Origin of the sequence: Paenibacillus sp. S150 (assembly GCF_019352175.1) — a bacterium.
Taxonomy (GTDB): domain Bacteria; phylum Bacillota; class Bacilli; order Paenibacillales; family Paenibacillaceae; genus Paenibacillus_AQ.
In genome coordinates this window covers 57,672-115,342 of record NZ_JACBYI010000002.1, presented here as the reverse complement: position 1 = coordinate 115,342, position 57,671 = coordinate 57,672, and the positions used below count along the sequence as shown (strand labels likewise).

Here is a 57,671-nt window from a genome sequence, read left to right as displayed (position 1 = left end):
CTCCAGTGCACAACGCACCGCAGGCAGAATTTCGGCATAGGCATTCCATTTGCGCAGGATTAAAGCGGTTTCTTCCTTTTCCTCCACGGTTACGCGGTCTGTCTTGTTCAGGATCAGCACAGATGCGCAGCGGATCTGCTCCTGCATCAGCCGGTATGTCGCCCCTTGCTGTGAACGGTACAGCTCATTCAAGTGAGCGGCATCCACAACGGTGATCAGACCCTTCAGCTCCACCTGCTGATACAGGGAGGTTTCAGTAACCGCATCGACGATCTCCAGCGGGTTCGCTGCTCCGGTAGCTTCAATGACAACCACATCCGGTGACTCTTTCTTAATCAGTGTAGCCAGCTCGGTGCTGAGATCGCCGCGGATGGAGCAGCAGATGCAGCCCCCGAGCATTTCCGCCATTGGCACCGACTGCTCAACCAGCAGCCCGTCCAGATTCACCTCTCCCAGCTCATTCATGACTACCGCAGGCTTGAGCCCTTGGGCTTTCCAGTGGTCCAAAAGACGCTGCAGCAATGTTGTTTTGCCGCTTCCGAGAAATCCCGACAAGATATAAACCGGCAAAGCCTGTTCCACGTTCCATCTCTCCCCACAAAATTCTGCTATGGTAGCGAGTGTACTACAAGTACCGTTGCGGTGCAAGGCATCGGCTCAGTCCGCCCTTTTGCTTGTCTTTGTCCCAGCCATCCCCTATCATGAGGAATATATATCCGATTATGAAGGAGCTAACCCGCATGTCATCCGTAGAGGAACACCGGCGCGAGGCGCCCCAAAGTGTAGCCTGTTATATCGTAACCGTCTCGGACACCCGTACACCGGAGACCGATACCGGAGGCGCGTTGATCAGAACCATGCTTGAAGAAGCAGGATTTGCGGTCACAGGCAGTACGATTGTAAAGGATGATTATGAAGATATCCGCGAGCTGGTCTATAAAAGCTCGGTTCATTCCGGCATCGAAGCCGTTCTGCTGACCGGCGGCACAGGAATCTCCCCCCGTGATACCACTTATGAGGCGGTGGCTTCACTCCTGGACAAAACGCTGCCTGGCTTCGGAGAGATCTTCCGGCTCCTCAGCTTCACTGAGGACATCGGCTCCGCCGCGATTCTCAGCCGGGCGATTGCCGGCACCATCGGCAGCACGGCGGTCTTCTCCATGCCCGGCTCTACTGGTGCGATTAAGCTCGCCATGGAGAGGCTGATCATTCCCGAGCTGAGGCATGTCATGAGGGAGATTTACAAGCGTTCCTAGACAGGGGGTAAGCCCGGCACAGCTCCGCGCCCATTTATCAGCCGGATGGACAAATGAACAAGCAGGCTGGTGTGCTGTGCGTATACTGGCATAAGTCCAACGGCGAAGGAGCTGAATGAAATGAGAAACTGTCCAAAATGCCCAACAGAAACGGTTACAGATCCCCCATCGGTCGTATATGAAGATTATTATCACCCGCAAATCGTGCAGGTGATTCATCCTGTTGAGATCGTCAGACGCCATCACTGTGTGCCAGTTCCCCAGCACATATACACCTACAGTATCAGAGATGAAATTTGCAATATATCCGGCATGCAGCGCAGCAAAAGAAGATAACCGCTTCCTGCCGGATACCTGCCAGACCTTGAAGAAAGAGAACCAGTGATGCAGGCTTGCTGCCGGCTGGTTCTCTTATCTTCTTTATACGGCCTGTAATCGTAGAGCCTCAAGCTTCCATTTTACCGGCGGGCTGTTGGTTCAGGCTGCATAAGGCTGCCAAATCAACCTACGAGCTTTCAGCGGTAAGTGTTCAATACCCGGTCATAGATATCCTCGATCAGCCGCAGCCCCCCGTTGTAACCGGCATAACCGCAGTTCAGAATCAGCCGGTAGGTGACCGGCACGCTCACCGGCAGCAGATCGGCGCTAAGCTCGGAGGCGAGATCACGCTCCCAGCCGCTGCCGAGGAGAAGCGCACGCTGCTTCGGTTTATTTTGCCGGATATCCTCCTGAATGGCTCCCCCGTCTTCCACAAACTCGACCTTGGCTGAGCGTCTGGAAGAGATATTGCGGAACTGCTCCACTATACTTGCACGGTATTCCTCCGGCGTGTTGTCGACGACATACTGCGTTTCAGCAGGCAGAATACCCAGCTCATTCAATAGATATTTGGCAAATCCGACTGCATAGGTTGCATCAAGCATCGTGTAGAACACACGCGGCAGCCCGTAACGGAATTCCAGCATGAAATCCGCTGTCCGTTCAATATGGGCATAAAACTTCCGTTCCTCAGCCTGAATAAAGGCTTCTGCCGCCGCCCTGTCCACGCTGCTGAAATCCGCCACCTCCCGCAGGAAACGCCCGGTTTCCATTCCTCCGACAGGCAGATAGGGAAATTGATAAAAGGGGGTCCCGTATTTGGTCCGCAGCAGCTCCGCGCTTTTCAGTCCGGGCCATGCCGATACTACGATGTTGAACTCCGCTCTGGGGACAGTCAGCCATTCCTCCACCCCGCCGGATTCCGGCCCGAACAGTACATTAGGCTTCAGGCCAATGCCCGCAAGGATTCGCTTCAGCTCCTGCAGATTGCCGATCCAGTAAGGGTCCTGATAGGGAACTGAAGCAAAAACATTGACCAATCCGGGAATGATTTCATTCTTATCCGCTGCATACTTATCTACATACTGGTTCACAATGGCTTGGATGACCAGATCATGGCTGACATAGTTGTTGCTTTTGAAGCCTCCGGTCTCCACATACACCACCGGCTTGCCCAAATCCTGAAACTCCCGGGTCACCTGGCCCACATCATCCCCCACAATGTCGGAGGTGCAGCCGGTAAGCACCACATACAGATCGGCATCAATCACTTTAAAAGCCCCGTTAATGACGCTCCGCAGCTTCCCTTCCCCGCCGAACACAATTTCCGCCTCACTGGAATTCGTGCAGGGAATGGTGCTTCCGCCCGCATATCCCTCTCCCTGGCCGAGAAAGCCGTGGATTTTCGTGCTGCAGCCGGGACCGGCATGGACTACCGGCACCGCACGCTGGATCGCAATCACCGATTGCTGCACACCCAGGGCGCAGGAGTAACGCGGCTGCTCAATATGCTTCGACATGAACGTTGCCTCCCAGGAAAGTATACGGGTTCTGCTCCATCCACCAATTGGTGTAAGGCATCGTGCTGTGTTTGGCGAGGTTCGTCACGAACTCCCGGTTATCCAGGGTTTCCAGAATCCGCTCGGCATAGTTCAGCAGCCCCTGATAGCCCCAGCTGAAATGTTCGTCTCCGATCAGCAGTGTCGGAATGCCCAGCTTGGCTCCCCAATGGGTCATGCCGCCATGGCGGGCAATCATCAGATCGGGGCGGACACGGTTCAGGATATTGGCCAGCTCATAGGCCTGCTTATTGCAGACATTGTAATTCAGAACATCGCCATAGGTTTTGACTGTATGATCCAGCATATCCGCTGCCGGATCGCCATTGTCATACACCGGATCATGATGAAAAATCGCCGCGCCCTGCACGTCGATCCCCAGCTCGCGCAGCAGCGCGATCAAGGCGTGGCCATGGGCTGATCCGGCGGTGATATAGCAGGTCGTCCCTGCCAGCTTGGCCCGGTACGCTTCAAGCTGAGGCAGCACGGCCGCTTTTTCCGCTGCAATGATCTCCTCGATCTCCTGCTCCCGGTCCAGCACCCGGCCAAGCTCGCGCATCCAGGCATCGGTGCCGGCGACACCATAGGCAATCGGTGCTTTGATCTCGGGAACGCCGTAGACCTGCTCCAGGGCAGCGCCCAGATAAGTGCCCAGTGTAGGGCAGATCTGGATCGTCGCCGCAGCCTCAGAGATCCGTTCAAGCTGGGCCACAGTCGAGAACGGCACAATATAATCCGCTTCATAGCCGAGCTTGTTCAGCAGGCCGGAGAAGACATCGCTGCCCCAGAAGTTGATGATATTGACCTTGTTGGTTTTCTTCTGCGGCGGCTTCACGATTTTGCGGACAATCGAATGATAGGCCGAATCGAAGCCGGTGGTCCAGATTTTGGATTTGAAGCCTTCGCAGAAGCAGGTCACCACCGGAATACCCAGCTCTTTGGTCATTTTGTTCGTGACACTCTCGACATCATCGCCGATAATGCCCGAAGCGCAGGAGGTCGTCACAAAAATAGCATTCGGCTTAACCCGCTCATATGCCAGCTTAATGGTGGCTTCCAGCTTCCGGGCTCCGCCGAATACCGTATCCATCTCTTCGATATTCGTATTGAAATAGCGGCCGATTACAGGCGGCAGGTCACGCTCCATCTGGCCCACACGGTAGACGAAATTGAAGCCGAAGAAATCCCCGGCACAGCCTACGGGCGCATGGTTGACCATGGCCGCATCCGTAATCATCGACAATTGGCAGAACGCATTGCCGGAGCTGCAGCCCATGCATTGGCTGAACGAGCGCGACCCGTCCTTCATGCCGCCGTTATTGGAGCAGCTTACCAGCCCTGCCGCTGTACCGGCAAATCCGGTAATCGACCCCAGGCGCAGCTCGCGGACCGGAACCTCGGGGGTGTTCAAGTTTACTTTGCTCATTCTCTTCTCCCTTTCCTGGCCCACTGGGCAAAATAATGATCGGTCGTCTTTATTGGCCGGAAGCCTTCTCCTTCTTGAGTACAGCTTCTTCATCTTCGATAATCCCGAATTCCATCAGCAGCTCTTCCAGCTCTTCCATGGAAATCGGAGTAGGGATGTTCAGCATTTTGTTGTTGAGGATTTTTTCAGCCAGGATTTCATATTCTTTGGCTTGTTGATGTGCAGGGTTGTACTGGGCAACTGTCATTCTGCGCAGCTCTGCATGCTGAACGACGTTATCGCGGGGTACAAAGTGGATCATCTGCGTGTTCAGACGGCGGGCAAGCTCCGTAATCAGCTCATCTTCACGGTCAGTGTTACGGCTGTTGCAGATCAGTCCGCCCAGTCTCACGCCGCCGCTTGTGGCATATTTCAGGATACCGCGTGCGATGTTGTTGGCCGCGTACATCGCCATCATTTCACCGGAGCAGACGATGTAAATCTCCTGCGCCTTGCCTTCGCGGATAGGCATTGCGAAACCGCCGCATACAACGTCGCCCAGTACGTCATAGGATACGAAGTCCAGATCCTGATAAGCGCCTTCCTGCTCCAGGAAGTTAATGGCTGTAATGATCCCGCGCCCTGCGCAGCCTACGCCCGGTTCAGGTCCGCCGCACTCTACATTGATGATGCCGCCGAAGCCGGTCTGCAGCACATCTTCGAGTTCAAGATCCTCTACGGAACCCAGTTCCGCCGCCAGCTGCAGTACGGAGTTCTGGGCTTTGGTGTTCAGAATCAGGCGTGTGGAGTCTGCCTTGGGGTCACAGCCCACGATCATAATTCTTTGTTTGAATTTGGTTGCAAGCTGGGCCAAGGTGTTCTGGGAAGTTGTGGATTTACCGATACCGCCTTTACCGTAGAAAGCGATTTGCCTCATGTTTCAACGTCCTCTCTTATGAAGCTGATATTTTCCAAATTAGAGCTGTTCTTCATGCTCTTGCACCGCGCAGCTCGCGGACCGAAACCGCGGGGGCTGTTCCAATTCACTTTGCCTACAGGTAATACTCCAGGCTCTTGCCGCTGCCGGCAAAGTGCAGGGTTTCCAGAATTCTCGAACGCAATTGAATAAACTCCGGGCTGTTCCGGTCCCTCGGATGCGCCATTTCCACCTCTGCAATCTCTTTGATCTGTCCCGGTCTTGAGGACATCACCACGATCCGGTCGCTGAGATAGACGGCCTCGTCAACATCATGGGTGACCAGAATCATGGTCGTGCCGCGCAGCTTCCACAGCCGGAGCAGTTCATCCTGCAGATTCATCCGGGTAAAAGCGTCCAGCGCCCCCAGCGGCTCATCCAGCATCAGCACCTTCGGCTCATTAATCAGCGCCCGGGCCAGTGAGGCACGCTGTGCCATGCCGCCGGACACCTGATGCGGATATGCATTGCCGAACCCCTGCAGTCCAACCATATCGAGATATTCCTCCGGCTTCTTGCGGTGCTGCCGGTAGATCTTCCGGGCCTTCAGCCCGGCAGCGATATTCTGGCGGATACTCATCCAGGGGAACAGGTTGGCCTGCTGGAACACATACCCCCGTTCATAATGCGTGCCGTGAATGCGCGCTCCGTCAAGGGTAATCTCGCCGGCCGCGCATTCGTCAAGACCGGCAATCAGGCGCATCAGCGTCGTTTTTCCGCAGCCGCTGGGGCCGATGAAGGAGACGAAGGAGCCCGCCGCGATATCAAGATCCACCTCCTTCAGCGCCACAAATTTCTGGCCGGATTCCTCTTCATAGACCCGGCTCACCCCCCGGATTTGCACCGCCCCCCGGACGCCCTCCGCCTGCGACGGCAATTCACTCATTTCACCAGCCCCTTTTGCCACTTCAATACCCGGTCCCTGACCCGGAAAATAATCGCCATCACGATTGAAAAGGTTACCGCCATAATAATGATCGAAGCATATACCTTGGCGTAATTGGACCAGCCCTTGGCCCAGTTGATATACCAGCCGAGTCCCGCTCTGGCTCCAATCATTTCGGAGACCACCAGGGTTGCAAAGGAAATCCCTGTAGCCGTATAAATTCCGCTGAAGATGGAGGGCATCGCTCCGGGAATCGCCACACGGAAAATCAGAAACCGTTCGTCAGCCCCCAGAGTCCGCGCCGCTTCGAAATACGTATTCTGCACATTGGCAATCCCCACGCTTGTCATGAATGCCACCGGAAAACAAACGGCAATCACGATCAGCAGCACTCCGGCATAAAAGCTGGAGGGTACCAGGATCATCGCAATCGGAATCAGCGCCGTCGCCGGGACCACACCCATTACTTTTAGCACCGGAAACATCCAGTAGCTCCATTTGCGGTACCAGCCGATCAATACACCCAGCACAATGCCGATGAAGCTGCCGATCAAAAAGCCGATAACCAGCAGCCGCAGGGAATACGCCGTACTGAGCAGCAGGGTATTGGCATCCTCCACCATCACCTGAATAATCTGCGCCAGCCCCGGCACGAACGGCAGGGGGAGCAGATTAAGCTTCGTCGTCAGTATGTCCCAGACCGTCAGCGTCAGGCCAAGCACCGAATAAAAAGGGGCGCCATAGAGCACCTTCTGCCATCTTTTGCTGCTCAGTCTGCCAATGGAAATACGGATCGCGAAACAGCCGATGAAGGCCAGCAGAACGATCCGGTAAGGCGCAAGCTCTACCTCCTGGCGGGTTGGAAGCACCAGACTCGCGGCCAGGGCGGCACCGAAAGACAAGATGGGAAGTCCGGCCCGCAGCCAGGCAGAAAAGCTTGCATTATTGCGGGTACGGCTGCGGCTGCCCAGCGCCAGATTCCGGTCTACAATACTCATTGCTGCGCCCCAAACACATCATAATAAGCCGATTTCAGAAACGCTTCGGGATCGGTATCCTTTTTGAGAAAGCCCGTTTTGCTGAACTGCTGTACAAAATAGCGGATATCCTCCTGGGCAGCATCGGTTGTGTAATTAAAATGGTAGCTCTCGATAAGATCGGTCACGAGCTTCACATCATCGGTAGCCACATACTTTTTCTCAATTTCCAGCCGGGCTGTTTCTTCAGGATGCTCGGCAATCCAGGCTGTGGCTTTCTGGTAAGCGCGGGCGATCGCGGCGACACGCTCCGGATCTTCCTTAATCTGTTTGCCGGAGGCGTACAGGAAGCAGCAGCTTTTTCCGGCAAAGTTATGATCGGTTGAAATATCGCTCAGCACGGTGTAACCGTCGTTGACCTCTGCCAGCTTGCCGAACGGGTCCCAGGCCGCATATACGTCGATCTCGCCCTTCTTAACCCCTTCCTGCAGCTGATCCAGCGGATATGCGAGCCACTGCACATCCTTCTGCGGGTCCAGTCCGGCATTGGTCACCACAACGCTTGAGACCGCCATCGGCACACCGCCGATTTCATCGACGCCAATTCTTTTGCCCTTCAGATTGGCAGCCGTTTTAATACTCGAGCCGGGCGGAACCACCAGCTTGATGCAGCCGTGATGCAGCCCGCCGATTACCTTAAGGTCAAGTCCCTGCTGGATCGATGTAAACCACACAAAGTCACCGTTGGTCACCGTGAATTCGCCGGTGGTCAGCCCGGTTTTCATCGCATCCATCGAGCCGCTGACCAGTTCCACATCCAGACCTTCTTCGGCAAAAAAGCCCTTCTCATACGCCACATAGCTCGGCGCTCCGCAGACGGCTCCGCTCAGTGCCTGAATTTTGAGCTTGCCGTATTTATAGCCGGCCGGAGCGGCATGGCTGCCGTTCGAGTCCGGGGCATTCCCGGCCGGAGCATTCGCGGCAACAGCCGATTCATTCGCCATCTGATTATGGTTGTTAGATGCATCCGGTTTCTCGGCAGAATTATTGGCACAGGCTGTAACGACCACAAGCGCTGCGGTGACCAGCAGAACCGCCGGCAGTTTTTTCTTGTTCTTCATTCAAGTCTTCCTTTCTCAATTGGGAAATAATCTCATACCAGAGTTTCTACAAAGGCCTTGGCGAAGGCCTGCTCCAAATCCTGAATCAGGTCTTCCGCGTCCTCCAGACCAATGGAGAGCCGGATAGTTTCCGGCGTTATCCCCGCTGCCGCCTGTTCTTCGGGGTTCAGCTCCCCGTGCGTGGTTTTGGGGGAATTGATAATCAGCGATCTGGCATCCCCCACATTGGCGTGGTAGCTGAACAGCTCCACCGCATTCAGGAAGGTTCTGCTCTGTTCCTCGCTGCCCTTGAAGCCGAAGGTAAAGATCGAGCCGGCTCCCTTCGGGAAATATTTGTCCGCCAGCGCCTTGTAGGGGCTTCCCTCGGCAGCGGGATGGCTCACCCAGCTCACTCTGTCGTGCTGCTGCAGGTAGTCCACAATACGCAGGGCATTGGCCACCTGCTTGGAAATCCGCTCCGACAGCGTCTCCGTACCCTGAAGCAGCAGAAAGGCATCAAAGGGGCCGAGCGAAGCACCGAAATACGCCAGGTAGCTCAGACGGACTCTTGCTGTAAAAGGGGCCTCCGGGAATACCTCAAGAATGCTCCGCTCCCGGCCGTTCTCTGCTTCCCGCAGCAGATATTGCGGTTCCTCAAAATGCGGAAATTTGCCATTAGCCCAATCGAATTTCCCGTTCTCCAGAATTACTCCGCCGAGGGTAGTCCCATGGCCGCCAATCGCCTTGGTGGCCGAATAAATTACGATATCCGCACCATTGGCAAAGGAATCGAACAGATAGGGAGTTCCAAATGTATTGTCAATCACCAGCGGAATGCCGTTGTCATGCGCAGCCTCTGCAATCGCCTCAATGTCGAGCACCGTGGAATTGGGATTGCTGATGCTCTCGATCAGAATAGCTTTTGTGTCCGGGCCTATCGACCGCCGGAAAGCTTCCGGATCATCGGAATTTTCAACAAAGTCCACATGGACACCGAACTTCGGATACAGATGCTGCAGCGCATCAAACGTTCCGCCATAGAGACGCGGGGTGGTCAGAATCCGGCCGCCGCCTTCCGCCAGGTTCAGCAGCGCATAAGTTACTGCCGCCATGCCGGAAGCTACAGCTACCGCTCCCGTGCCCTTGTCCAGTGCGGCAAGACGCTGTTCCAGTACCGCCACCGTCGGATTGCCGATCCGGGTGTACAAATAACCGGCCTCTTCCATTCCGAACAGCTTCTCGCCCCGCTCCACACTTCCCAAATCATAGGAAGCTGTCTGATAGATTGGCACAGCCACCGCATAGTTATGCTCCCGGGAGTCGTAACCGGCCCGCACCTTCAGCGTATCGAAGCCCAGCTTTTTGTCAGTCATATCCATCCTACTTTCGCTTATTATTTTGGAACTGCCCCGGGTGAAAAATAGGACAGCAGACGTCCATATTTCACCAGCGAGGATTCGATTTCATCCTTCGTCACAACCGCCATAATATCCGCCTTGCGCAGCACCTCCTGAGGAACCGTACCAATGCCTGCACAGAGCAGGATCTGGCAATCTCTCAGCAGCTCTATGGTTTCCTTCAGAATGCCTGCCCCCTCATCCTCCCCGGCGCATGCGGCGGTACCATTGCAATATGCCTGAATCTTGCGGACCCCCAGCAGCCGTGCTGCTTCTCCCTCTACCTCATAGACCAGAAATTCTTCGGCATGGCCAAAATGCAGATTGACCCTGCCTCCGCCTCTTGTCGCAACGGCAATTCTTACTCCGCCGCTGCCGGGAGCAGCATATTGCCGCCGGTCTCTGCGAAGCTGCAGCTTATTATCCAGTCTCTGCAGCTCATTTTCCCGCTCTTCCAGGGTGTATACCGGCAGGCCCGACAGAACATCGCCTCCGCGGTCTTCACCCAGAAGCCCTACAGCATCGGCGCGGCATTGGCGGCAGTGCCGCATAACCGGCATCACCCGCGCAGATTCTTCTTGAACCCTCAGCGTCAGCTCAGGGTCCGGCGCCTGCCGGCCGTCCCGTTCGAAGCGGCTGCCCGGTGAAATAATGAGCGGCATAATATTATGCGAGGACCCTCCTGCTTCCTTCACCACCCGGCTTACCTCCGCCAGATGTTCGTCGTTAATGCCGGGAATCAGCACGGAATTAACTTTAACCTTAATACCGAGCGCCGCAACTGCGCGGATTCCCTCCAGCTGGCGGGAGATCAGAATTTCTGCCCCGGCCTCTCCGCGGTACGCCTTGCCCCGGTAATATATAGAATGATAGATTTGCCCTCCGACCGCCGGATCTACGGCATTCATCGTAACCGTTACATGCTGTATGCCGTATTCCACAATCTCTTCCACATAATCCGGAAGCTTCAGGCCGTTGGTGCTGAGGCACAGCTGTAAATCCGGCATTTCCCGGGACAGCAGCCGGAAGGTCTCAAACGTCTGCACCGGATTCGCCAGCGGATCGCCCGGTCCGGCAATGCCGACCACCGTCAATTGCGGCAGAACCCTAAGTGTATCCTGCACTTTGGCGTAGGCCTCTTCGGGAGACAGCACACGGCTGACCACACCCGGCCGGCTCTCGCTGACACAGTCGTATTTGATGTTGCAGTAATTGCAGTTAATATTGCATTTCGGTGCAACCGCTACGTGCATTCTGGCGAACACCTCGTGCGCCAGCTCGTCATAGCAGGGATGCCGCTCAGGGTTCTGCAGCTTGGCTACTCCTTCCAGTGCCTGCATGCTACACACTCCCGGCAGCAGTCGGAACGGCCAGGCCAGACTCCAGTGCAACCAGCTGCTTGCCCCAGTCCGCCGCCCACTGCCGCAGCTCCTGGGTATCCAGCGGAGCCGGCACCTTGGATACGGTATGATCGGCTATTTTTTGAGCCAATCTGCGGTACACCTTCGCCTGCTCTGAATCCGGCGCTGCTTCAATCGTTGTCTTCCCCTGCAGTTCGCTCTGCGTTACCGTCACGGAACGCGGCACATATTCCACCACCTGCGTATCTGTACGCTTCACAAAATCATCCACAATGTCCCTGGCATAAGGCGCATTGATCGAATTGGCAATTACGCCGCCAAGCAGCGCGCCGCCTTCCTGAGAATATTTCTGTATGCCTTTAAATAAATTGTTCGCCGCATAGATAGCCATGAAATCCGCCGAGGTTACCGTGTAGACATGCTCCGCAATGCCTTCCCGCACCGGAACCGCAAATCCGCCGCAGACCACGTCGCCGAGCACATCATAAATGACAAAATCCAAATCCAGCTCCTCGAATACCTTTTGCTGCTTCAGCAGGGAAACCGAGGTAATGATGCCCCGGCCTGCGCAGCCAACCCCGGGTGCCGGTCCCCCCGCTTCCACGCAGTAAATGCCGTTGAAGCCTTCAAAGATCACATCCTGCGCTCTTACGGTATGATTGTCCCGCAGTGTATCAAGCACCGTCGGTATGTATTCTCCGCCACGCAGCGTATTGGTGGAATCGCTTTTCGGATCGCAGCCAAACTGCATGACCTTGTAGCCGGCGACCGACAAGGCAGCGCTGATATTCGAGGTTGTGGTCGATTTGCCGATGCCCCCTTTGCCGTAAATTGCGATTTGCTTAATTTTTTTGGTCATGGATGACACTCCTTTGCTGATATGAGTCATTACTTCAGAATGGATTCCCGGCCCGAACGCAGAAAAGAGGTCAGGCGCTCCAGCGCCTGTTCTATCGGGGATTGTACAGCCATGGCCTGTATTCCCCTGTCGTGCAAAACCGCTCTCGCCCCCGGACCGATCTGGCTGACGAGCACGAAGGCGCAATCGGCCAGCACTTCTGCTGCTGTCTGCAACTGATTGGCGTCATGGCCTCCTTGCCCCGCACTTCTCCGTTCAGTGCTCCGGTTCTCAATCTGGCTGTACGTTCCGTCCGTCTCAATCTCATAGATTAAAAAGCGGCTGCATCTGCCAAAATGCTCATTGATCACATAACCATCGGAGCTGCCAACAGCTACCTTCCAGCTCACCTGCATTCCCTCCTATTCTTTCGAAAATACACAAAGAGGCCAAACCGCTCACCTCTTCTGGTGCTTGGCTTGGCCTCCGGATTGTGGTCCAGTCGGCCCAATCTCGCAGATGCTCTATTCTCTTGGTGTGCTCACTCTGGTTGAAGCATCGGCAATCATGTGATGTTATTCACATTTTTAGCGAAAAGAAAAGGCCGGCTCAGTCCCCTTCCAGCGGAAACTGATACCGGCCTGCGGTTAACCGCTCGGCTAAATTAACAAATACCAATAGATTTACTTTGTATTAATATACCTAAGGAATCCGCAAAGATCAATCCCTTAAATAGTGAAGGTTTTGTGAGCATTTGCCGCAGTTCCGGATCTGGGGCGGACAGCTTTACTCCTTAAGCGGGTCTGTGTGGATATCTATATCGGGCGCCGTGTGCACCCAGCGAGAGAACGTTACTGCCAGTCCGGCACGGGTAGGAGCGCAGACAAACGGACCTGCCTTTTTCCCCTTCTCATACGGAAACCTGGCCACCCGGATCGTGCGCCATGGATGGGTCTCTGTTCTGGCCCTGATCACTACTGCATCATTCAGCCGCGAGGCCCGGAGCGTGACCACCTCGCCGGCCCACTCCGGTACAGGGGACAACGACCAGTCCGAATATCCGTCCGTCACCACCGCACCGATATGCGGCACACCATCGTTCAGCTCAATCCCGGCTTTGATCCAGACCGTGCTGTTGTACCACAGCATAATTCCCGCCTGGTCATACAGCTCTGTAAACCCCTGCAGGGAAAAGCTTACTTCTACCGCTTCACGGTCCTCCCAAGGAGCCAGCAGCGCATGCCCATTGTCGTGCTGAAAGCCGTACATCGTTTTCTGCCAATAGTCACTGCCTTCCGCTGCTTCCACAACGAATAGCCCGTCTTGAACCTTAGCGGAAGCCGGCTCATTGCTCCAGATTCCGCTCTGCCAATCCACTGTTTGCATCACATGGACACCTCTTCCTTCCGCTTGTTCATCACTGCGTTAATCTTCTCCGAGCTTATCAGCATTACAGCAATATATCCCACAAGCATGAACGGAAGAATCACAAAGGAGCTGCGGGCGGCAATCCAGCCCAGCAATGGAGGCAGAAATGCGCCCCCGGTATACGCCATCGCCATCTGATAGCCCATAATTCTCTGGGAATGCTCCTTGCCGAAGCGCGCGGGTGTCTCATGCAGCATACAAGGAAAAATGGGTGCTGAGCCCAGCCCGACCAGAATAAAGCCAATCAGTGAATACACAGCCGGGAGCGGCAATACCAGCAGCAGCGCGCCAAGCAGCGAGACCAGAATGCCGGTACGGATCAGCTGGCGGTTATTGAAACGGAAGGTAACAAAACCCGTGACCAGCCTTCCTGCGGTAATCCCCCCGTAATAGAGAGACACCCAGCCCGCAGCGGTCGCCGCCGACAGCTCCTTAACATTAACGAGGAAGCTGCTGCCCCAGAGTCCAAGTGTGGCTTCAATCCCGCAGTAAAAGAGAAAAGTTATCATCGCCAGCTTCACGCCCTTGATCCGCAGCACTCCAGCTCCCGGAACCTGCGGCGATATAACTTCCTGCCGGACTTCTGTTGCTGCTGCCCTCCCGCCTGCTGCTTCCGCCCGCTTCCAGAGCGGCAGGGCAACGAACAGCAGCACAACCAAGGCAAACTGAATCAGGCTGACCGCCAAATATCCTTGACGCCAGGAATCGCCGGCGGCAATATAACGCGACATAATAATCGGTCCAAGCATCGCCCCAACACCCCAGAAGCAGTGCAGCCAGCTCATGTGATGGGCTTTGTAATGGGTGGCAACATAATTGTTCAGCCCGGTATCAATGGAGCCTGCACCTAGCCCGAGCGGCAGGCAAAGTACTGCCAGCCAAAAAATCGAAGGCGAATAAGCAAAGCCGAGCAATGCAAGTGCCGTCACAGCCACGCTGATAAAAGTAACCTTGCCCGTGCCCAGCTTGTGCAGCACCGCACCGCTTGCCAGGCTGGAGACGATGGTCCCTGCGACAACGATCATGGAGAGCAGTCCCGCCGCATCCACCGGAGCCCCATAATCCGGGCGCATCATCGGCCAGGCTGCTCCCAGCATCGAATCCGGCAAGCCGAGGCTGATAAAAGCCAAATAAATTATAATCAAAAAAATTGTAGCCATCGATGTCTGCCACCTATCCGTCAGATTTAGTCAATTGCAGTCCCGTCTCCAATGTTGCGAGCGTAGAAACGATCATGCCGTTCAAGTAATCTGCGGCAAAGCTCCTGCTAAGCAAGATGTCCGGAACCATATCCGGCAGCAGCAGCTCCGCACATTGTTCTGAAATGCCGCTCAGATATTCCTCCTGCAGAAAACTTCCGTACAGCACCACTGCATCGGGGTTCAGCACACTGCTGACCGCTGCCGTCAGCCTGGCAACAGCCTCAGTCAGCCTCGCCGGAGAAGACTGCCACTCACTGCTCCGCCAGGAGATGCCCAGCGGAATGTTGGCCACTTCACCGGCAAAGCCGCTTCTCCCTTTATGGAGCTTGCCGTTAATAATAATTCCCGCCCCGGGCGGAAAGCGGTCGGGAAAGTATAAATACACGGCTGAAGCCTCCCGTCCCGCCTCTGCTCTGCTGCAATGGCCGATTGCTGCAGCATTCACATCGTTTTCGATAATGATCCGCTTCATGTAGCGCTGCCTGAAATGCTCCGTCACAGCAACCCCGCGCAAGGCATCATAGTCTGATACCACCAGCCTGCCATCCGCTTCTGCACCGGGCAGTCCGAACCCGATAGCCTCTATAGCGGGAAACTGCTTCAGCGCTTCATCAATGATGTGTTCGAAGCAGGCCAAATCAACCTTCGGCACAGGCGTACTGGCTTCATGCAGACAGCGTCCGGAGAGTGTAACCACCGTATTGAGAATGCTGATTCCCCCCTGCTCTTCAAAAGGGAACATAATCAGCGCCAGCGCATGCTCATCATTGTATATATACTGCTGGGCCGGTCTCCCTCCGCTGGAGGCAATTTGCCCCGCCTCCAGCACCTCGTTCTGCCGGACAAGCATTTCAAGCACTGAACCGGCTGTAACGATGCTGAGTCCCGTATCCTCGGCAATTTGCCGTTTGGTGGCTTGTTTCCGCTCCCTCAGAACACGCCGCACCAGGTTGATATTTACCTCTTTAATGACCAGGGCATTGCCCACAATGTTATTCATTTCCGCTCACCCCACTTATTATAATACTTTATAAAAGTATTTTAATAAATATTTTTTTCTGCCCAAGTGGAAAAAGTGAACCACATTCTCCCCGCAACCCCTTTTCGCAAGCAAACTCTTCCGTCCATTTAAGTGGCCAAATTTCACTTCAATTACTCCACTTCCCTGCCCTCGTGATCTCGGTTAACCCCCCCTGCTTTCGCACTTCCTCCTGCAAAACATTTAACGTAACCCGGGGAGGTACTTCTACTCTTTTACACAAACTTCTTGACGCTGCCCATTTAACCCCGCAGGTGCAGCGAGACTACCACGCATTTTAACTTATCCCCCAATTTATACACACCTTATCCATAGCAAAAGAAATTCATAATTTCTTAAAATAACAATAAGTGCAAAGAGCTGCGCCGTCCTTGACCGGGCAGCGCAGCTCTTTGCAATTCAGGTGTAAGGCTGGCTGCTGAAGCCAGGCGGGAAGCCAAGTGGATAAGGTCACTTCATATTCCCCCAGCCGCTTTTTCGCAAGGGTTAGTGGGAAAAGAATCACTAATCGATCCGTTTCTCTCCCTTACAGAGGAATACGCCTGCATTAAAATGAACTTGAAACATTCATAAAAAGGGCAGCCATTTTAGTGGTAAAAAGGATAACTAAAGTAGCGCATTCGGATTCCGGATCATCCCTAGTGGGAAAAAGTACAACTAATCCGGCTGAAATCAGCCGTATGGGGGGAACGGGCCTCCTTGAAGTGTACAAAATCCCACTAAAGCCCGTTAGATCCAAAATTCCAGCCTATTAGTGTTACTTTTTACACTTCGCTTCAGTCCCCTATGAATCTCTTCCTTGCGTTCCATCAGCTTTTTATAAATTCTTATCTTTCAAAAAAGCCCGGCAGATAATCTGCCAGGCCCGTGTCTTATATAGGAATGAGTACAGATGCTATAGATCTTACAAATCCGGATGCTCGTGTTTGGCTTTGAGACGGTTCCAGCGGCGCTGCACTTCGTCCTCGAAGGCATGCAGGGCAGGCTCGTTCTCCGGCTTCAGCAGATGCTTGGTTTTGCCCATTGTCTTCAGCCATGCGGAGACCTCAACACGTTTGTCCTTGTCTTCCGGATTGTACGTAATTGTCGTCGTGCCCTGCTCTACTTCATAGAGCGGGAAGAAGCAGGATTCTACCGCCAGCGACACAATGTTCGTGCCTTCCTTGTCTTCTGTCATCCAGTTGAGCGGGCAGGCAATCAGAATCTTGCCGTAGACCAGGCCTTCGTTCTGTGCGTACCACTGGGCTTTGGCGGCCTTCTTGAGCATATCCTGCGGATAAGCCTCGCAGCCGGTAAATACGTAAGGAATATTGGTAGCCGCCATAATCTGCGCGGTATCCTTATGCTGGGTTACTTTACCCTGCTGTGTCTTGCCGATGCTGGAGGTTGAGGTACGGTGTCCCAGCGGCGTGGAATACGATTGCTGTGCGCCTGTATTCATGTACCCTTCGTTGTCGTACTCGACAATAATCATTTTGTGTCCGCGCAGGGCTGCTCCGATAGCCGGCCCCATACCGATGTCCATACCCCCGTCACCAGTAACCATAACAAAGGTAAAGTCTTCCTGCAGGCCAAGTCCATCCAGCTCTCCGCGGCGTTTGCGTTCCCAGAACATTTCCACGACACCGGACAGCGTAGCTGCACCGTTCTGGAACAGGTTGTGGATGAACGTCGATTTATGGGCGGAATAAGGATAGCCGGTAGTTGTAACCATCGCACAGCCTGTATGGTACAGCGCTACAATGTCCCCTTCAATTCCTTTGAAGAACAGCTCCAGTCCGGAGAAAATACCGCAGCCCGGACATGCGCCGTGTCCCGGAGACATGCGTCTTGGCTTCTTCATCAGGCTGCGGATCGGCGGAACCTTCACACTGAGCCTGCCGGTCTCTTCATCCTGCTTGACGGTAATGAGACCCGTCTTCAACGATTCGAAATTCATCGGCTTCAACAGGCGCTTAGGAGCTTTCTCCGGAGTGCCCGGATTGTGGCCGTAGTAATCAAACGGAATTTCCACACGGTCAGCAACAACAGCATCCATTGCCAGCTGGAAGAAATGATGTCCGTCTTCGGCATAGAAATCCTTGCCGCCCAGGCCATAGATGCGGCTGATGACCTTAGTGGTGGTGTTGCCGTAAGTGAACAATGCTGCTTTGATTTCGTTGACCATGTTGCCGCCGTGTCCGCCGACAGAATCCGCGCGGTCACCCACCGTAATAGCCTTCACATTCTTGAGCGCTTCAGCAATTTGCTTCTGCGGGAACGGACGGATCATGTTCGGGGAGATGGCTCCGGCTTTGATCCCTTGCAGACGAAGCTGGTCGACCACATCCTTGATGATTTCCGAAGCGGAATTCATCAGGAATACGGCAACATCGGCGTCATCCATCCGGTACTGCTCAATCATCGGATAGTGGCGTCCGGTCAGCTCGGAGAATTCCTGGGCGATTTCTTCAAATACTTCAGCGGCATTGTACATGGCCACAGACTGCTGGTAGCGGTTATTGATATAATCCGGTTCGTTCATGTACGGGCCTACGGTAACCGGGTTATTGCGGTCCAGCGTGTCTGTGAAGCCGACTGGCGGCTGCTCGCCTACGAACTTATGAACATCCTCGCGGTGGGCAAAAGCCTGCACACGGCGCTTCTGGTGGGACGTGAAATAACCGTCAGATGCCACCATAACCGGAAGGCGGACCTTGGCATGCTCAGCCAGCTTCAGGGCCATCAGGTTCATGTCATAGACGGACTGCGGATCACGGCACATCAGAATCGGCCAGCCTGTATTCAGGGCAAAATATAAGTCGGAATGGTCGCCATGGATATTCAGCGGACCGGAGATCGAACGGCAGATCAGATTCATAACCATGGGCATGCGCGTACCTGCTTGTACAGGCAATTGCTCCAGCATATACATATAGCCCTGGGCGCTGGTTGCGTTGAACACGCGGCCGCCCGCAGTGGATGCTCCGTAGCAGATCCCGGCGGAGCTGTGCTCGCCGTCGGAAGGAACAAGCATGATATCATGCTGTCCGCTGGCTTTCATGGTATCCAGAAACTGGGCAACCTCAGTGGAAGGCGAGATTGGGAAATAACCCATTACATGATAGTTGATCTGATGAGCGGCGTAAGCCGCCATTTCATTACCGGATTCATATAGAAACTTCTGCTCCACTTTGGCGGAGCCTATTTCTTTTTCATAATCGATTGCCATTATTCATTCCACCCTTCTTCCCGTATTAGGCCAGTGTAACCAGATCAAATTGGTGGTGCGCCGAATGGCTGTCTGCATAGCCTTCCTTCTCACGCTGGCTTGACAGTGCCGAAGTCGGGCACGCGCCTACACATTTCAGGCAGCCCTTGCAATATTGATAGTCGATGCCCTGCAGGAACATTTGCGAACGGCCCTTGCGGTCAATCCGCTCCTCCCATACAAAGCACTGATCCGGACAGACGGTATCGCACTGCGCGCAGTTGATGCATGACTCGTTCTCATAGACCGGGATCATCCCGGAACGCGAAATGCTCAGGTTCTTCAGGAAGGTGCCGCCGGGATCGATAATTGTGCCGCCGATCGGCTGTGTGTCGTAACCCAGCACACCCATATCGGAGCGGACATATTCAGGCATGCTGTCCCCTGGGGCCAGCTCAAACTGCATAAACTTCACTTCATTATAGCCGCGGTCAAATGTCGTAATGGCCGACTGTACTGCCTGCGGATATTTCTTGCCCAGGGATTTCTCAATAACACCCTTCATGGTTTCGGTATCAAGGAATGGACAGAGCCGGAACAGCGCGCCCAGCATCGCCATGTTTACACGGTTCTTCTCTTTCAGTGCAATGCTTGTAGCATCGATCACGGCAATGGTTCCGGCCTTCATCTTCAACAGCTCTTTCAGTTCCTCCGGCGTCTTGGCTGAATTCACCAGTACCGTACTGTGCTCAAGAATACCGCTGGTGACGTTGACCGTCTTGGCCAGCGCTTCATGGAACACACCCACTACATGCGGGCGTTCTACCGGCGACGTATCGCGGATATGAGTGTTCAGATCGCAGAAGCGGATATGCGCCTTAACGGCAGACCCCTTCTTCTCCGAGCCGTAAGACGAGAAACTTACACCGTTCAGACCCGCACCGACTACTCCCGCTTCCGCGAGCATCTTGCCTGCCAGGTTCGCGCCCAAGCCTCCAATGGACTCCAGACGAATCTCGAAAAATCCGAGATCGTTAACGATTGGTAATTGTACCACCGACATAACCCCTTTCTAAGTGTCAAGTAGAATAACATCCCATATGACTTTTTCAAAAATTGTAACTTGATTTTGCCTGTCGCGAAGTGACAAATCTTGCATTTTCCATCGTACTGGAATCACAATTCTTTATGGATTTCAATCGATTTCTTTATACACGACAGTGTGGCGTTACTTCAATAGAAGGTAATCTGCCATAAAAACATTACTTTGTGAATATTGTGTGAAGTCTGGCTGATCAAGACTGGAGCACTGATGCTTGTAGCCTTAATTTAGCAATTAATTAAAAATTAAGATGTTAAATTTGTCACAGAAATCATGATAAATATCACATTCCCTGGACGCAGTCTTTTTTTGCTGTAATTGAAATGCCGGATTCAAAAAATTCCCATGCAAAAGCCCATCCTCTGCGGATGGGCCTTTATCAATTATATTATGCAGCCAGTCCTATGAAATCGGCCGGTCGCCGGGCATTACAATCATGGAAAACAGCTTGACGCTGTCTTGACAGTCTTCCGCCGCTTGAGGGCCTTGGCTTGGAGTTCATTGTGAAAATCACTCAATCACTCAATCATTCAGATCGGGCAGCATATGCTCGGCAATCAGCTGCTGCTTGCGGTTCCATAGCCGCTCGCTGAGATTCACACGATACACTTCCGGGTTCAGCTTGCGAAGATATTCCGGCCAGAACAAGTCAAGCTGTGCCTGATGATAGCTGCGGATTTCATCCAAGCCCGGCAGCGTGTATACCTGAACCCCGTTCACGAAGACGGGCTCCAGCATGGGCATAGCCTCGTACTCCTCCACATATTTCTGCAGGTAAGGATGCAGCGGATTAAACAGCTTCAGGCGGGCACCGCTCCGGGGCGCATCCTCGTCCGGGAAGCTGATATAATCAGCCAGCGCCTTGCCCTTGGGTCCGATAATCCGGAAGACATCCTTCTTGCCCGGGGTGGATACCTTCTCGGGATTGGATGAAATCTTGATCGTCGGCACCATTTCACCGGTGGGCGATTCAATCTCGACTAGCTTGTATACACCGCCCAGGGAAGGCTGATCCGAGGCTGTAATGAGCTGTGTGCCCACTCCCCACGTATCGATTGCCGCCCCCTGGGATTTCAGGTTCATAATCGTGTTCTCGTCCAGATCATTGGAGGCTACAATCTTCACATATTGAAGTCCTGCGTCATCCAGCATTTTGCGCGCCTGAATGGACAAATAGGCCAGGTCGCCGCTGTCCAGCCGGATCGCATTCATCCGTTTGCCCGCCGCTTCCAGCTTCTTCGCGGTATTGATTGCATGAGGCACACCGCTGCGCAGCGTATCGAAGGTATCCACCAGCAGCGTAACGCCGTCAGGCATCACCTTGGCATAGGCATCGAAGGCCTCCTGCTCGCTGGCAAAGCTCTGCACCCAGGAATGGGCGTGTGTGCCCTTCGTGGGAATGCCGAATAATTTGCCGGCCAGCATATTCGAGGTCGCATGGAAGCCGCCGACATAAGCCGCGCGTGCGCCCCAAACGGCCGCATCCGCTTCCTGCGCACGCCGGGTGCCGAATTCCAGCAAGGTATCCTTCGGAGCCACCTGCTTGATCCGTGAAGCCTTGGTAGCAATTAGAGTCTGGTAGTTCATAAAGTTCAGGATGGCCGTCTCAACGAGCTGCGCCTCCATGATCGTGCCCTCGACACGGATCAGAGGTTCCTCCGGGAAGACCAGCGCACCTTCTTTCATGGAGTGCAAGCTGCCCTGAAAATGGAATTCCAGCAGCTCCGCCAGAAACGCAGGCGCATAATTCTCCTCCTGCTCCGACAGATAGCGGATGTCCTCCTCCGTAAAACGCAGCTCGGCGATATACTGGGTGATACGCTCCAGCCCGGCGAACACGGCAAAGCCGTTGCCGAACGGAAGCTGGCGGAAATAGGCTTCGAACACCGCCCGTCGTTTATGGCTTCCGTTCATCCAATGGGCGTACATCATATTGATTTGATATTTATCTGTATGTAGAGCAAGTTCGTCCCTCAAATCCTCATCTCCTAGCTTTTCGCTGGTTATTGGAGTGTAATAGCGGTTATTCTGCTGTAACTACGGCCGCTCCAAGGCTGCCGCGGAAATGTCCCAGCGCCCAGAGATGCCCGTCCGGATTGAAGCTGGCTACGGCATCCTCGTGAACGACAATGCTGAAGCCCATGTTATAGGCATCCACTGCCGTATGCAGGACACAAATATCCGTGCAGACTCCGATCAGGTGCACCTCGGTAATGCCGCGTTCGCGGAGCTTCAGCGCAAGATCCGTGCCGCTGAAGGCGCTGTAGCGGGTTTTGTCCATCCAGTAGATTGAAGCCTGATTCTGCTCGTATACGTCCTTAAGGCTACCATAAAGCCCGCGCCCTTCGGTACCCCGCAGATTATGCGGCGGGAACAGCTTGCTCTCCGGATGATAGGGATCATTGTCCTCGTGCAGATCCACCGCCATCACGACATAATCGCCATTGTCTGCAAATGCCTGGGTCAGTTCACTGATTCGGGGTGCGATATCAATGCCGGGCTGCCCCACAGGCAGACTGCCGTCCACAAAATCATTGGTAAAATCAATTACGATCAATGCTCTCATTTCCGTTTACCTCCTGAAAGTTTTGTAGCATAAGCTTCCCCGAATTCATTTGGTACAAAACTCGCTTCGTAAGCATGGACTGAGTTTTGTGAGCATAAGCTTGCCTGAATTCACTTCATACAAAACTTGCTTCGAACGGATAGGCTAAGTATAGATCGATAACAAAGGCTCATGGTCCGTGAACATATAGAGCTGCGCCGGACGCTGGGAGTACTGGTTGGAGCTGACCGGATTGCCGGCTTCATCCCTCACTTCTTTTAATATACCCTGGCGGCTGCGGGTTGAAGTGATTTTGCGGATAAAATTCGGCTCCTTGAATTCAGGAACGACCGTCTGGATCACCTGATACAGCTCGCTGAGCGTGAAATGGCGGGGCAGAAACTGCCGGGCAATCGTGGTCTGCAGCATCTGCTGCTGAATCCGCAAATAGGCGTCGGTAATGATGTCATGGTGGTCAAAAGCAAGCTCAAGCTCCTCAAGCGCCTCCTGAAGCGTGAACAGCCCTACTTCTCCCGCGTCATCGGAAGCCTGTCTCTGCTCCAGCATCCACTCCTCCACCAGCGCAAAGAATGCATGGCTGATAATCCAGCCCCGCGGATCGCGTCCGGGCTTGCTGTACACGCCCAGATATTCCAGGTGTCCGCCGTCCACACCGGTTTCTTCCTTCAGCTCACGGGTCGCGGCATCGTAGATCGATTCATCCTCCTGGCAAAAGCCGCCAGGCAGCGCCCACATCCCGGCATAAGGCCATTTTTTGCGTTTGACCAGCATCACCTTAAGCTCGCGCAGCGGAAGCGTCTTGGTGACGGTCTTGCGCTCGCGTTTGGTCAGCGTAAACATGACGATGTCAGCCGGAACCCCGTCCGGCGTGCGGTATTTTTTGACATTATAGGTTTGTTCCCCGTTCTCGCTCACAATGAATCATCCTTTGCCGCAGCTTATTTAAATGTGGTTCGTCCTTGACTTAATCACCGCAGGTTGAAGGAGGAGCTTCGGTACCCGCTTCAACATTTATTTTCTCCGAAACGGTATCCCGGATCACAGAGATCACAAGCTGCAGCAGATAGTTGATGTCGCTCTGGCTCTGCTGGAACTCATTCACTACCGGAATCCCGTCGATCTCATCCTGCAAAGCTTCAATTTCACGTTCGATTTTGGCAACCATCTCCTGATTCTTGAAGCTTTCGAACGCCACGATCTCCTTCTGCTTCTTCTTAATCGTCGCAATGAGGCCCTGCACCCGTTCATGATTCAGAATTTTCTGCTCGGCCTGCTGGAAATGCCTTACCTCTTCGCTGGTGGAGATAAGCGAGGCAAGCTCTTTGGCTTTGCCCATAATATCCTCCCGAACGATAAGGTCGCGGGTATTGTAGCTCTGCATGCCGTATTCGTTCAAACGCGCTTCTTCCTGGCTCACTGGCATCGCCCCATTCCTGTATGATTATAGAATTGCCGCAGCTTCCGCCACACAATCCCCTTTAATGTACCAAGTTTTCGTATCGGTGATTCTGACCTGCACCATGGTGCCGATCAGCTCCTTCGGCCCTTCGAAATGCACCAGCTTGTTAGCGCGGCTGCGGCCGGACAGGACATTCGAATTATTTTTGCTCTCGCCTTCGACCAGCACCTCGACAATCTCGCCAAGCATCCGGTCATTGCTGACCCGGCTCTGCTCCTTGATCAGATCATTCAGACGCTGCAGGCGCTGACTCTTGACCTCCGGCGGCACATTGTCCTCCATCGAGGCTGCGGGCGTCCCTTCGCGCGGAGAATAAATGAAGGTATATGCCATATCATAGCCCACTTCGCGCACCAGCGACAACGTATCCTCGAACTGCTCCTCGGTTTCGCCGGGGAAGCCGACAATAATGTCGGTAGTCAGCACGGCGTTCGGCACGCTGGCCTTGATTTTGCTTACAAGCTCCAGATAGGCTTCGCGGCTGTATTTGCGGCTCATTTTCTTAAGTACGGCTGTGCTTCCCGACTGCACCGGCAGATGGATATGCTCCGTCAGATTGCCGCCTTTGCCGAGCACTTCAATCAATCTATCGTCAAAATCGCGGGGATGCGATGTCATGAAGCGGATGCGCGGAATATCAATCTTGCGCATGTCGTCCATCAGGTCCCCGAATGTATAGTCCAGATCGGTAAAATCCTTGCCGTAGGCATTTACATTCTGCCCCAGCAGAGTTACTTCCTTGAAGCCCTGGCGGGCCAAATCCCGCATCTCGGCGATCACATCTTCCGGACGGCGGCTGCGCTCCTTGCCCCGTGTGAACGGAACAATGCAATAGGTGCAGAATTTATCGCAGCCGTACATGATGTTGACCCAGGCGCGCAAGCCCTCCCGCTTTTTGGGCAGGTTCTCGATAATGTCCCCTTCCTTGGACCACACTTCCACAACCAGCTCCTTGCTGAACAAGGCTTCCTTGACCAGCTGCGGCAGGCGGTGAATGTTGTGGGTGCCGAAGATCATATCCACGAACCCATGCTTGGACATAATCCGGTTGACAACGCCTTCCTCCTGGGACATGCAGCCGCAAACCCCGAGCAGCAGACCCGGCTTCTCCAGCTTCAGGTTCTTGAGGTGGCCGAGCTCGCCGAACACCTTATCTTCAGCATTCTCACGGATGGCACAGGTATTCAGCAGAATAATATCCGCTGCATTCCGGTCCTCGGTGCCCTGGTAGCCCATTTGCTCCAGAAGCCCCTTCATCGTTTCGGTGTCATGCTCGTTCATCTGGCAGCCGTAGGTGGCAATCGAGTAATAATGCTGCTTGTTGCGGTTAATCTCTCTGAACTCTTCCATGATCTGCTTCGTTTCCGCATTCCCGAAATCAATAACCTCGATGTCCTGCTTGCCCCGGCGCTTGCCTTCCTTGTAATCCGGGTTGGAGTTGATTTGAACGGTGCGGCCCTTGATCCGGTAGGTTGTTTTGCCTTCTTCTTCACTGATGACTTTGGCATCAGAAAAATCAAAATACTTCGAGTAATCCTTCGAACCACCCTTGCCGGATTTTAAGTCCGGTGAGTTATTCCCCATTGTCATTGTTTCACGTCCTTTATGAATGAAGCTCTGCAGCTTGTGCAGGGCTGGAATTGTAATGCTCAAGTAAAAATTATAGCATAAATCATCCATTCCGGTAACTTGAAGCAGAGACGGTGTTGCCGCTGCGCGTTCTACCCGAACAAAACGGCTATGCCGTCCTTGACCGGGCAGCGCAGATGTTTGCATTTCAGGTGTAAGGCTGGCTGCGGAAGCCAGGCGGGAAGCCATGTGGAAAAGGTCACTTCATATTCCCCCAGCCGCTTTTTCTCAAGGTGCTAGTGGGAAAAAGGATACCTAATCGATCCGTTTCTCCCCCCTTCAGGGAAATGCACCTAAATAAGATGAACTGAAACATTAACAAGCAGAAACGGCTACGCCGTATAAGGGACGGGGCGTTTCAGCGAGAAATAGAAGGATAATTGAGTGTGCCGAGCATATAAATTCTATATATTTTTAAAAAAAAGCCTGCCTTAATGGTAAAAAGGAACACTAAGGTAGCGCATTCGGATTCCGGATCATCCCTAGTGGGAAAAAGTACAACTAATTCGGCTGAATTCAGCCATATGAAGGGAGTGGGCCTCCATGAAGTGTACAAAATCCCACTAAAGCCCGTTCAAGCCAAAATTCCAGCCCATTAGTGTTACTTTTTACACTTCGCTTTCGTTCCCTATGAACTCCTTGCGTTCCATCACGTCCCTGCCCCAGTAGCGGCCTCGGTTGGAACCGCTCTATTCCGCGCTTCCTCCTGCAAAACATAGAACCCGCAGACTCAGCACCATTCAGCACGATTAAGACGCATTATAATTTCCCCCTAACTTCATACCTGCCTTATCCACAATTGACGAGAAGCATAATTTCCTTAACTAAAATAAAGCAGCCCCAAAAGGGACTGCTTCGGTATAGAATGCTATCCGGGTATCAGCTTCAGCTCAAAGGCTTCATCCCTCCGGCAGATCAGCCTGCCGTCCGCAACATCCAGCCGGGCCGCCTGAATAGAGGAGCGGCGCGATCCCGCCGAGGCTTCCTGCTCCCGACTGCCGGTGCGTTCCGGGTGCGTAAAGTAAAAGATATATGCCTTATCCTCCTGTACAACCACATCGGCGTGCAGGCCAATCGTTCCATCCTCCGCCCGGCTGCCCGGTGCATCCAGAATCCTTCCGTTTCGTTCCCATGATTCCAGATCGGCCGAGCGGTATACGCCCTGCCCCTGCCATTCATCAATAACCATCCAGTAGTACCCTTTGAATTCGAATACATTCGGCCCTTCATGAGGCTGATGCGTCAGGACAGGACCAACAACCTCCCAGCTGTACAGGTTGGGACTGTCGGCAGCATAGGTCAGAGAACCCGCGGCTTCATCCTTGTACCACATCCGGAAGCTGCCCGACGGAAGCCGGTAGACACAGGCGTCGATCACGCGGTTCGAGCTGAGGGCAAGCTTCGACTGATAAGCCCAGGCCAGCAGATCAGGGCTTGTGTAGTGCAGGATGCGCCGGTCATTGCCTTCCCAGCGGTCAGGCACCCCCTGGATATAAGTTACATACATATGATACAAGCCATCATGCCAGATAATCTCCGGGGCCCAGAAGGTATTGCACCCCCATTCGAAATCAAGGCCTGGAAGCTGACCGCGGTAGACCCAGGTTGCCCCGCCGTCGCGGGAAGCGGCAACGCCCAGGCCGCTTCCATGAACCCAGGCCACACCAGGCCCTTCAGCTGCTGCCCGGCGGCTGGTATAGACCATCCACCATTCCCCTGCGGACCGGTTCCAGATCAAGGTCGGATCGGCCGCTCCATCATAAATCGGATCACGGTATAAAGGTGCATTCACCGGAATTCTCCTTACACTTTGATTTGTCTGCCTTTAGCCATTGCTGCTTGTGCGGCTCATTCTTAATACCGTCACCGAATGCGGCGGAAACTCATAACTCAGGCTGTTACCTTCCACAGCAAGCGGACGTTCTGCAGGCGCAACACGCGCCGGGAATTCGAAGCTGTTCTCCGCATCCAGACTGTGCCCGGACAGCTCATATACCCGGACCGCCATCCCGGAGCTGGGCCAATCAGCAAGCACAAGCTTGGCAGTGATAACTGATTCCTGTACATTTACAGCCTTCAGAATAATATCACCGCTCGCCTCTTCAACACTTGCCGAATAATAGAGCGGCTCGATGGCAGCCAGCGGATCTTCAGCTTCATTGACCAGGATGCCATTAATGGAAGCGCGGATGTTCCGCCCCGACACTTCAAGCTCCAGACTGTATTCCTCATCCGTCTCTACGGTGAACATGCTCTGCGTGAGAACAGCGGCACTGCCATCCACCATGGAACAGATCATCGTATCCTGATTCTGCCAGCCGCCAACCTCCCACCAGAGTTGATTCCGCTCATCCTGCCGGCCGAAATACAGCTTGAACCCTTTGCTTCCGGCAATTCTCAGCACTTTCAATCTTATAATATAATGATCTCCGGCCCCTTCCCCCAGCTCCAGGGTGTGTTTGACACCGCTCGCTTCGGCATCCGGCAGCGCAGAGATTATCGCGTCCAGCTCCGGATACCCCTGCTTCCCACCCGTGGCTGAATTCTCCAGCTCAATATCGTAAACCCTGAAGGACGACGCATCTGCGGCAATAGCAATTTTCCCGGTAATCGGAGTGTCCGCAGGAGCCACAGGGGCAGCAAATCCGCTGGCCTCGGCCTTCAGCAGCTGATCTCCATGATGATTCATGAACAGCTTCTGCACATAATAGTTCGGTGTAGGATACACCTCATGATTATTGAACCAGATCATGTCCGGCTTCCAGTTGGCGTAATCGGCATTGCACAGCAGAGGGGCATAGCAGGCCAGTCCGACCGCATGCGCATTGTTCTCAAGTCCGGTCATGAAGGCCGCTTCAATTAAGGCGTTGTAATATTTGTTGCCCCAAGATGCGTATTCACCCAGAAAAACCTTGGGTTCGTCTGCCTTGAAGTTTTTATAGCGGTGAATATTGGCCAAAAACCATGCCGGCGACTGATAATAATGCTCGTCCACCAGATCTGAACCCTGCTCCCTGGCTGACCTCCAGCCCCGTTCGTACTCACCGCCGGCAGCAAACGGACCGCTGGAATTGATCACCTTCATATGCGGATACTTTTCCTTGATCGCCTTGTGGAAATAAGCGTACCGTTCAAAAAACGGCTCACCTACCTCCTCATTGCCGATGCCGATATACTCCAGGCCGAACGGCTCCGGATGTCCGAGTCCGGCCCGAATGCCGCCCCATTCCGTTCCGGCGTCACCTGCGGCAAATTCAATCAGGTCGAGCGCATCTGCAATCCACGGTCCAAGTTCATCCAGCGGAACCATCCGCTTATGATGCGGGTCATATCCGCCGGGCAGCACCGGAATCGGCTTGGCCCCAATATCCTCGCAGAATTGAAAATACTCGTAGTATCCCAGGCCCAGCGTCTGATTGTATGACCAATTGTTCCGTCTTGCCGGTCTTGCGGACACATCACCCAGCGTGTTCTTCCAGCGGTACATGGAATCCCTGTCTTCGGCGTTCAAGGACCCGTCATGAACAAGACATCCCCCTGGAAAACGCATGAACTTCGGCTTCAGCCCGGCCAGCAGAAGGGCGATATCTTCGCGGAGGCCGCCCGGCCGCCCCAGAAAGGTTTGGGCCGGAAACAGCGATACCATATCCAGACAGACCTTCCCGCTCCAGTTGCCGCTGATTACCAGACGGCTGCTGTAATCCGTGCGCTCAGCCGTAAGACTTGCTTCATACCGGGTCCATTCGGAGCCCTTTGCCACGATGCTGCTCTGTGCATGAATGCTGCCCTCCACACCTTCAAGCGTGATTGACAAAGGTTTCTCCGAACCATCTAAGCAGCGGACATATACCGAGAACAAATAGCTCTCACCTGCTCTGACCGGAATGCCGCTGTTGAAGCCCAGATTCATAATCCCGGCACTTCCCCCGCTACTGTGCAGGTCAAGCACCGCATAATGCGGATTGCGCGGGTGAAGCGGATCATGATCCCCGATTGTAATCTCTGCCCTGGCGTCTCCGCGTTCAATCTTCTCCCATGCCGTCAGCGCATGATAGCTCTTATGGTCGACCGGATCAAATTCAAAGGAACGGTTCTGCACCAGCTCCGCATAAAGTCCTCCATCCGCCGCATGATTAAGATCCTCGAAGAAAATGCCGAATAAATCACCAAGTGCTGCTCCGCGCTGCTGCGTATGTATTTTCAGCACCTGCTCCTTTTCAGTCATTGCCTCATCTCCTGTAATAAATATATATATTAATTAAATCATACTTATATAAATCATTATAAGCCTGGCGTTTTGCATCCGTCAATTTGCAAATCGGCAGCATAAATTCCGGAGGGATTCCATAAAAAAACATCCCCCGGAAGGCCCGCAGGCCTAGTGCAGAGGATGTTGTAAAGCTGGCTGTATCGGATTCATGCGGCAACAAATTAACTATGCCTGAACCGGCTGAAAATAAAGCTTTCAACTGTCAATTTAATAGAATGTCTTCGTTGATTCGGAAGTAAAGGCGATAATCTCGTCGATTTTGCCGCTCTGCAGCTTGACGGGCCAGGCCGGATCGCTAATGAGTGCCCTGCCTACGGCAACAAGATCAAATTCCGCTTTTTCCAGCTTCTCCAGCAGCCTTTCGAGATTGTCTTCTTCATTTTTCTCAGTGACTGCGGTTACGAACTCGCTGTTCAGACCTACGGAACCCACGGTGATCGTTGGCTTGCCGGTGATTTTCTTCGTCCAGCCGGCCAGGTTCAGCTCGGAGCCTTCGAATTCCGGCAGCCAGAAGCGGCGTGTTGAGCAATGGAAGATATCTACACCCGCATTGCTGAGCGGAGTGAGGAACCGTGCCAGTTCGTCCGGTGTCTGCGCCAGCCTGGCGGAATAGTCCCCGCTCTTCCACTGCGAGAAGCGGAGGATGACCGGAAAATCCGGTCCAACTGCGCGGCGGCAGGCGTCGATGATTTGGACGGCAAACGTTGTCCGCGCTTCCAGATCGCCGCCGTACTCATCGGTGCGCTTGTTGGTTTTGTCCCAGAAAAATTGGTCAATCAAATAGCCATGCGCCCCGTGCAGCTCAATCCCGTCAAAGCCGGCAGTCTGGGCATCGGCGGCTGCCTGCGCGAATGCGGCAACAATCCCGTCAATCTCCTGCCGGGTCATAGGCTCCGTAACCTGCTCACCGGCCAGATTCAGTCCGCTCGGCCCGACCGGCAGCGCATCTGCATTCGGCAGCTGGCCAATTGTCCGGGCCATGCCGACATGCCAGAGCTGAGGAACGATTGTGCCTCCGGCTGCATGTACTTCTTCAACAACCTGCGCCCACCCCTTCAGCGAGGCTTCGCCATGGATATTCGGGATATTCTGGTGGCTGACCGCCGCAGGATGGTTAATCGCTGTTCCCTCTGTAATGATCAGCCCGACCCCACCTTCAGCACGGCGGCGGTAGTACGCGGCGACATCATTTCCGGGAACGCCATCCGGCGAATTCACCCGGGTCATAGGTGCCATCACGATACGGTTCTTAAGAGACAGGCTTCCAGCCTGAAAAGGGGTAAACAATCGATCGGTATTCATATCCAGCCTCCATTTTATAATATAATTACTTTAATTGACATTCCACAGGGCTAAAGCCGAGGGATTCTTAGCTAGTTGGTGCGTCCGCAGTCCATTTCTGGTTTGGACAACTGCTAAGTTCAGGGCTGTGCCGTCAGCCCATCCTAAGATAGTGCATATATTTAGTTGTGGTTTTGGTCTTTCATATAGTGATGTTCTTTGTTTTCCTGTTTACGGATAGCCGATAGCTTTTTGAGCTTCCCCATCTTTCTTCTAGGCTCTTTATATTTGCGGCGAATGTACTTATTTTGTCTGCCGTTGCCGACAAACCTGGTTTTTCCTGTTGATGTGGCAACGACAGCGGGAACCTTCAAGCCTAAGTCAAGACCCTGAGCCGCTGTACTTTTCCGTCCGCCATGACAGGAAACGAGACGGTATTGCCGTGAATGGAGATGCACATGATCGGGCATGACTTCCATTGCAACAATGAGCCAATGGTTATCTATGCAGAGTTGCAACACAAGCTCATTAAATCGGGCTTCTACTTGTTTGACTAATACCTTTCTTCGGTATCGTGGACAAAATACAAAATGGTAGTTGATTAACGATACAGCTGCTGCCGTTCTTCTATACTCTTGTCCCATATGATCATGGTATCAGTTAGACTATTTAACTGCAACAAAAGCATGCGGAGATGCAGGACAATTAAGCTGTCCGGTGGACAGCCCTTGTCCTACGCCGATTCATCCCATGCCTGAAGGCGAGGGCTTTCTCGGTTAGATTCTGTAATCATACTATCGCTCTTGCAGTAAGCAAAAGCACATAGAGCTATCCAAATCTGCAAGCAAAAGCCGGACACAGCAGTTCCCCGCCATGCCCGGCTTTCGATTCAAAAGAAGCTTAACCCATCCGGATTCCAATACAAATTATAATTCCAATATCCCCGCTTTTGGCGTTACATGGAATGCCGCGGCCAGATCGGCCAGCTGCCGGTCTGTGATCTTCTGCTTGATTTCTCTGCCGCCGATCAGATTGTAGACAATCGCGGCTTTTTCAATCGTTTCCACCAGTCCGAACGTAGCATCCATGGTTGCTCCGGTGACAAAAATCCCATGCTGCGGCCAGACGACCACGCGGTAGTCTTTCATTTTGTCGGCGGTCGCCCGGCCAATTTCACTGCTGCCCGGAACGATCCAAGGAATAACGCCGACGCCGTCAGGAAAGACCACCAGGCATTCGGTGCACATTTCCCACAGGGTTTTGGTGAATTTCAGCTCATCCAGATCATGGGTAAAGGTCATGGCGATGACATTCGTGGCATGGGTATGCAGCACAATACGGTGCGACGGGTCGACCTTCAGGCGTTCAATATGGCTCATAAAATGCGAAGCCAGCTCACTGGTCGGCACTGCGCCGTTCCGCAGACCCCACAGCACTTCTACACTTTCACCGCTGTGACTGACACGCAGCACACCGAGATTCGCTTCCGGATCTTTGATCACATTGCGGAAATATTTACCCGATCCAGTGACGATGAAATATTTACCTGCAAGCTCTTGAACAGGAAAGGTCAGGTTAATCGTCCGCAAAGGCTGCCGGATGTTAATATATTTCGCTACTTCTTCCTCATCCAGCAGATAGCTCACGTTGCCGCCATTCAGCTCATCCCAGCCCAGCGACCACATATGATGGGTGATTTCGGACATTTCCTGGATAAACGGCGCTTCAACACCGGCGATATAGCCTTGGGATTCAATTAAGGATGTGCTCATATGTTTTCTCTCCTTTATATGCATTGCTCTACAAGCTCAACTTTGAGATTTTCCTATTGGGTCTGGCCTTAACAGCCCAGCCCCTTATCTTGCAGACAGCACTTCCTGCTCGTAGGTTTTCACTTCAGCCAGCCACTGCTCCCGTACCGGCGTATTCTGCGAAGCACAGTAGTAATCCCAGACCGCACCGAACGGATAGGACTTGAATTCCTCCACCAGAGCCAGACGGGAGGTATAATCCCCGGCCAGTTCAATCGCTCGCAGCTCAGCCACAGGCTCCAGCATGGCGCGCAGCAGCGCTTTGATGGTATTGCGTGTGCCGATGACCCATGCGGCGATGTGATTGATGCTGCCGTCAAAAAAGTCCAGGCCGATATTCGTGCGGTCCAGCAGATCTCCGCGGACGAGCTCGCGGGCGATTTCGAGCAGTTCGTCATCCATCGTCACCACATGATCGCTGTCCCAGCGCACCGGTCTGCTGACATGCAGCAGCAGCTGCTCACTGAACATCAGAATCGAGGACAGCTTATTGGAAATGACTTCCGTCGGATGGAAATGACCGGCATCCAGGCAAATTGTCTTGCCCCGGGTCAGACCATAGCCCATATAGAACTCATGGGACCCGACCACATAGCTCTCCGAGCCAATTCCGAACAGCTTGCTCTCCACCGCATCTATGTTGTACTGCGGATCAATTTCTTCACTGAACACTTCATCCAGGGATTCCTTCAGCCGCATGCGCGGCGCCAGACGGTCCACCGGAGTATCCTTGTACCCGTCCGGTACCCAGAAATTCGTCACACAGGGCTGTCCCAGCTCGCGGCCAAAATACTCGGCAATCCGGCGCGAAGCCTTGCAGTGCTTGATCCAAAAGCTGCGGATCTTCTCGTCGGCATGGCTCAGGGTGAAGCCGTCTGCTGCATTCGGATGGGAGAAGCAGGTCGGATTGAAATCGAGGCCCAGCCCTTGTGCATTGGCCCAATCGACCCAAGCTGCAAAATGGCGCGGAGCAAGCTCATCCAGATCCACCTGCTCGTCCGTGTCGGCATAGATGGCATGCAGATTTACTTTGTGCTTGCCCGGAATCAGCGACAGCGCCTTCTCCAGATCCCGGCGCAGCTCATCCGGCGTTCCGGCCCGGCCCGGATAGCTGCCGGTAACAGCAATGCCCCCGCTGAGCTCCTTATCTTTGAACAGGAATCCCTGCACATCATCACCTTGCCAGCAGTGCAGAGAAACTTTGATCTGTGCCAGCCTCGTAAGCACTTCATCCACGTTGATTCCATGGGCGGCGTATAATTTTTTGGCTTCGTTATAGCTGTTGATGATACTCTGATCCATGCTGTGACCTCCTAAAAGTTTTGTGAGCATCCTCCCTGAATTCACTTCGTGCAAAACTCACTTCGTGAAAACTCTAGCACTTCTCAAGTTCAACTAGACGGAAGTGGAAAAAGTAGACGTAATATTGTTTTTCGCCCACCTAAAACGTCTTAAGTGGTAAAAAGTAGAACTAATCGGCCGGGATTGGTCTTTCTGGCGGGATTTGGCTAAATTTAAGTGTAGAAAATCCCACTAAACCCCGCAGCAGCGCGGATTGTAACGAATTAGTTGTAGAAAATCCACTTAGCCTCCCACAGCCTATCAATCTGCCGCAAGGTTATATACTGTCACCAGCGGCAACCGGCGCATGAAGCGCCTCCCAGCGGGCCAGCACTTCTTGCAGCCCCGGAACCGCGCAGGGGCTATAGGCTGCAATGGGAAAAGAGTTGCCGATAATCTCCCTGGCTTCGGCGATATTGCCTACGCTGCCCTCATGAATCAGCTGAACCGCCAGATTTCCCAGCGCCGTTGCTTCCGTAGGCCCGGCCAGCACCTCCCTGCCGATCACATCGGCCGTCAGCTGGCACAGCAGCCCGTTATTCGCTCCGCCGCCGACGATTTGCAGCACCTCCACCGCCGTTCCCGTAAGCTCTTCCAGCTCCTGCAGATAACTCCTGTAGGACAAGGCCAGGCTGTCGAAAATACAGCGGGCAAGCTGTCCCGGCGTTTGCGGAACCGGCTGGCTGCTCTCCGCACAGGCCGAGCGGATTTCTTCAATCATGTTATCCGGATTAAGGAAGCGGTCGCCATTGCAAGGAATCAGGCTGCGGAAGCCTTCGGCTTCCCCGGCCAGCCGGGCCAGCTCGGCAAAGCTGAAGCGGCCGCCGTCCAATCTGCGGACCTCCTGAATGAGCCACAGCCCCATAATGTTTTTGAGGAAGCGGTAGGTGCCGAAGGCTCCCCATTCGTTCGTATAATTGGCTGCCATTGCCTGCGGGTTGTTGATTGGCCGGCTAAGCTCCACGCCCAGCAGCGACCACGTGCCGCTGCTGATGTACGCCGAAGTACGGCCGCTCTGCACAGGAACACCAAGCACGGCAGAGGCTGTATCATGTGTGGCGGCGCAGATCAGCCGGCACTGAGGCAGATCATACCTGGCCACAAGTGACTCCTTAATGAATCCAAGGCTCTCTCCCGGTACTGTCAGCGGGGCAAACTGCTCTCTGCGCAAGTGGAGAAGTGCCAGCAGCTCAGAGTCAAAATCGCCGGTCTCCAAATTCAGCAATTGGGTGGTCGAAGCATTGGTAGCCTCGTTGATCTTCCGGCCGCCCAATTTATAGTAGAGATAATCCGGCACCAGCAGAATTTGATCGGCTTCAGCCAGCTCTTGCCGGTCATGGGCGTATAGCTGATATAAGGTATTAAAGGTTAATTGCTGAATCCCTGTTTTGGCATAGACGGTCTCCGGCGGAATTAGACTAGCCACTTCCTCCATAACCCCGTCCGTACGGCGGTCACGGTAGGCATACACCTCCTGTATACGGTTCCCCTCCGCATCCAGGAGCACATAATCGACTGCCCAGGTGTCGATGCCAAGGGTACACTCGGTGATGCCTTGGGCTTTGGCCTTGCCCAGCCCGCTGATGATCTGGTCGAACAAATAATCAATATCCCAGAAGCAGGAGCCGTCACGCTCCGTGAAGCCATTGCTGAAACGGTGTATTTCCTCAAGGGCAAGCTTCCCGTCCCTGAGCGTCCCGAGCACGAGCCGGCCGCTGGAAGCGCCGATATCGACAGCGATATGTCTGTTCATAGAAGCTCTCCTTACTTTGAAAGGTTGTAACTAGAGAATTTTGCGGAACAGGGCAATGACCTCTTCCTTCGTTGGAATGAACGGATTGCCGGGTGCGCAAGCGTCCTTCATCGAGTTCTCCGCAAGCAGGTCAAGATCAACCTCGTCTACGCCAAGCTCGGATAATCTGGACGGGATGCCCACTTCCTTGGATAGTGCCTTGATTGATTCGATGACGAATCCGGCACATTCCTGATCGCTTTTGCCTTCGGTCTGCAGGCCGATGGCCTTGGCAATGCTTCTGAATTTCTCCGGAACATGCTTCGCGTTCTCTTCTTCCACAAAGGGCAGGAGCATCGCATTGCAGACGCCGTGCGGAAGATCGTACACGCCGCCAAGCTGATGGGCCATTGCGTGCACATAGCCAAGCCCGGCATTGTTGAACGCCAGACCGCCAAGGAAGATGGCATAGACCATTTGCTCGCGGGCTTCAATATCATGGCCGTTCTTCACAGTACGGGCCAGATTTGCGAAGATCAGCTCCACCGCAGCAAGGGCGGTAGCGTCCGTTACCGGATAAGCACCCGGTGTAACCAGGGCTTCGATGGCATGGGTCAGCGCATCCATTCCGGTTGCCGCCGTAAGCGCGGCCGGTTTGTCAATCATCAGCTCGGGATCATTCACCGAAATGGTGGCGATGCTGTTTTTATCGACCATAACCATCTTCACTTTGCGTTCTTCATCTGTAATGACATAGTTGATGGTGACTTCGGCAGAGGTGCCGGCGGTAGTATTGACCGCTATAATTGGAAGAGATTTATTTCGGGATTTGTGCACGCCTTCATATTCCTTGATATGCCCGCCGTTAGTAGCGATAATTCCGATCGCCTTGGCCGTATCCTGCGGCGAGCCTCCGCCTATGGAGATCAGATAGTCGCATTCGTGCAAGTTCAGGAACTCCACGCCGTCATGGACATTTTTACATGTGGGGTTCGGCTTGACTTCATCATATACCGCATATTTAAGGCCCGCCTCATCCAATACAGCCAGCAGCTTGCCGGCGATGCCGCTCTTGACCAGAAACTTGTCGGTGACCACAAGCGCCTTCTTCAATTTCAATTCCTGAATATAAGGACCAATATCCTTCAGACAGCCTTTTCCCATAATGTTGGTGGACGGAACATAATAGACATGAGTGCTCATTGATTGACCAGCCTCCCAGGCAATTTGTTATTGCGGCTACATACATTAATGTTCCTCTTCGCAAGCCTCAAGCTCTATGCCGGCTGCGGCACCTCAGGCTGGTCTCTGAGCAGAAAAAAACAGCCGACCGGCATTGGCGCCTCTCTAAAAAGGTATCGCTTACAATCAGAGCATTAACACTCTCATCGTAGCCGCATAAATCTTTGTTGTCAACAAATAAAATATTAATTGTGTTGTTTTTATTTGTTTAATGTCTGTTTTACAAAGAAAAATATTAAAAACGATGTGGTTTTCGTTTATTTTCTTGCAAAACACAGATATCCAGGTCTATAGTTAAGCCATATTGCTCCGGAAAGGTGATTATATGCTGGCAGCCGAAAGACGCAAAAAAATTATTGATCTCGTACATCAGGATAAAAGGGTTCTCGTCTCTGATCTCAGCCGGATGTTCGAGGTGACGGAAGAAACGATCCGCAGAGACTTGGAAAAGCTGGAGAAGGACGGCATTCTGAGCCGCACTTATGGCGGGGCAATGCTGAACAGGCACACGAATGAGGATTTGCCCTTTGTAACACGCAACGCGATCAACACCGATATCAAACGAAATATCGCGCTTAAGGCGCTGGAGCTTATTAATGACGGAGATACGCTGATGGTAGACCCCAGCTCCACCTCTTTTGAATTTTTGAAGCTGCTGGGCAATAAAAACAACCTGACGATCATTACAAATTCGATTAACATTCTGCATGAGTTCGCGAGCTCCGGGATGAATATCATTTCCTCCGGCGGTTCACTGCGCCACCGTTCACTGTCTCTGGTCGGGCCTGTCGCCCATGACACCATTCAGCGCTACAATGTGGACACCGCAGTCATCAGCTGCAAAGGCATAGATATGGAACGGGGAATTACTGATTCCAACGAACCTGAATGTGAGCTGAAGAAGTATATGCTGCGCCAGGCGGAGAAGGTAGTCCTGCTCGCCGACCACACCAAGTTTGACAAAACCGCCTTCACGAGGCTGGTGGAGCTTGGCAGCATCGATGTGCTGATTACGGACCGCAAGCCGGCGGAATCCTGGCTGAAGCGGCTTGCCGAAGAAAATATAGAGGTGCTGTATTGAAAAGGCCGCCCGGTCTCCCTGCTGCTTACTGTGCAGGGAGCCGGCGGCCTTGTTAATGCTGTCTGTTATTGCGGTCCGGCGATTCTGCTACATTGCCCCGCTCTTGGAGAGCATGATATTCAGAATTGTCGTGTCTGTTGCCGCCAGCCCTTCCTGAACCAGCCGCTCCATGTTGCGTATCGTGTCCTCCACCTCATCGAAGATGACGCCATCCTTGGTGGTAGGCGCAATGTTGTTCATCGCCAGTGTAGCTGCCTGGATGGCAGCATTGGTCGAGGTGGAGATTTTCAGGGCGCAGGTTGATTTCGCGCCGTCGCAGATCATGCCGGACAAGGAAGCTATTGTATTCTGTACACCATGCTTGATTTGCGCTAGGTTTCCGCCCATAAGATAAATGATGCCGCTGTTCGCCCCTACACCGCCAGCAATTCCTGAACCGCACAGCGGAGAGAGACGGCCGATGTAATGCTTGACATGCACAGTGACCAGATTGCTCAGGGCAAGCGCCCGGACCAGCATCTCCTCGTCCTTGCCGAGCAGCTCCGCCAGGGCGATTACGGGCAATGTGCAGGCAATGCCCTGATTGCCGCTGCCTGCGGTGGTCATCACCGGCATTGCGCTGCCATCCATCCGCGCGTCGGAAGCAGCAGCCGTTGCGGCAATAATCTGGCTCGCCACATCATTGCCGAACAAATTCACCGCCGATTGCTGGCTCATCTTCTTCCCCACCTGCAGTCCGTAATCGCCCCGCAAGCCCTCATCCGATATCGCCTTGTTCATCCGCGCCCCTTCCAGCAGAAAGCTGAGGTCTGCAAAAGGAGCGGTACAGATAAACTCAAATATCCGGTCGATTGAGCCCGCGTACGCTTCGGAATCGGAAAGCCCCGGCTTGCCGCAATCCGCCTTGGATTTCGGGGGTGCAATGGGCTCCCCGTCCAGGGCCAGCATGTCTATATGGGTATGCTCCCGGGCAATAATGGCTGTTGCCTCATGGTTCCGGGAGTACACCCGGGCTTCGATATATAATTTCTCCGGAGTGTCCTTTAGCTCTACCTCCAGCAGATCCCGGTCAAGCAGCTCGTTGGCTGTCTTCAATTCGGCCAGCGTCAGTCCTGACAGGATTTCCAGCTCTTTGTGGGAACGGCCAACCACCGCCCCAAGCGCCGCTGCGATGGGCAGGCCGGTCTGACCCGTGCCGGGAATGCCCACGCCCATTGCATTCTTGATAATATTCCCGCTGAGCAGCAAATGAATTGCTGTAATTTCTTCCTCCAGAAGCTCCGCCGCCAAGGAGACGGCATATGCAACTGCTATCGGCTCCGTACAGCCTTCTGCCGGTGCGACTTCCTTGTGCAAAATCTCCAATAAGCTGGACATGTTCGCATTCACCCTTCTCTCTGGTTGTCGAAGTTGTTTCTTAATAGTATATCAGAGAGAAAGCTCCAGGAAACCCGCAAGTTTTAAATATATAAATTACTTTATCGCCTCGACGGCATGACCGCCGAACTCATTCCGCAGGGCGGCAACGACCTTGCCTGTGAAGGTATCAGTCTCCAGCGAACGGTAGCGCATCAGGAGCGACATGGCGATGACCGGAGTTGCTGCCTGCAGATCAAACGCAGTCTCCAGCGTCCACCGGCCTTCCCCGGAGGAATGCATAATCCCCTTGATCTCGTCCAGCTTGGCATCCTTGGAAAAGGCGCGTTCCACCAGCTCCATCAGCCAGGAGCGGATCACCGAGCCGTGATTCCATACCTTGGCCACTTCTTCAAAATTATAATCGTAGCCGCTTTTCTCCAGCACCTCGAAGCCCTCGCCGATTGCGGCCATCATCCCGTATTCAATCCCGTTATGGACCATCTTCAGAAAGTGTCCGCTGCCGGATTTGCCGGTATATAAATATCCGTCCTCCACGGACGTATCCCTGAAGATCGGCTCTGCAACGGCCCAAGCCTCTTCATCGCCGCCAACCATATAACAGGCCCCGTTGCGCGCCCCTTCCATCCCGCCGGAAGTCCCTGCATCCAGGAAGTAGATTCCCTGCTTGCCCAGCTCCTCATGACGGCGGACCGACTCCTTGTAATGCGAATTGCCGGCCTCAATAATAATATCGCCCTCCGACAGCAGCGGAGCAAGCTCCGCAATTACGGAATCGACAAAAGCATGCGGCACCATAATCCAGACGATCCGCGGTGCTTCCAGCTTGGAGGCGAGCTGGGCCAGGCTGCCCGCTCCCAAAGCTCCTTTGGACTCAAGCTCCGTTACCGCATCCCGGTTCACATCAAACGCTGCAACCTCATGACCATGCTCCAGCAAATTCAGGGCCAGATTGGCGCCCATTTTTCCTAATCCGATCAAACCGACTTTCATAAATAACCCCTCCGTTTATGATGTTAGCCTGCAAATGCTTACGCTCCCGGACGAACAGCCTCAGAATCCTCAGCGGCACCGCCCGCAATACCGTTCTGCGCAGCAAATGCCGGATCATCATCCAGCCACCAGTGGGCATCGCCCAGCAGCTCGGCGGCGGCAGCCGGACCGTTGGAGCCTGCAGGATACAAATGCAGCGGAAGCTTGCCCTCGGCCGTTGCTTCAATGATGGGCTCCACCCACTGCCAGGATAATTCCACTTCATCCCAGTGGGCAAAGAAAGTGGCATCGCCCAGCAGCGCATCATAAATGAGATTCTCATAGGCCTCCGGCAGATCCGGATTGGCGGAATCATGCTTGATGCTCACTGGCTCCAGCTGCCCGTGCTGGCGCGGATTTTTGGTGTTCAGCTGCAGCGAGATGCCTTCACCGGGGCCGATTTCGATGATCAGCAGATTCGGATCAAGGTTCAGCCTGTTCAAATTATGCAAGTCATTGAAGGGCTCTTTGAACTCAATCACAATTCGCGTCGATTTCTCTTTCATGCGTTTGCCGGTCCGGATATAGAAAGGCACGCCATCCCAAAGCGGATCATCGATAAAAAGACGGGCAGCGATATAGGTCTCGTTCTGCGAGGACGGATCAATTCCCGGCTCGGAGGTATAGGCATCCGCCGGAGCGCCTTTCATTTCGCCGGCGGCGTATTGGCCGCGAATGACATTCTGCGCCAGATTATCTTTCAGGAGCGGACGGACGGATTGGATGACATGGCGTTTTTTGCTGCGGACATCCTCCGGTGTGCTTCCCTTCGGCAGCTGCATCGCCATCATCATCACCAGCTGGAGCATATGGTTCTGGAACATGTCCCGCAGCGCACCTGCCTTGTCATAATACCCTGCCCGCTCTTCCACTCCCACAGTCTCGCTGGCGGTAATCTGTACATTGGCAATGTAGCGGTTCTGCCACAAGGCTCTCAGCACCGGATTTGAATATTTCAGCACCTCCAGGTTCTGCACCATCGGCTTGCCGAGGAAATGGTCGATGCGGAAGATCTCGTCTTCTGTAAAAGCGGCGTTCAGGCTGTCATTCAGCACCCGCGCCGACTCCAGATCCGTGCCGAACGGCTTCTCAATGATCAGGCGCTTCCAGCCCCTGGTATCCCCCAGTCCGCTGGCATTGATATTGGCGGCTATCCCACCGAAGAATTCCGGTCCTACCGACAGATAGAACATCCGGTTCTGCGGAAGGCCAAGCTCTTCTTCACGGCGCCGGACATGCCCGAGCAGCTTCTCATAATCCTCAGGGTGTCCCACATCAAGCACGCTGTATTCAAAAGACTTAAGGAAGCTCTGCAATTCAGGCGAGTCCTCCACCTTCCCGCGGGAAAAGGTGTGCAGCGAATCCAGTACTCCAGCCTGGAACGCTTCATTCGTCAGCATTCTTCTGCCAAGACCTATCACCGAGAGAGGACCGGAAAGCTTGCCATCGGCAAACAGGTTATATAATGCGGGGAAAATCTTCCGTTTGGCCAAATCCCCGGTTGCGCCAAAAAGTACAAAGGTTGATGATTCCACTTTCATTCCTCCCGTTGTTGTCAAATATTTATAAGGTTACTTATTATTACTCACAAACTTTATAACACACATCATACGACTGCAGAATCTATTCGTCAACCTCATTTTGACAATTACGATTTGTTTTTATTTTCACAAATAAATCACTGTGATATATTTAGGAGGATATTTAAAATAACAAACCAAGGCGGGGACAACGATGAAGCAGGATTTCAAGCCGCTGCTGGCCAATGTGGAGCATGTCCATCAGACCATCGGGAAGAAATGGGTGAGCCTGATCATCCACGTATTGAATGAAGGCCCGAAGCGTTTCAGTGAACTGAACGCCATCATTCCCGATCTAAGCAAACGTGTGCTGAATGAACGCCTGAAGGAGCTGGAAGAGTGCGGCTTGCTGAACCGCGAGGTGATTCCCGAGCGGCCGGTGCGGACGGAATATTCTTTGACGGCCAAGGGACAGGAGCTCGGCGAGGCGCTTAGCTATGTGGAGGCCTGGGCGTTGAAATGGCTGTAGAGCTTGCTTAACACAAGCGGAAACGGCTACGCCGTCCTTGTAAAGGACGGTATCCGTTTCAGCGAGAAATAGTAGGATCATTTAGTGTGCCGAGCCTATAAATTCTGTATTTTAAAAAACAAACCAGCAGGCCCCCAAAATGGAGACCTGCTGGCTTGCCGTTCATTGCTTCTTTCGTTGCTGCCGGATGTAAACCGGAAATCAGGCAAGCGCGCCGCGCTGGCCCCGTGAAGCTCAATCCGCGTAAAACATATAAACTCTAATATTTTGAACAACACGGCTTTGCCATCCTTCATTGGCAGCGCAGCCGTTTTGAATTGCAGGCTTAAGGTTGTCAGTGACTCTCCAGACCTCTTGCTGAGACCCGGCGGGAAGCCCAAGTGGAAAAAGGAAACTTAAATCTCCCCCTCCCCATTTCCGCCAGCGTTAGTGGGAAAAAGGTTACTTAATTCCTCCGTTTCTCCCCCTTTCAGGGGAATACGCCTAAATTAAGTTCACTTTTTCCACTATTCCTTCTACCGCAAGCATTTCAGCCCATTTAGTTTCACTAATTCCACTTCACTCCCCTGCCCCCGATGGCTAGCTTGTTTCCCCCCTAATTCCGCGCTTCCTCCTGCAAAACAGCACCACAGGTTCTCAAGAACAACATCACCCTGGCAGATGAATCAGCTTGCACGCATATGAGCTCTGCCTAAAGCTACTGATACTTAACTCCGCCATCCAGCTTTGGGCGAAATCAAAGCTTTAACTCATTTGACCATTAAGGTTTAGCGTTATCATGCAGCTGTTCGTGAATTTGGTCCAGTTCTTCAGATCTGTTGACCGAGCCGCCTCAATATGGGAGCCGGATACATAATAGGCGCTGCCGGATTTCACAATTGATTAAAGGAGTTATCCGCTTCAAAGAGAAATAGAAGGATAATCTATAGCGTCCGGCCTAAAAATAAATTTGAAAAAGGGAGCAGGACATTGAACCTCTTGTCCCCGCTCCCCTCGGTGAAATGCCGGTGCTTTCTTCTGAGCCAGGCTTAATTTCCGCCCAGATTGAACTCAGCTGCTATGGCTTCCGGCGTGAGCACATTGCTGAATATTTTCAACTCGTCGATCAGACCCTTGAATGGCGCATCCCAATAATTAACGCCCAGTGTAAAAATCCCGGTATTGTTCGAAAATATGCTTGGGAAGCCCGTGCCAGAGAATTTCTCCACGCCGTTGATGTACACCTTAACCGTCCCGTTGGCGACCGTAAAAGCAATATGCGACCATTCATTTACCGGAATCTTTATTCCCGCATCGGCTTCATATGCCGCGTTGGCCCACAGCATTGTTAGGTCCGAGGGGCTCTGCGGAACGAAGCTGATCCAGCTGCTGTTCGTTCCGGCCCCGAAGAAGGCCGTAGTATAATTGGTCAATTGCTCCGGATTCAGCCACAAGGCTACGGAGTAAGTATCAGTGTCAATCAGTCCGTCCGGGAGACGTATCCCGGAAGCGCCGTCAAACAGCGCAGCCTGCCCGGATACCCCCTCGCCGTAGGTGACGCTGCCCACAGTTGGGCTGGTAATCAGCATACCGGTTGCTTGGCCTTCGCCAGCCAGCTGCAGCGAGTCCTTCAAATCCCCTTCAAAAGCGTAATGCGCCACCTTGCCGTCCGTCACCGTCACTGCATAGCTTGCACTTACACCGCTGCCGTCGGTAGCGGTCCCGGTAATCACCGCTGCACCTGGAGCCTTCGCGGTCACCACACCGGAAGCCGCATCGACCGCTGCCACTTCCGGACCGCTCGAGGTCCAGGCCAGAAGGCGGTTGCCGGCATTTGCCGGAGAAATCGTGACCTGGGGTGCGTACGTATTGCCTGCGGCTATACTCTTCTCCGCAGCGGCAAAGGTGATGGAACCGACCTTGACATCGGCATCCGGCTCGCCGTTTACCAGCCAGCCGACCACTTCAGGAGCCAGCGCCTTCTCGTATACACGGAACTTATCGATCATGCCTTGATAAGGAACATCCCAGTAGTTGACGCCGAGGGCGAATATGCTGTCCGGTCCTGCGAACACATCGGTAAAACCCGTTCCCGTATATTTCAGTACACCGTCAATATACAATTTGACCGTTCCGGCATCGTACGTAAAGGCCACATGCGACCACTGTCCGGCTGGAATCTGCAGACCCGCATCTGCGTCAAGCCAGGTGTCGCTGCCGAACCACATCCGTGTGGTTGCCCCCGCATTGCCGTAAGGCAGCAGGCTGATCCAATTGGTTCCGGTCCGGGCACCGAAGAACGCAGGGGTATAGGCCGTAAGCTGCCCGGGATTCAGCCATATGCTGATCGTATAGGCACTGCCGTTAATCAGCCCGTCAGGCAACCGGATACCGGAGCTGCCGTCCAGCTTAACCGCCAGGCCGTCTTCGCCGTTCTCATAGGTGACTGCCCCACCTGTATTATTGATGAAATTGCCGGTAACCGTTGCTGCGGCGAGGCGCTCCCCGCTTTCGGCAAGATTGCCTTCAAAATCATAGGCTGCTGTCAATCCGTCCTCCAGCACGCTGCCGCTTAGCTCCACCACAACCACAGTGAAGGTTTTGGCTGCCGTGGCTGCGCCAAGCGTTATTGTCGCCGTCAGCTCGGCAGCCGCATTCCCCGTGCCCGGGGCGGGGCGGGTTACCTTGCCATCCGCTCCAACCACGGCCTCATTGGAGGATGACCAGGCAATTACCGAGCTATGCACACCCGATGTCGGCAGCTCAAGATCCTTATAGACCTTGCTTGTATCGCCAAGGCTGAGGCCTGCTGCAGCATTGGCAACCAGCTGTTCATCACTAAGCCGCTCTATTGCGCTGCCCCAGACCGCAGCGCCTTGATCCGACATTGCAGTGAAAGCCATCACGCCCGCATTGCGGGTCGAATCCCACTGCTTCACGAATACGCCTTTGTACTGTCTTTGTACTGTACTGCCGTTATCCGTTTCGTCAATAAGCAGGTCGACGTAATAGTCATCCTTCAGCTCCCAGGTTCCGGTTGCCGACCCGGCAATGGTGCCGTCTTCCAGCAGCTCCACATCAACTGTAGATTTTATCTTCGCCGAGGTATCCTTGCCGTGGTTTACGAACTGATAGGCTCCGGTCACCTCGCTGCGCTCAACCTTTTCAAGCGTTTCACCGGAATACCGGTGCGGCGCAACTACCGGCCAGGCCTCCTCGTTCATGAACATTTGATGCACCCGCAGCTCATGGGTTTCTCCGCGCGCCGGGAACCGGGTATGGAAGAAATTGAAGAGCTTGCCCAGCTGCTCATCGTAATAGACCGAATTATGGCCGGAGGATACATAACCATAGGCCGGGAAATCCGCTTCACCGTTCAGATTGCTGAACAGGAAGTTCCCCAGCAGCTTATTGCCGATGGCGGAATGGTCTCCGTCGGTGGCCAGCACGGCATTTTGTCCCGCAGCATCCTTATAGGGTCCGTCCGGATTCGCCGAACGGAACAGCCGCATGTTATAGCCGCCGTCCGAAGCAAGCCCCCCATAAGTCACATACAGATAGTAATAATCGGTATTCTTGTCATAGACGACATACGGCCCTTCACCGGATTTATAATTGCCGCCGGAAATCTTTGTGCCGAAGTAGCGGTCGACCAGCCGGCCATCGGAAGTGGTGCCATCCTTGCCCGGGAATTTCGGTTCACCGCTGACTGGATCGATTTCCAGCATGAAGATGCCGCCCGACCACGAGCCGTAAGTCATCCACAGCTTGCCGTCCTTGTCGTAGAACAGGTTCGGGTCAATGGCGTTCGTATACACTTTGTTCATGTACGAGCCATCTGCATTGAACCAGCTTGGATTGACCCCGTCCAGTATACCCTCGCCGATAAGCGACTGGAGGTTCGTATGGGTCCATTGTTTGTTGATGGTGCTGTTCGCGTCATACTGTTCGTTCAGGGTGAACCCGGAATACAAAATGGTATCGCCGTAGATATAAGGCCCTTCGATGTTCTGCGAAACGGCGAAGCCGATCGCTGAACGGATATACGTGGAAGAGGTGCAGTAATAGATCATGTACGCGCCCTTGCTTCCGTCCTTGTTCACATAATCCTCATTCCAGAATACAAAGGGGGCCCATACGGAAAAGCCGCCTTGGCTGTCCGAGTCATTCTCGCCCGCCCAGGCAAAGGAACCCGCAAGGTTCGCCGAAAGATCCCCATACAGCGCATTGCCCGGTGTGGTGTAGCCATTCGTGAAGGTGGACCAGTTCATCAGGTCGTCCGATTGGGCCGCCTCTATATGGGAACCGAAGACATAATACGTTCCGCCGGTCTTGACTACCGAGGGGTCATGCACCGAAACATTGGAGAACACGGGCGCAGCCGCTTCCGGCGGGATGCCGGGGGCAGCCGGGGCGGTAGCGCTTGGCGCCGCTGTCGGCGTTGCGGTTGGTGCCGCTGTCGGCGTTGCCGATGGCACGGACGTCGCGCTTCCCCCGCCGCTTCCGCCGGATGCAGCTGAAGCAGTAGCGGTCGCGGCCTCTGTCTCGAACCTGATATTCGTACTGAATTTGTCGTCAAAAGCGACTTTGCCGGTCCCCTGGACGGTGATCAGCTCGTCGACTCCAAGAATCAGGTTTCCGATCTCGGCACCGGCATCCACACGCAGGCCGGCTTTTTGGTTCAGTGTCAATTGGCCGATACTGCCGTGGGATAGATACAGCACGGGTTCGCCCAGCGCCTGCATATCCACCGAGTCAAAATCTCCGCTAAGCTCAATCACCGTACCCTCCGGCAGGGAATGCTCAACAATCAGCTTGCTGAAGCCAATGCCTGTACCTGCACCGTCTTCCTCCAGCTTGACCCCGGACCGGACCCGGACGGAAGGCACGGCAGTATTCCCTTGCGCCACAATACGCAGCTGGCCGTTCCTCTTGTTCACTACAATTTCGGAAGCGGTAACATTATTCAAAATAATACTGTTTCCGCCTCCGCCGGACACAAAAATTGTGCCTGCGATATTAACGTTATCCAATGTGAGGTTCCCTTCATCAATCCCCTCGGTGAGATACAAATTGCCGGAGAGGCTGGAGTTCTTCAACTCAATGCCCGGACGGCCCACGACCATATTCCGGGCTGTAATCTCCGAATACGCCCCGGCCTGCAAAAGGGTTTCTCCGGCCAGCTTGCCGATCATCCGCAGCGCTTCCGCCCTTGTAACCGCACGCGCCCCCTTGAAGCTGCCGTCCTCGTATCCCCCCAGATAGCCCTCCCCGAGCAAGGACAGCACCGCTTCCCGGCTCCACGCCGGCAAATCCGCCGCATCTCTGGGCACGGCGGTGCCTGCTGAAGCATCAAGCTGAAACAGCCGGAACAGCATAACGGCGGCTTCCTGGCGGCTTAACGTCCGATCCGGACGGAAGGTTCCGTCACTGTAGCCCGACGCATATCCGGCAGCGGCTGCCTTGCTGATATCCGTGTAATAAGCGCTGGTCTCCGCCACATCCGAGAATCCGCTTTCATTTCCGGCCTGTAAATTAAACACCCGATTGATAAGGACAACCCATTCGGCCCGGGTAATCGCCTGATCGGGCTTATAGCTTCCATTCCCGTAACCCGAGACTAAACCTTTGTCCACCCATTCCTGAAAATCAGTCTGTGCCCAGTGGCCCGTATAGTCTGGTGCCGGCTTCTGTATCGTTTGTCCGGACGTTTGCTTCACTGCTGCGCCGTCTGCCGCCGCCAGCGGCGAAGGCACAATCAGAGCCAGCGCAAGTAGCGCAGCGGACAGCTTGCCTCTCTTTCTCCCCACAGTTGCTCCTCCTCCGTTTGTTTTCAAGATTGATATCGCTAAGTCTGCAAATTCCCAAACACAACCCTGATGCATGCAGCCGGTTCCTCCCTTCGTTGCCGCACACATATAAAACGCTTACATCTTCTTTTTTTGAAAAGACATGCTTAATAAACCGGATTTATTTCAAAAAAAATTAAACCAATTCATATAAGAATGTCTTAGACGCTTATATTTTAAAGGCGTATATGAGAATTAGTCAATCAGAAATTTTAATTTATTTAAAATGATTCATACTTATGTTGATATATTCCGCATAACGGTTAAATCGGCTGTGCAGACAAGAAGAAACGGCTGCGCCGTCCTTAACCGGCCAGCGCAGCTGTTGGCATTTCAGGTGTAAGGCTGGCTGCTGAAGCCAGGCGGGAAGCCAGGTGGAAACGGTCACTTCATATTCCCCCAGCCGCTTTTTCGAAAGTCCTTAGCGGGAAAAAGGAACCCTAATCGATCCGGTTCTCTCCTTGCAGAGAAATTCGCCTGCATTAAGATGGAACTTGAACTATTCATCCAAAGGGCAGTCATTTTAGTGGTAAAAAGGATAACTAATCCACCGCCTTCGGATCCTGGATCATCCCTAGTGGGAAAAAGTACACCTAATCCGGCTGAAATCAGGCATATGGGGGGAGCGGGCCTCCATTAGGTGTACGAAATCCCACTAAAGCCCGTTCAAGCCAGAATTCCAGCCCATTAGTGTTACTTTTTACACTTCGCTTTCGTTCCTTATGAATCTCCTTGCTTTTCATCAGCTTGTTCAGGCTCTCCGGTTCAATTCATCCTGAATTCCGGAAGTGAATGGAACCCATCCAGATCGGACAAGGGATAACCCCTCTTTTTCCTTCACCCATTGGGTGCAAGCTGTTTGTAGCAAGAAATCCCTTCGCATAGAGCTTTTTAGAGGATTTGTGGATACTTATTTTCGAAATTCAGGATAAAATCTTATCTTTCAAGTGGAAACGGCTGCGCCGTCCTTATAAGGACGGTATCCGTTTCAGCGAGAAAGATAAGGCTAATGTATAGCGCGAAACATATAAATTCTGATCTTTTAAGAAAAACAGCTGCGCCGTCCTGAGGGACGGCGTGTTTCAGCGAGTGTGCAAGCCTGAAAATTCTATATATTGAACAAATGCCTCCTCGTGCACTTTCTAGGATCGTTTCTAGAATAATCAGCGAAAAAAAGCTCCGCGCATTCTGCTATAATCCAGAATACGCGGAGCCTCATATCCAGCTGTTCCCGTCCTTTTCATCGTATTTTCCCGCTCTGCACACAACGCCAAGGCTCACCCCCCTGATTTCATCAGCGGTAACCTGTAAGTAGTAGTTATCACTGTCGTCGTAATAGAGCACCCGTCCGGCCATTTGCCCTCCTGGATATTCCCTATCCCATACAATGCTCATTTATAATCTCCGTTTTATTGTAGCGCTTGCAGTCTTTAAAAGTTATAATGGTTTATAAGAAAATGTTTATATTTTGTCATAATGGAGGAGCTATGAAGCAGCTGTTCGAGCCTGTCATTTTTACAGACCATAAGTCGCTGATCTGGGATTATCATATATATACCGACGATTATTACAAGGGGTATTACCACTGGCACCAATGCTGTGAAGTCATGTTCGTTCACGCCGGCCAGGGCAATGTTGTCGTTAATCAGCAGATGTACGATATCCGCTCCGGGATGCTGTTCTTTTTCCAGCCCTATCAGCTGCACCGGATTTATTCGGAGGTCTCTCCGGAATGCCCTTTTGTGCGCACAATTTTCTATATCGATCCGCATACCGCCGGGAATCTGCTGCAGGGCTTTGCCAAACGCAAGGCGGTTTTCTCCGCGCTGTGGCAGGGCCGGAACCCGTGCTGCGGATTTGATCTGGGCAGCAGTGCAGAAGCTGTGGAGTGGGTCTACAAGAATTACAACCAGTGCCGCAACAGCACTATGGAGGAAGACCCCGAAGAGATCACGATCATGCTTCTGCAGCTGCTGGGCTGTCTCGGAACCGGCGAGAGCTCCCTCATTCAAGCGGAGGAACGGCGGAGTCTCCGTTATTCCGAGCAGATCATGAACTGGATCGAGAAGCATTACCAGGAGGAGGTTAACCTGGAGCAGCTTGCCGCCGAGACCCATTTGTCCAAGTCCTATGTCTCCAGGGTGTTCCATCAGGAAACGGGCGGCCGCCTGGTCGATTATCTCACCGCACGCAGAATCAAGCAGGCCTGCCGTTTGCTCAGCACAACCGATACGCCGGTGGAGCAGATTGGCATAGCTGTCGGCTTCCCGAACGCCTCTTATTTTAACCAGCTGTTCAAAAGAGTTCTGGGCACCACGCCCCTGAAATACAGAAAAAGCAATTAAGAGACTGCGACTAAATAAAGTACCGCTACATTGTTGACAAAACTCCCAAAACCGTGGAGCTTTTGTCAACAAAAGCGGGTACTCATTTCCTTGCAGCTCCTAAGGGGTCTCTCCGCTCCTAAACGTCACATTCCGCGCATAGTCGTTCATCAGGATGAGGTCTGTGCGCGCTTCCTCTATCTTCTCGCCGTTGATCTGCAGATTGATGAATTCCACCCCGTTCACGCCCCGGTCCTCATCATACCCGTAAATGCGTGAAGGCTCGGCCTCTCCACCGTCGTAGCGGACATTGCGGAAGGTTATATTTTCAATGCAGGTACCAGGCTCCGGATTGTAATCCCTGTTCATCACCACCCGCAAATCAAACAGCTGCCCCTGCTGAATCCGCTCCACCCGTATGTCACTGTACAGCACATTGCGCACCGTGTTGCGGTCTCCCGCATTGATCGCCATTGCTCCCCAATAGTTCTCCTGAGGCTCGTGATGCTCCAGAATATCAAGGTTCTCGTACACAATGTTCTCTACCGTATCCCCGCTGCGCCTGTAATCGCCATGCGTGCCAATCATCAGCGGATGCGCCACATCCGCCCAGAGCACCGAATCGCGCACAGTGATATTGCGGCTGTCTCCGTAGAAATCCCATCTTGAGCCGTAAATGGCGATGCAGTCATCCGAATTGCGCATGAACACATCCCGGATGTCAATTTCACTGCTGGACATAATGTCGATGCCGTCACTCCAGCCGCGCGTGCTGAACGATTTGAAATTTGCGATATGAATGTCCGAGGACTGGCCGATAAAAATGCTGTAATGCGGCGGATCAATCACCGTGATCCCTTCGACTCTCACCCGGCGCGAGAAGACGATCCGCACACCGCGGAAAGCGGAAAAACGGTGAAAATCCGCCAAGTACACCACGCCCCGGCCGCGGATCGCAACATCCTCCACATGCTCGCAGACGAAGGAGCCGACAACCGCCGCGCCGCCAGCCAGATAAATAACCGTTCCGGACGGAACCGCGAATACGGTTTCTTCTATGTAATGGGTTCCCGGGGCAAAATAGAGCGTTTGCGGCTGCCCGCTATCCGGCCCGCCCGTTGAAGCAAGCAGTGCCAAGAGATCCGGCGTACGGTGAATACCCGGCTTAATGAAGCGGACACCTGCCCCACCCGGCTGCGGCGCCCCTTCCTCCAGCTGTCCCGCAAAAAGATGCAGATTCCGGAAACGGTCACCGTTAATCTCCACCGAGAGCTTATGCGGCCCCTTCAGCTTGAAGCTGATCCGGCTCCCGTCATGACTGCAATCTATTTGGCATGCAGCCGGCGATATATTCACACGCTCAATCTCTGTATATTGGCATTCAATTTCTACTTCCGCTTCTCCCTCAAAATCAAAAAAAGCCATCGACGCCGGACGGACCTCATGCATGTCCACCTTGACCTCATAGACAAAAAGCGCCTCCCATTCGCCTCCGGGCATGCGCACCTTGACCTGATAATCCCCGCAGCCCGGTATATTGCCCGGAGCTCCGTATACTTGCAGCTGGTTCATTTTCAATTAACCTCCCCGGATTGTTCCTGCCAAAAGTATACCGCCTCCCTCCATGCTGAAGTTTGGCTCAGTTATACAGAAATGTTGCTATTTTGTCACTGTAATAGCGCTGCCATTATGACAAGATTTCGATATTTCGGGATATCAAATTGCAACTTTCCCGGTTTTCTTCACGATATACTCAGGATACATTCTTATATATTGGAGGCTCCGCAATGAGTACAGCCTATTGGCAGGAAGTTATGGACAAGCTGGACACGAAGGTAACGCGCATGATAGAACAAATCGGCGGCAAATGTCCGCATTACGCCGGTGAAGACGGCAAATTCGACGATATCGGTTCCGACTGGTGGACCACCGGCTTCTGGCCGGGGCTGCTCTGGGTCATGCACGATATGACCGGCAAAGGGCTATATAAAGAAGCGGCCTGGCATTGGGACGGCATCCTGGAGGAATGGTTCATTAAGCCGACCGTGGAATTGCATCATGATGTGGGCTTTCAGTTCCTGCCTACAGCCGTGATCAAGCATACCTTGACCGGTGATGAGGATGGTCTGCGCAGAGGGATCGAAGCCGCCAACTTCCTGGCTGCCCGCTACAATCCCGCAGGCAGGTTCATCCGCGCCTGGAACGAGGACAAATACGGCTGGGTGATCATCGACTGCATGCTGAACATCTCCCTGCTGTTCTGGGCCAGCAAGGTTACCGGCGATCCGCGCTACAAGCATATTGCGATCAGCCACGCGGAAACCACGATGCAGTACGGCATCCGCGAGGACGGCTCAACGAAGCATATTCTTTCCTTCGACGCCGAATCCGGCGCCTATATTGAGAATTACGGCGGGCAGGGCTATTCACCGGAATCCTCCTGGAGCCGGGGAACCTCATGGGGCCTGTACGGATTCGTCAATACGTACCGCCACACCGGAGATGAACGTTTCCTGAATACGGCCAAGCGGATTGCGCATTACTTTATCGCTGGGCTGCCGGAGGATCATGTCCCTTACTGGGATTTCCGGCTGGAGAACGATGAGCGCATGTTCAGGGACAGCTCGGCTGCAGCTATCGCCGCTTCCGGTCTGCTGGAGCTTGCCGAGGTCCTTCCTTTGGGGGAGAAAAGCCTGTACGCCAATGCTGCGGAGCGCATTCTGCGCTCATTGACCGAGAATTATGCCACCTGGGATCAGCCGGAGCATGAGGCGATTCTGCTGCACGGCACCGGCAGCGGAACCTCCTTCATCGACGTGTCGCTGATTTACGGGGACTACTACTATATTGAGGCCATTGCCAAAATGAACGGCTGGAAGCACCGGATATTCTAATTAAACGGGAATGCCGGTATCAGATCCCGCCCAGCAGCCAGCTTTCCGCCTCATCCCTGCTTCCGAACACCCGGAAATCCCTGCCCTTGTTCAATTCGGCCAACAGCTCCCGGAATCTGCCTTGCGCGGTTACTTCCGTGCGGATTACAGCCGCTGCCTTGATATGATAATTGATGAATTTCTGCAGGGCCGTTCCGGCCAGGCCTGTTCTGAGATTATAAAATCCGGCGGAGAGCGCCTCCTCCTGGAGCAGCAGCTTATAGCTGTTATGCTCCATGCACGCTGATACAAGATCAAGCACATCCCGCTCGGTGCGCAGCGGCTGATCAGGCTTGCGGCAGAGAATGTAGCCCTGCCCTTCTTTTTCAATAAATTCGCAGTCCATACCGCATACCTCCTGTAAAATGTGGTGTGCACCCTTTCTCATTCCCGGCTCCAAGCAAAACCGGCATCAACAGGCTGCCCTACGTTAGGTTCAGCTCTTGCCGCAATTGCTCAAGCCAGGCCAGTTCATTGGCATAGGTTGACACCAGATTGCTGTGAATCTGCTTCCACAAAAGGCTTTCCCGGGGATTCCGCTCCTGTGCGGAATCCCCTCTCTCTGCCTGGCCCTTCAGAAGCAAAAGCTGTGTGCGCACTTCCTGTTCATAACCCGTGAGAAGCGCGTTCAGTTCATCCGTATGGAGAAGATCTCCCCAGGCGAGCTGGATCAGAAAGGTCTTCTTGAACTCCGGCGGCTCCGGCGGGGAGAGTACCCATTGCCGCAGCTCGGCGAGGCCTGCCGGTGTAACGGTATAAATTTTTTTGGAGGGCGAGCTTTCCCGATGCAGAATCTCGTTGGTCACGAAGCCTCCGTCCAGCAGCTCCACCAGCGCTTTGTAGATCTGATTGTTGTTTCCGGACCAATACATAAATGAGGATTCCTGTATAAGCTTCTTCAGGTCATACCCGGTCATTGGCTTGCTGCTCAGCAGTCCGAGAATTGCGTGATTGATTGACATTATCTTCTCTCGCTCTCCATTCATTAACATATGTTAATAGTAACACATGTTACTTATGAAGTCGATTAATTTCCATACAGGTGGAAACGGCTTCGCCGTCCTTCTAAGGACGGTATCCGTTTCAGCAAGAAAGATAAGGCTAATGCATAGCGTGAAACATATAAATATCTTTTGAAAAAAGCAGACTGCAGGATCTCTTCCAAGATCCTGCAGTCTGCTTCATTCTTATTCTATTTTATTGCGCCAAATGCTCATCCAGCCACAGAATCGCCGTTACTCCGCGCGGATAATATTTGCTGCCGGTAATTTTACCGGAGATAATCTGGTCGCTCCAGCTCCAGAACGACAGCTCCGGATGTGTAAGCCATTCCACATGTGCCCGGTCTGCTTCACGGCCGTCTTCGCCCCGCTCTACGCCCAGAATTTGCCGGGCAATGAACTGGCAGAGATATACCTTGCTCAGCCAGCTGTTGTTGCTGGTGGAGGAGATTTTCCAGCCGCCGTCTTCGAAGAGGCAGACTCCCTTGACCAGCACCGCCTGCAAATGCCGCTCCAGCGCGGCAATATATCCGGCGAAACGTCCATTCCGCTCCAGCGCCTCCCGGCAGCCGGTATAGTAAGGGAACACCAGGCCTTCGATGGCCGGAATAATCCTGGAGTCGTTGCCTTCGGCGATAACTGCCGGAATATAGCCGTCCTCCGTAACGCTGGCGACGATTGTAGCGGCGCAGCGTTCAGCCTGATCACCCGCAATACCGGCCTGCTCAAGCTTGCCGGCCCCGCGGAAAATCTTCTCCATCGCGAGGTAGGCGGCCCAGCATTTCCCGGCGAGGTAAATGTTGTTCCGCGCCTGTCCGAGCGAAACATCGAGACTGTCATAGGTGGTGATCTCGGCCCCTCCCATCGTGCGGGAGCTGTCGAGGCCCATCACGCCGTTCCGCTGCGCAGGCTCCGGGTGATCACGATTGACCATACTGTCCAGGCAATCCTCCAGCACGCCCAGCTTCCGATCCATCCAGGAGCGGTCCCCGGTGTGCTCCAGATATACCGCCGCACTGAGAATCCAGTTGACGAGCTGCTCATGCGTCATATGGGAAAAGCAATCATCGATTCCATACATCTCGTAGGCGGAATGGCCGGGGCGCGACACCGCATTGGCAACGCCCATGTCATGCGTAAAGCTGATGCCGCCCGGATAATCCGTCTTGCCGCCCGGAAAGCGTACCGTGTCCGTATAACTGAATCTGTCCACAAACATATCCAGCTCATTGCGCACCGTCCACGGATTCATCCGCAGCTCATAGAACAGCTGATCTACTGTAAGATCGAATGTATTCATCATCCGGTATTCGCCTTCGTTCACGATCCAGAACGGTTGGCCTTGGTAATCCAGCAGCTCGGTCGAGCCATAGTAGCTGCGGATGGCGTGGGCGAGCATAAAGGTCTGGTCCTCGCTGAGCCCGGAGCCCTCCAGCAGGGCGTTGGCCTGTACCGCCTGCTGCTTGAGCTCCTCGAAGTGGGCCAGCGCATATTCTGCAACCGACTCCACATTGCTGAAGTAGCGGTTATAGTAATAGGAAGCATCCATTCCTGAGGTAACGTAGCCGGAGCGGTGGAAGCAGACCGCGAACCGGTAGCATTGCCGCACACCCGGCGGCACATCGATGACCTGCGCGCCTACCTGGCCCAGGCCAAAGGTCCAGTTCTCCTCCAGCTCTGCCAGCAGGATGTCCTCCATCTTGAAATGCATCGCCGATTGCACGCTCCCCTGCTCTGCGGCAATCGCCAGAAATCTGCCCTGTCCAACTCCCGTAAGACCGGACTGGCTCTCATCCAAGCGTCTCATTGCGCTGTATGGATCGTTGCCCTGGAAGCCGAAGAAGGCGCGTCTTGCCGATGCACAGGAGGTGTTATCCACCTCCAGCTCCACCAGCAGTGCGGGAAGCAGAACCGATTTCAGCTCTTCATCCGAAGCGGTGGCAGGGTCAGGCACTGCCCGGACGGGTGAGTAAATACGGAAGGTCAGATCCCCGGCAGACCAGCTGTCGGTGGACAGGCGGAAGTCCCGGGTGATCTCTCCGTCGGCAAATGGATGAAGAATCCGCGGCTTGCCGGGATTAGGATCAGGATTCTCAATATCGTAGCGCCTGCTCTCATCCTCCCCGCCCTGCTCATGAAACGGCAGCGTATCATACCCCTTGCCGTCTTTGCGCGCAAGACCGATGAATATATTTTGCTTGGGCGGCTTGCCCGCCTCCAGATCAAAGCCGCCTCCGGCTCCTTTGAAGCCTAACGTAAAGCTGGCGAATGATCCAATCGGTGAATGATGGGCATTGTAAAATTGATTCTGCGGCATAATGTATTGCACTCCCTCCAGCTGTTTTCCGGCTGTGCCGGATTCTATCTCTATGGTAGCTATCCCGTTCCGGCCGCGACAGGTCCAAAGCCGCCTATTATTTGGGCAAATCGAACGCATGGGGCAGGCTATGCTATAATAAAGCCATATTTCAGCGAAAAAGAGGAACCCCATGAACGTGAATATTTCCGGCATTGAACATTCTCTGGACGGCCGGATGTCCCCGGATCTTCAGGCGGCCTTTCATATCTACGCCGCCCATTGGCGCAAGGTCGATGCGCTGTGGCAGTACCCGGAGCATACCCATCCGATGTTCGAGATCAACCTTGTGCTGCAGGGGCGGCAGCAAATGACAGTAGGAGGA

43 protein-coding genes and 1 pseudogene (2 of these 44 cut by a window edge) are annotated in these 57,671 nt (G+C 53.7%); 6 read left to right on the top strand and 38 right to left on the bottom strand.

The features are described from left to right. On the bottom strand, window positions 1-582 hold the 5' portion of the coding sequence (locus HYD27_RS03050; protein ID WP_219211349.1) for a CobW family GTP-binding protein. It extends 456 nt beyond the left edge of the window; the window shows 582 of its 1,038 coding nt (coding positions 1-582); it begins with the start codon at window positions 580-582; the stop codon falls past the left edge of the window. Window positions 583-740: 158 nt separating this feature from the next. Here HYD27_RS03050 and HYD27_RS03045 point away from each other — a divergent pair, with 158 nt between their 5' ends. Further along, window positions 741-1,256, top strand: a complete 516-nt coding sequence (locus HYD27_RS03045; RefSeq protein WP_219211333.1) for a MogA/MoaB family molybdenum cofactor biosynthesis protein — start codon at window positions 741-743, stop codon at window positions 1,254-1,256. A gap of 515 nt (window positions 1,257-1,771) precedes the next feature. On the opposite strand, the gene HYD27_RS03040 is transcribed toward HYD27_RS03045, so the two are convergent. The 28 genes and pseudogenes from HYD27_RS03040 to HYD27_RS02900 all read right to left on the bottom strand — a co-directional run bounded on the left by HYD27_RS03040 (window position 1,772) and on the right by HYD27_RS02900 (window position 37,326). Beyond that, window positions 1,772-3,094, bottom strand: a complete 1,323-nt coding sequence (locus HYD27_RS03040) for a nitrogenase component 1 (RefSeq protein ID WP_219211330.1) — start codon at window positions 3,092-3,094, stop codon at window positions 1,772-1,774. Further along, window positions 3,078-4,559, bottom strand: coding sequence for a nitrogenase component 1 (locus HYD27_RS03035; RefSeq protein WP_219211329.1), 1,482 nt, complete (start codon window positions 4,557-4,559; stop codon window positions 3,078-3,080). Before HYD27_RS03035 ends, HYD27_RS03040 begins: the two co-directional genes overlap by 17 nt. Before the next feature lie 49 nt (window positions 4,560-4,608). Beyond that, window positions 4,609-5,475, bottom strand: a complete 867-nt coding sequence (gene nifH, locus HYD27_RS03030; RefSeq protein ID WP_219211326.1) for a nitrogenase iron protein — start codon at window positions 5,473-5,475, stop codon at window positions 4,609-4,611. Between the two features lie 115 nt (window positions 5,476-5,590). Next, complete coding sequence (locus HYD27_RS03025) at window positions 5,591-6,400, bottom strand: ABC transporter ATP-binding protein (RefSeq protein ID WP_219211324.1); 810 nt, start codon at window positions 6,398-6,400, stop codon at window positions 5,591-5,593. After that, the gene (locus HYD27_RS03020; RefSeq protein WP_219211321.1) at window positions 6,397-7,398 is read right to left on the bottom strand and encodes an ABC transporter permease; all 1,002 of its coding nucleotides are present in this window, start codon (window positions 7,396-7,398) and stop codon (window positions 6,397-6,399) included. Before HYD27_RS03020 ends, HYD27_RS03025 begins: the two co-directional genes overlap by 4 nt. Next, complete coding sequence (locus HYD27_RS03015; protein ID WP_219211312.1) at window positions 7,395-8,498, bottom strand: ABC transporter substrate-binding protein; 1,104 nt, start codon at window positions 8,496-8,498, stop codon at window positions 7,395-7,397. Before HYD27_RS03015 ends, HYD27_RS03020 begins: the two co-directional genes overlap by 4 nt. A 32-nt stretch (window positions 8,499-8,530) precedes the next feature. Next, window positions 8,531-9,850 (bottom strand): O-acetylhomoserine aminocarboxypropyltransferase/cysteine synthase family protein, encoded by a 1,320-nt coding sequence (locus tag HYD27_RS03010; RefSeq protein ID WP_219211311.1) that lies wholly within the window; start codon window positions 9,848-9,850, stop codon window positions 8,531-8,533. Between the two features lie 20 nt (window positions 9,851-9,870). After that, window positions 9,871-11,214 carry a nitrogenase cofactor biosynthesis protein NifB gene (gene nifB / locus HYD27_RS03005; protein WP_219211309.1) on the bottom strand — a complete coding sequence of 448 codons (1,344 nt, stop codon included), beginning with the start codon at window positions 11,212-11,214 and terminating at the stop codon, window positions 9,871-9,873. A gap of 1 nt (window position 11,215) precedes the next feature. Further along, window positions 11,216-12,094 carry a nitrogenase iron protein gene (gene nifH, locus HYD27_RS03000; protein WP_219211307.1) on the bottom strand — a complete coding sequence of 293 codons (879 nt, stop codon included), beginning with the start codon at window positions 12,092-12,094 and terminating at the stop codon, window positions 11,216-11,218. Window positions 12,095-12,123: 29 nt separating this feature from the next. After that, window positions 12,124-12,483, bottom strand: coding sequence for a NifB/NifX family molybdenum-iron cluster-binding protein (locus HYD27_RS02995; protein ID WP_219211303.1), 360 nt, complete (start codon window positions 12,481-12,483; stop codon window positions 12,124-12,126). A 376-nt stretch (window positions 12,484-12,859) separates the two neighbouring features. Next, window positions 12,860-13,459 carry a DUF1349 domain-containing protein gene (locus HYD27_RS02990; RefSeq protein ID WP_219211941.1) on the bottom strand — a complete coding sequence of 200 codons (600 nt, stop codon included), beginning with the start codon at window positions 13,457-13,459 and terminating at the stop codon, window positions 12,860-12,862. Beyond that, entirely contained in the window at window positions 13,459-14,661 is a 1,203-nt protein-coding gene (locus HYD27_RS02985) for an MFS transporter (protein ID WP_219211301.1), read from the bottom strand. Before HYD27_RS02985 ends, HYD27_RS02990 begins: the two co-directional genes overlap by 1 nt. Before the next feature lie 13 nt (window positions 14,662-14,674). Then, a complete protein-coding gene (locus HYD27_RS02980) occupies window positions 14,675-15,703 on the bottom strand; it encodes an ROK family protein (RefSeq protein WP_219211299.1) in 1,029 nt (342 codons plus the stop codon). Window positions 15,704-16,646: 943 nt separating this feature from the next. Beyond that, window positions 16,647-18,953 carry a thiamine pyrophosphate-dependent enzyme gene (locus HYD27_RS02975; RefSeq protein ID WP_219211296.1) on the bottom strand — a complete coding sequence of 769 codons (2,307 nt, stop codon included), beginning with the start codon at window positions 18,951-18,953 and terminating at the stop codon, window positions 16,647-16,649. Window positions 18,954-18,978: 25 nt separating this feature from the next. Beyond that, window positions 18,979-19,989, bottom strand: a complete 1,011-nt coding sequence (locus HYD27_RS02970; protein ID WP_219211293.1) for a 2-oxoacid:acceptor oxidoreductase family protein — start codon at window positions 19,987-19,989, stop codon at window positions 18,979-18,981. A gap of 567 nt (window positions 19,990-20,556) precedes the next feature. Further along, complete coding sequence (locus tag HYD27_RS02965) at window positions 20,557-22,011, bottom strand: nicotinate phosphoribosyltransferase (RefSeq protein WP_219211290.1); 1,455 nt, start codon at window positions 22,009-22,011, stop codon at window positions 20,557-20,559. Between the two features lie 46 nt (window positions 22,012-22,057). Beyond that, the gene (locus HYD27_RS02960; RefSeq protein WP_219211289.1) at window positions 22,058-22,600 is read right to left on the bottom strand and encodes a cysteine hydrolase family protein; all 543 of its coding nucleotides are present in this window, start codon (window positions 22,598-22,600) and stop codon (window positions 22,058-22,060) included. Between the two features lie 144 nt (window positions 22,601-22,744). Further along, window positions 22,745-23,515 carry an NUDIX domain-containing protein gene (locus HYD27_RS02955; RefSeq protein ID WP_375373887.1) on the bottom strand — a complete coding sequence of 257 codons (771 nt, stop codon included), beginning with the start codon at window positions 23,513-23,515 and terminating at the stop codon, window positions 22,745-22,747. A gap of 49 nt (window positions 23,516-23,564) precedes the next feature. Next, on the bottom strand, window positions 23,565-24,023 hold the full coding sequence (locus HYD27_RS02950; RefSeq protein WP_220101480.1) for a YlbF/YmcA family competence regulator: 459 nt from the start codon (window positions 24,021-24,023) through the stop codon (window positions 23,565-23,567). An 18-nt stretch (window positions 24,024-24,041) separates the two neighbouring features. After that, window positions 24,042-25,649, bottom strand: coding sequence for a tRNA (N6-isopentenyl adenosine(37)-C2)-methylthiotransferase MiaB (gene miaB / locus HYD27_RS02945; RefSeq protein WP_219211286.1), 1,608 nt, complete (start codon window positions 25,647-25,649; stop codon window positions 24,042-24,044). Window positions 25,650-26,556: 907 nt separating this feature from the next. Continuing rightward, window positions 26,557-27,480: a glycoside hydrolase family protein gene (locus HYD27_RS02940; protein ID WP_219211285.1), complete on the bottom strand. Its 924-nt coding sequence runs from the start codon at window positions 27,478-27,480 to the stop codon at window positions 26,557-26,559. A gap of 33 nt (window positions 27,481-27,513) precedes the next feature. Continuing rightward, a complete protein-coding gene (locus tag HYD27_RS02935; RefSeq protein ID WP_219211284.1) occupies window positions 27,514-29,913 on the bottom strand; it encodes an alpha-L-arabinofuranosidase C-terminal domain-containing protein in 2,400 nt (799 codons plus the stop codon). Window positions 29,914-30,165: 252 nt separating this feature from the next. Continuing rightward, window positions 30,166-31,260 (bottom strand): NADH:flavin oxidoreductase, encoded by a 1,095-nt coding sequence (locus HYD27_RS02930; protein ID WP_219211282.1) that lies wholly within the window; start codon window positions 31,258-31,260, stop codon window positions 30,166-30,168. A gap of 428 nt (window positions 31,261-31,688) precedes the next feature. Beyond that, window positions 31,689-31,883, bottom strand: a pseudogene (gene tnpA / locus HYD27_RS32875) (IS200/IS605 family transposase); the annotation flags it as partial. Window positions 31,884-32,165: 282 nt separating this feature from the next. Next, complete coding sequence (rhaD, locus tag HYD27_RS02915; protein ID WP_219211280.1) at window positions 32,166-33,011, bottom strand: rhamnulose-1-phosphate aldolase; 846 nt, start codon at window positions 33,009-33,011, stop codon at window positions 32,166-32,168. Between the two features lie 84 nt (window positions 33,012-33,095). Continuing rightward, window positions 33,096-34,352, bottom strand: coding sequence for an L-rhamnose isomerase (gene rhaA, locus HYD27_RS02910; RefSeq protein ID WP_219211278.1), 1,257 nt, complete (start codon window positions 34,350-34,352; stop codon window positions 33,096-33,098). Between the two features lie 316 nt (window positions 34,353-34,668). Next, window positions 34,669-36,144: a rhamnulokinase gene (gene rhaB, locus HYD27_RS02905; RefSeq protein WP_219211275.1), complete on the bottom strand. Its 1,476-nt coding sequence runs from the start codon at window positions 36,142-36,144 to the stop codon at window positions 34,669-34,671. A gap of 30 nt (window positions 36,145-36,174) precedes the next feature. Beyond that, window positions 36,175-37,326 (bottom strand): iron-containing alcohol dehydrogenase, encoded by a 1,152-nt coding sequence (locus HYD27_RS02900; protein ID WP_219211272.1) that lies wholly within the window; start codon window positions 37,324-37,326, stop codon window positions 36,175-36,177. 364 nt (window positions 37,327-37,690) lie between these two features. Between HYD27_RS02900 and HYD27_RS02895 the strand changes: the two genes are divergently transcribed. Continuing rightward, window positions 37,691-38,446, top strand: a complete 756-nt coding sequence (locus HYD27_RS02895) for a DeoR/GlpR family DNA-binding transcription regulator (RefSeq protein WP_219211269.1) — start codon at window positions 37,691-37,693, stop codon at window positions 38,444-38,446. 87 nt (window positions 38,447-38,533) lie between these two features. Here HYD27_RS02895 and HYD27_RS02890 read toward each other — a convergent pair whose 3' ends face one another. The 3 genes from HYD27_RS02890 to zwf all read right to left on the bottom strand — a co-directional run bounded on the left by HYD27_RS02890 (window position 38,534) and on the right by zwf (window position 42,390). Then, a complete protein-coding gene (locus HYD27_RS02890; RefSeq protein WP_219211266.1) occupies window positions 38,534-39,823 on the bottom strand; it encodes an L-cysteine desulfidase family protein in 1,290 nt (429 codons plus the stop codon). Between the two features lie 96 nt (window positions 39,824-39,919). Then, window positions 39,920-40,816 (bottom strand): phosphogluconate dehydrogenase (NAD(+)-dependent, decarboxylating), encoded by an 897-nt coding sequence (gene gnd / locus HYD27_RS02885; protein WP_219211265.1) that lies wholly within the window; start codon window positions 40,814-40,816, stop codon window positions 39,920-39,922. A 38-nt stretch (window positions 40,817-40,854) separates the two neighbouring features. Beyond that, window positions 40,855-42,390 carry a glucose-6-phosphate dehydrogenase gene (gene zwf, locus HYD27_RS02880; RefSeq protein ID WP_309242007.1) on the bottom strand — a complete coding sequence of 512 codons (1,536 nt, stop codon included), beginning with the start codon at window positions 42,388-42,390 and terminating at the stop codon, window positions 40,855-40,857. Between the two features lie 199 nt (window positions 42,391-42,589). Between zwf and HYD27_RS02875 the strand changes: the two genes are divergently transcribed. Then, window positions 42,590-42,904 carry a winged helix-turn-helix transcriptional regulator gene (locus tag HYD27_RS02875; RefSeq protein WP_219211264.1) on the top strand — a complete coding sequence of 105 codons (315 nt, stop codon included), beginning with the start codon at window positions 42,590-42,592 and terminating at the stop codon, window positions 42,902-42,904. Between the two features lie 1,028 nt (window positions 42,905-43,932). On the opposite strand, the gene HYD27_RS02870 is transcribed toward HYD27_RS02875, so the two are convergent. After that, the gene (locus tag HYD27_RS02870; RefSeq protein ID WP_219211263.1) at window positions 43,933-48,693 is read right to left on the bottom strand and encodes a LamG-like jellyroll fold domain-containing protein; all 4,761 of its coding nucleotides are present in this window, start codon (window positions 48,691-48,693) and stop codon (window positions 43,933-43,935) included. A 1,254-nt stretch (window positions 48,694-49,947) separates the two neighbouring features. Next, window positions 49,948-50,127, bottom strand: coding sequence for a hypothetical protein (locus HYD27_RS02865; protein ID WP_219211256.1), 180 nt, complete (start codon window positions 50,125-50,127; stop codon window positions 49,948-49,950). A 92-nt stretch (window positions 50,128-50,219) separates the two neighbouring features. Between HYD27_RS02865 and HYD27_RS02860 the strand changes: the two genes are divergently transcribed. Further along, entirely contained in the window at window positions 50,220-51,077 is an 858-nt protein-coding gene (locus HYD27_RS02860; protein ID WP_219211253.1) for an AraC family transcriptional regulator, read from the top strand. 99 nt (window positions 51,078-51,176) lie between these two features. Here the strand turns inward: HYD27_RS02860 and HYD27_RS02855 are convergent, their stop codons facing one another. Further along, window positions 51,177-52,628, bottom strand: coding sequence for a glycosyl hydrolase family 28 protein (locus HYD27_RS02855; RefSeq protein ID WP_219211251.1), 1,452 nt, complete (start codon window positions 52,626-52,628; stop codon window positions 51,177-51,179). 215 nt (window positions 52,629-52,843) lie between these two features. Between HYD27_RS02855 and HYD27_RS02850 the strand changes: the two genes are divergently transcribed. After that, window positions 52,844-53,950, top strand: a complete 1,107-nt coding sequence (locus HYD27_RS02850; protein WP_219211249.1) for a glycoside hydrolase family 88 protein — start codon at window positions 52,844-52,846, stop codon at window positions 53,948-53,950. Between the two features lie 19 nt (window positions 53,951-53,969). Here the strand turns inward: HYD27_RS02850 and HYD27_RS02845 are convergent, their stop codons facing one another. The 3 genes from HYD27_RS02845 to HYD27_RS02835 all read right to left on the bottom strand — a co-directional run bounded on the left by HYD27_RS02845 (window position 53,970) and on the right by HYD27_RS02835 (window position 57,307). Beyond that, a complete protein-coding gene (locus tag HYD27_RS02845) occupies window positions 53,970-54,335 on the bottom strand; it encodes a DUF4180 domain-containing protein (RefSeq protein WP_219211247.1) in 366 nt (121 codons plus the stop codon). Between the two features lie 79 nt (window positions 54,336-54,414). Further along, window positions 54,415-54,951: a PadR family transcriptional regulator gene (locus HYD27_RS02840; protein ID WP_219211244.1), complete on the bottom strand. Its 537-nt coding sequence runs from the start codon at window positions 54,949-54,951 to the stop codon at window positions 54,415-54,417. Between the two features lie 235 nt (window positions 54,952-55,186). After that, on the bottom strand, window positions 55,187-57,307 hold the full coding sequence (locus HYD27_RS02835) for a glycoside hydrolase family 52 protein (RefSeq protein WP_219211243.1): 2,121 nt from the start codon (window positions 57,305-57,307) through the stop codon (window positions 55,187-55,189). 172 nt (window positions 57,308-57,479) lie between these two features. Between HYD27_RS02835 and HYD27_RS02830 the strand changes: the two genes are divergently transcribed. After that, a protein-coding gene (locus HYD27_RS02830) for an AraC family transcriptional regulator (RefSeq protein ID WP_219211240.1) crosses the window boundary here: on the top strand, window positions 57,480-57,671 show its beginning. 729 nt of this gene lie beyond the right edge of the window; 192 of the gene's 921 nt are visible here — the first part of the coding sequence; its start codon is at window positions 57,480-57,482; the stop codon falls past the right edge of the window.

Bases quoted from the DNA above. Each gene is read 5' to 3' on its own strand.
- HYD27_RS03035 (WP_219211329.1), bottom strand. From the start codon at position 4,559: ATGAGCAAAGTAAACTTGAACACCCCCGAGGTTCCGGTCCGCGAGCTG.
- HYD27_RS03010 (WP_219211311.1), bottom strand. From the start codon at position 9,850: ATGACTGACAAAAAGCTGGGCTTCGATACGCTGAAGGTGCGGGCCGGT.
- HYD27_RS03020 (WP_219211321.1), bottom strand. From the start codon at position 7,398: ATGAGTATTGTAGACCGGAATCTGGCGCTGGGCAGCCGCAGCCGTACC.
- HYD27_RS02845 (WP_219211247.1), bottom strand. From the start codon at position 54,335: ATGGACTGCGAATTTATTGAAAAAGAAGGGCAGGGCTACATTCTCTGC.
- HYD27_RS02890 (WP_219211266.1), bottom strand. From the start codon at position 39,823: ATGTCCAGCTTATTGGAGATTTTGCACAAGGAAGTCGCACCGGCAGAA.
- HYD27_RS02855 (WP_219211251.1), bottom strand. From the start codon at position 52,628: ATGAACCAGCTGCAAGTATACGGAGCTCCGGGCAATATACCGGGCTGC.
- HYD27_RS02875 (WP_219211264.1), top strand. From the start codon at position 42,590: ATGAAGCAGGATTTCAAGCCGCTGCTGGCCAATGTGGAGCATGTCCAT.
- HYD27_RS02900 (WP_219211272.1), bottom strand. From the start codon at position 37,326: ATGAGCACTCATGTCTATTATGTTCCGTCCACCAACATTATGGGAAAA.
- rhaD (WP_219211280.1), bottom strand. From the start codon at position 33,011: ATGAGCACATCCTTAATTGAATCCCAAGGCTATATCGCCGGTGTTGAA.
- nifH (WP_219211307.1), bottom strand. From the start codon at position 12,094: ATGACCAAAAAAATTAAGCAAATCGCAATTTACGGCAAAGGGGGCATC.
- gnd (WP_219211265.1), bottom strand. From the start codon at position 40,816: ATGAAAGTCGGTTTGATCGGATTAGGAAAAATGGGCGCCAATCTGGCC.
- HYD27_RS02975 (WP_219211296.1), bottom strand. From the start codon at position 18,953: ATGGCAATCGATTATGAAAAAGAAATAGGCTCCGCCAAAGTGGAGCAG.
- HYD27_RS02860 (WP_219211253.1), top strand. From the start codon at position 50,220: ATGAAGCAGCTGTTCGAGCCTGTCATTTTTACAGACCATAAGTCGCTG.
- rhaA (WP_219211278.1), bottom strand. From the start codon at position 34,352: ATGGATCAGAGTATCATCAACAGCTATAACGAAGCCAAAAAATTATAC.
- nifB (WP_219211309.1), bottom strand. From the start codon at position 11,214: ATGCAGGCACTGGAAGGAGTAGCCAAGCTGCAGAACCCTGAGCGGCAT.
- miaB (WP_219211286.1), bottom strand. From the start codon at position 25,649: ATGACAATGGGGAATAACTCACCGGACTTAAAATCCGGCAAGGGTGGT.
- HYD27_RS02960 (WP_219211289.1), bottom strand. From the start codon at position 22,600: ATGAGAGCATTGATCGTAATTGATTTTACCAATGATTTTGTGGACGGC.
- HYD27_RS02935 (WP_219211284.1), bottom strand. From the start codon at position 29,913: ATGACTGAAAAGGAGCAGGTGCTGAAAATACATACGCAGCAGCGCGGA.
- HYD27_RS02895 (WP_219211269.1), top strand. From the start codon at position 37,691: ATGCTGGCAGCCGAAAGACGCAAAAAAATTATTGATCTCGTACATCAG.
- HYD27_RS02840 (WP_219211244.1), bottom strand. From the start codon at position 54,951: ATGTCAATCAATCACGCAATTCTCGGACTGCTGAGCAGCAAGCCAATG.
- HYD27_RS02985 (WP_219211301.1), bottom strand. From the start codon at position 14,661: ATGGCTACAATTTTTTTGATTATAATTTATTTGGCTTTTATCAGCCTC.
- HYD27_RS02950 (WP_220101480.1), bottom strand. From the start codon at position 24,023: ATGCCAGTGAGCCAGGAAGAAGCGCGTTTGAACGAATACGGCATGCAG.
- rhaB (WP_219211275.1), bottom strand. From the start codon at position 36,144: ATGAACAGACATATCGCTGTCGATATCGGCGCTTCCAGCGGCCGGCTC.
- HYD27_RS02865 (WP_219211256.1), bottom strand. From the start codon at position 50,127: ATGAGCATTGTATGGGATAGGGAATATCCAGGAGGGCAAATGGCCGGA.
- HYD27_RS03015 (WP_219211312.1), bottom strand. From the start codon at position 8,498: ATGAAGAACAAGAAAAAACTGCCGGCGGTTCTGCTGGTCACCGCAGCG.
- HYD27_RS03040 (WP_219211330.1), bottom strand. From the start codon at position 3,094: ATGTCGAAGCATATTGAGCAGCCGCGTTACTCCTGCGCCCTGGGTGTG.
- HYD27_RS02850 (WP_219211249.1), top strand. From the start codon at position 52,844: ATGAGTACAGCCTATTGGCAGGAAGTTATGGACAAGCTGGACACGAAG.
- HYD27_RS02835 (WP_219211243.1), bottom strand. From the start codon at position 57,307: ATGCCGCAGAATCAATTTTACAATGCCCATCATTCACCGATTGGATCA.
- HYD27_RS02990 (WP_219211941.1), bottom strand. From the start codon at position 13,459: ATGCAAACAGTGGATTGGCAGAGCGGAATCTGGAGCAATGAGCCGGCT.
- HYD27_RS02980 (WP_219211299.1), bottom strand. From the start codon at position 15,703: ATGAATAACATTGTGGGCAATGCCCTGGTCATTAAAGAGGTAAATATC.
- nifH (WP_219211326.1), bottom strand. From the start codon at position 5,475: ATGAGGCAAATCGCTTTCTACGGTAAAGGCGGTATCGGTAAATCCACA.
- HYD27_RS02930 (WP_219211282.1), bottom strand. From the start codon at position 31,260: ATGAATACCGATCGATTGTTTACCCCTTTTCAGGCTGGAAGCCTGTCT.
- HYD27_RS03045 (WP_219211333.1), top strand. From the start codon at position 741: ATGTCATCCGTAGAGGAACACCGGCGCGAGGCGCCCCAAAGTGTAGCC.
- HYD27_RS03025 (WP_219211324.1), bottom strand. From the start codon at position 6,400: ATGAGTGAATTGCCGTCGCAGGCGGAGGGCGTCCGGGGGGCGGTGCAA.